This window comes from Rhodococcus sp. 852002-51564_SCH6189132-a, assembly GCF_001665495.1.
GTDB classification, from domain to species: Bacteria; Actinomycetota; Actinomycetes; order Mycobacteriales; family Mycobacteriaceae; genus Rhodococcus; species Rhodococcus pyridinivorans.
On record NZ_LZMJ01000024.1, the window covers coordinates 1 to 57671 of the forward strand.

Annotated in this window: 47 protein-coding genes and 4 pseudogenes (1 of these 51 running past the window's edge); 31 read left to right on the top strand and 20 right to left on the bottom strand. The window is 69.1% G+C overall.

What is annotated here, in order from left to right; all coding sequences use genetic code 11:
- Nucleotides 1–83 precede the first annotated feature (83 nt).
- From A5767_RS04710 to A5767_RS04715, 3 genes and pseudogenes are all read right to left on the bottom strand, one after another.
- Nucleotides 84–1397, bottom strand: coding sequence for a lipase family protein (locus tag A5767_RS04710; protein WP_024102492.1), 1314 nt, complete (start codon nt 1395–1397; stop codon nt 84–86).
- 297 nt (nt 1398–1694) lie between these two features.
- Nucleotides 1695–1853 (bottom strand): annotated as a pseudogene (locus A5767_RS24115) (helix-turn-helix domain-containing protein); the annotation flags it as partial.
- A 906-nt stretch (nt 1854–2759) separates the two neighbouring features.
- Nucleotides 2760–3848 carry an esterase/lipase family protein gene (locus A5767_RS04715; RefSeq protein ID WP_231913120.1) on the bottom strand — a complete coding sequence of 363 codons (1089 nt, stop codon included), beginning with the start codon at nt 3846–3848 and terminating at the stop codon, nt 2760–2762.
- Between the two features lie 327 nt (nt 3849–4175).
- Between A5767_RS04715 and A5767_RS04720 the strand changes: the two genes are divergently transcribed.
- Complete coding sequence (locus A5767_RS04720; RefSeq protein ID WP_064851796.1) at nt 4176–5414, top strand: PucR family transcriptional regulator; 1239 nt, start codon at nt 4176–4178, stop codon at nt 5412–5414.
- 68 nt (nt 5415–5482) lie between these two features.
- A pseudogene (locus A5767_RS22450) lies at nt 5483–6289 on the top strand (IS5 family transposase).
- A 222-nt stretch (nt 6290–6511) separates the two neighbouring features.
- Here the strand turns inward: A5767_RS22450 and A5767_RS04735 are convergent.
- Nucleotides 6512–7717, bottom strand: a complete 1206-nt coding sequence (locus tag A5767_RS04735; RefSeq protein WP_064851798.1) for an IS4 family transposase — start codon at nt 7715–7717, stop codon at nt 6512–6514.
- Nucleotides 7718–7907: 190 nt separating this feature from the next.
- Nucleotides 7908–9304: pseudogene (locus A5767_RS04740) on the bottom strand (IS1380 family transposase).
- 166 nt (nt 9305–9470) lie between these two features.
- On the opposite strand from A5767_RS04740, the gene pepN reads away from it, so the two are divergent.
- From pepN to A5767_RS04755, 3 genes are all read left to right on the top strand, one after another.
- Nucleotides 9471–11963: an aminopeptidase N gene (pepN, locus tag A5767_RS04745; protein ID WP_064851834.1), complete on the top strand. Its 2493-nt coding sequence runs from the start codon at nt 9471–9473 to the stop codon at nt 11961–11963.
- Nucleotides 11960–13090 (top strand): tyrosine-type recombinase/integrase, encoded by a 1131-nt coding sequence (locus A5767_RS04750; RefSeq protein WP_064851799.1) that lies wholly within the window; start codon nt 11960–11962, stop codon nt 13088–13090. The genes pepN and A5767_RS04750 overlap by 4 nt, the downstream gene beginning before the upstream one ends.
- Nucleotides 13091–13218: 128 nt before the next feature.
- The gene (locus A5767_RS04755) at nt 13219–13920 is read left to right on the top strand and encodes a DNA alkylation repair protein (protein WP_064851800.1); all 702 of its coding nucleotides are present in this window, start codon (nt 13219–13221) and stop codon (nt 13918–13920) included.
- 1 nt (nt 13921) lies between these two features.
- Here the strand turns inward: A5767_RS04755 and A5767_RS23280 are convergent, their stop codons facing one another.
- Nucleotides 13922–14515, bottom strand: a complete 594-nt coding sequence (locus A5767_RS23280; RefSeq protein ID WP_197483201.1) for a hypothetical protein — start codon at nt 14513–14515, stop codon at nt 13922–13924.
- Nucleotides 14516–14788: 273 nt separating this feature from the next.
- On the opposite strand from A5767_RS23280, the gene A5767_RS04765 reads away from it, so the two are divergent.
- Nucleotides 14789–17155, top strand: a complete 2367-nt coding sequence (locus A5767_RS04765; RefSeq protein ID WP_064851802.1) for a phosphoketolase family protein — start codon at nt 14789–14791, stop codon at nt 17153–17155.
- 3 nt (nt 17156–17158) lie between these two features.
- Here A5767_RS04765 and A5767_RS04770 read toward each other — a convergent pair whose 3' ends face one another.
- From A5767_RS04770 to A5767_RS04785, 4 genes are all read right to left on the bottom strand, one after another.
- Nucleotides 17159–17923, bottom strand: a complete 765-nt coding sequence (locus A5767_RS04770; protein WP_064851803.1) for an HAD family hydrolase — start codon at nt 17921–17923, stop codon at nt 17159–17161.
- A gap of 16 nt (nt 17924–17939) precedes the next feature.
- Nucleotides 17940–20357, bottom strand: a complete 2418-nt coding sequence (locus A5767_RS04775; RefSeq protein ID WP_197483202.1) for a glycoside hydrolase family 65 protein — start codon at nt 20355–20357, stop codon at nt 17940–17942.
- A gap of 65 nt (nt 20358–20422) precedes the next feature.
- The gene (otsB, locus tag A5767_RS04780; protein ID WP_230810854.1) at nt 20423–21274 is read right to left on the bottom strand and encodes a trehalose-phosphatase; all 852 of its coding nucleotides are present in this window, start codon (nt 21272–21274) and stop codon (nt 20423–20425) included.
- A gap of 72 nt (nt 21275–21346) precedes the next feature.
- Complete coding sequence (locus tag A5767_RS04785) at nt 21347–22414, bottom strand: helix-turn-helix domain-containing protein (protein ID WP_006552155.1); 1068 nt, start codon at nt 22412–22414, stop codon at nt 21347–21349.
- A 120-nt stretch (nt 22415–22534) separates the two neighbouring features.
- Here A5767_RS04785 and A5767_RS04790 point away from each other — a divergent pair, with 120 nt between their 5' ends.
- The gene (locus tag A5767_RS04790; protein WP_006552156.1) at nt 22535–22996 is read left to right on the top strand and encodes a 6,7-dimethyl-8-ribityllumazine synthase; all 462 of its coding nucleotides are present in this window, start codon (nt 22535–22537) and stop codon (nt 22994–22996) included.
- Nucleotides 22997–23021: 25 nt separating this feature from the next.
- Here A5767_RS04790 and A5767_RS04795 read toward each other — a convergent pair whose 3' ends face one another.
- The gene (locus tag A5767_RS04795) at nt 23022–23621 is read right to left on the bottom strand and encodes an SDR family NAD(P)-dependent oxidoreductase (RefSeq protein WP_006552157.1); all 600 of its coding nucleotides are present in this window, start codon (nt 23619–23621) and stop codon (nt 23022–23024) included.
- Nucleotides 23622–23682: 61 nt separating this feature from the next.
- Between A5767_RS04795 and A5767_RS24120 the strand changes: the two are divergent.
- Both A5767_RS24120 and A5767_RS24125 read left to right on the top strand, forming a co-directional pair.
- A pseudogene (locus A5767_RS24120) lies at nt 23683–23976 on the top strand (AraC family transcriptional regulator ligand-binding domain-containing protein); the annotation flags it as partial.
- 272 nt (nt 23977–24248) lie between these two features.
- Nucleotides 24249–24398 carry a helix-turn-helix domain-containing protein gene (locus tag A5767_RS24125; protein ID WP_112320168.1) on the top strand — a complete coding sequence of 50 codons (150 nt, stop codon included), beginning with the start codon at nt 24249–24251 and terminating at the stop codon, nt 24396–24398.
- Nucleotides 24399–24549: 151 nt separating this feature from the next.
- On the opposite strand, the gene A5767_RS04805 is transcribed toward A5767_RS24125, so the two are convergent.
- Both A5767_RS04805 and A5767_RS04810 read right to left on the bottom strand, forming a co-directional pair.
- Nucleotides 24550–25695, bottom strand: coding sequence for an MFS transporter (locus A5767_RS04805; protein ID WP_006552159.1), 1146 nt, complete (start codon nt 25693–25695; stop codon nt 24550–24552).
- Nucleotides 25692–26591, bottom strand: a complete 900-nt coding sequence (locus A5767_RS04810) for a PAC2 family protein (RefSeq protein WP_064851805.1) — start codon at nt 26589–26591, stop codon at nt 25692–25694. The genes A5767_RS04805 and A5767_RS04810 overlap by 4 nt, the downstream gene beginning before the upstream one ends.
- A gap of 51 nt (nt 26592–26642) precedes the next feature.
- On the opposite strand from A5767_RS04810, the gene metH reads away from it, so the two are divergent.
- From metH to hisG, 6 genes are all read left to right on the top strand, one after another.
- Entirely contained in the window at nt 26643–30212 is a 3570-nt protein-coding gene (gene metH, locus A5767_RS04815) for a methionine synthase (protein WP_064851806.1), read from the top strand.
- Nucleotides 30205–30912 (top strand): HAD family hydrolase, encoded by a 708-nt coding sequence (locus A5767_RS04820; RefSeq protein WP_064851807.1) that lies wholly within the window; start codon nt 30205–30207, stop codon nt 30910–30912. The genes metH and A5767_RS04820 overlap by 8 nt, the downstream gene beginning before the upstream one ends.
- A gap of 1 nt (nt 30913) precedes the next feature.
- Nucleotides 30914–31774 (top strand): oxygen-dependent tRNA uridine(34) hydroxylase TrhO, encoded by an 861-nt coding sequence (trhO, locus tag A5767_RS04825; protein ID WP_019289517.1) that lies wholly within the window; start codon nt 30914–30916, stop codon nt 31772–31774.
- A gap of 4 nt (nt 31775–31778) precedes the next feature.
- Entirely contained in the window at nt 31779–32666 is an 888-nt protein-coding gene (locus A5767_RS04830; RefSeq protein WP_064851808.1) for a pseudouridine synthase, read from the top strand.
- Nucleotides 32667–32706: 40 nt separating this feature from the next.
- On the top strand, nt 32707–32988 hold the full coding sequence (locus A5767_RS04835; RefSeq protein ID WP_170318512.1) for a phosphoribosyl-ATP diphosphatase: 282 nt from the start codon (nt 32707–32709) through the stop codon (nt 32986–32988).
- Between the two features lie 93 nt (nt 32989–33081).
- Entirely contained in the window at nt 33082–33945 is an 864-nt protein-coding gene (gene hisG / locus A5767_RS04840) for an ATP phosphoribosyltransferase (RefSeq protein WP_006552165.1), read from the top strand.
- A gap of 41 nt (nt 33946–33986) precedes the next feature.
- Here hisG and A5767_RS04845 read toward each other — a convergent pair whose 3' ends face one another.
- Nucleotides 33987–34826: a thioesterase family protein gene (locus tag A5767_RS04845; RefSeq protein WP_019289519.1), complete on the bottom strand. Its 840-nt coding sequence runs from the start codon at nt 34824–34826 to the stop codon at nt 33987–33989.
- Nucleotides 34823–35698 carry a RecB family exonuclease gene (locus A5767_RS04850; protein ID WP_064255668.1) on the bottom strand — a complete coding sequence of 292 codons (876 nt, stop codon included), beginning with the start codon at nt 35696–35698 and terminating at the stop codon, nt 34823–34825. The genes A5767_RS04845 and A5767_RS04850 overlap by 4 nt, the downstream gene beginning before the upstream one ends.
- An 89-nt stretch (nt 35699–35787) precedes the next feature.
- Here A5767_RS04850 and A5767_RS04855 point away from each other — a divergent pair, with 89 nt between their 5' ends.
- Nucleotides 35788–36639 (top strand): tRNA (adenine-N1)-methyltransferase, encoded by an 852-nt coding sequence (locus A5767_RS04855; protein WP_019289521.1) that lies wholly within the window; start codon nt 35788–35790, stop codon nt 36637–36639.
- A 21-nt stretch (nt 36640–36660) separates the two neighbouring features.
- Here the strand turns inward: A5767_RS04855 and A5767_RS04860 are convergent, their stop codons facing one another.
- Complete coding sequence (locus tag A5767_RS04860) at nt 36661–37140, bottom strand: hypothetical protein (protein WP_006552169.1); 480 nt, start codon at nt 37138–37140, stop codon at nt 36661–36663.
- A gap of 187 nt (nt 37141–37327) precedes the next feature.
- Between A5767_RS04860 and arc the strand changes: the two genes are divergently transcribed.
- The 6 genes from arc to prcA all read left to right on the top strand — a co-directional run bounded on the left by arc (nt 37328) and on the right by prcA (nt 43143).
- Nucleotides 37328–39097 (top strand): proteasome ATPase, encoded by a 1770-nt coding sequence (arc, locus tag A5767_RS04865; RefSeq protein WP_064851809.1) that lies wholly within the window; start codon nt 37328–37330, stop codon nt 39095–39097.
- Nucleotides 39098–39189: 92 nt separating this feature from the next.
- A complete protein-coding gene (locus A5767_RS04870; protein ID WP_064851810.1) occupies nt 39190–39576 on the top strand; it encodes a nitroreductase family deazaflavin-dependent oxidoreductase in 387 nt (128 codons plus the stop codon).
- A gap of 55 nt (nt 39577–39631) precedes the next feature.
- Nucleotides 39632–41125, top strand: coding sequence for a depupylase/deamidase Dop (dop, locus tag A5767_RS04875; protein ID WP_006552172.1), 1494 nt, complete (start codon nt 39632–39634; stop codon nt 41123–41125).
- Nucleotides 41126–41291: 166 nt separating this feature from the next.
- Nucleotides 41292–41483: a ubiquitin-like protein Pup gene (locus A5767_RS04880; protein ID WP_006552173.1), complete on the top strand. Its 192-nt coding sequence runs from the start codon at nt 41292–41294 to the stop codon at nt 41481–41483.
- Nucleotides 41480–42334 carry a proteasome subunit beta gene (gene prcB / locus A5767_RS04885; protein ID WP_006552174.1) on the top strand — a complete coding sequence of 285 codons (855 nt, stop codon included), beginning with the start codon at nt 41480–41482 and terminating at the stop codon, nt 42332–42334. The genes A5767_RS04880 and prcB overlap by 4 nt, the downstream gene beginning before the upstream one ends.
- Entirely contained in the window at nt 42331–43143 is an 813-nt protein-coding gene (gene prcA, locus A5767_RS04890; RefSeq protein WP_064851811.1) for a proteasome subunit alpha, read from the top strand. The genes prcB and prcA overlap by 4 nt, the downstream gene beginning before the upstream one ends.
- Here the strand turns inward: prcA and A5767_RS04895 are convergent.
- On the bottom strand, nt 43044–44642 hold the full coding sequence (locus A5767_RS04895; RefSeq protein ID WP_064851812.1) for a bifunctional phosphatase PAP2/diacylglycerol kinase family protein: 1599 nt from the start codon (nt 44640–44642) through the stop codon (nt 43044–43046). The two genes, prcA and A5767_RS04895, sit on opposite strands and share 100 nt — an antisense overlap.
- A gap of 31 nt (nt 44643–44673) precedes the next feature.
- Between A5767_RS04895 and pafA the strand changes: the two genes are divergently transcribed.
- The 7 genes from pafA (at nt 44674) to A5767_RS23645 (ending at nt 53334) form a co-directional block, all read left to right on the top strand.
- Nucleotides 44674–46032, top strand: coding sequence for a Pup--protein ligase (gene pafA, locus A5767_RS04900; protein WP_006552177.1), 1359 nt, complete (start codon nt 44674–44676; stop codon nt 46030–46032).
- 88 nt (nt 46033–46120) lie between these two features.
- Nucleotides 46121–47116, top strand: a complete 996-nt coding sequence (locus A5767_RS04905) for a helix-turn-helix transcriptional regulator (RefSeq protein WP_064062096.1) — start codon at nt 46121–46123, stop codon at nt 47114–47116.
- Entirely contained in the window at nt 47113–48144 is a 1032-nt protein-coding gene (locus tag A5767_RS04910; protein ID WP_064851813.1) for a helix-turn-helix transcriptional regulator, read from the top strand. Before A5767_RS04905 ends, A5767_RS04910 begins: the two co-directional genes overlap by 4 nt.
- Before the next feature lie 127 nt (nt 48145–48271).
- Complete coding sequence (tatA, locus tag A5767_RS04915; RefSeq protein ID WP_033098352.1) at nt 48272–48526, top strand: Sec-independent protein translocase subunit TatA; 255 nt, start codon at nt 48272–48274, stop codon at nt 48524–48526.
- A 104-nt stretch (nt 48527–48630) separates the two neighbouring features.
- Nucleotides 48631–49593 carry a twin-arginine translocase subunit TatC gene (tatC, locus tag A5767_RS04920; RefSeq protein ID WP_019289529.1) on the top strand — a complete coding sequence of 321 codons (963 nt, stop codon included), beginning with the start codon at nt 48631–48633 and terminating at the stop codon, nt 49591–49593.
- On the top strand, nt 49590–52346 hold the full coding sequence (locus A5767_RS04925; RefSeq protein ID WP_064851814.1) for a DEAD/DEAH box helicase: 2757 nt from the start codon (nt 49590–49592) through the stop codon (nt 52344–52346). The genes tatC and A5767_RS04925 overlap by 4 nt, the downstream gene beginning before the upstream one ends.
- A 106-nt stretch (nt 52347–52452) precedes the next feature.
- Nucleotides 52453–53334, top strand: coding sequence for a DUF4333 domain-containing protein (locus tag A5767_RS23645; RefSeq protein WP_064851835.1), 882 nt, complete (start codon nt 52453–52455; stop codon nt 53332–53334).
- A gap of 10 nt (nt 53335–53344) precedes the next feature.
- Here A5767_RS23645 and A5767_RS04935 read toward each other — a convergent pair whose 3' ends face one another.
- On the bottom strand, nt 53345–54304 hold the full coding sequence (locus A5767_RS04935; RefSeq protein WP_064851815.1) for a 5'-3' exonuclease: 960 nt from the start codon (nt 54302–54304) through the stop codon (nt 53345–53347).
- 35 nt (nt 54305–54339) lie between these two features.
- Between A5767_RS04935 and A5767_RS04940 the strand changes: the two genes are divergently transcribed.
- Nucleotides 54340–55470, top strand: a complete 1131-nt coding sequence (locus tag A5767_RS04940; RefSeq protein WP_064851816.1) for a M24 family metallopeptidase — start codon at nt 54340–54342, stop codon at nt 55468–55470.
- 147 nt (nt 55471–55617) lie between these two features.
- A complete protein-coding gene (locus A5767_RS04945) occupies nt 55618–56364 on the top strand; it encodes an SDR family NAD(P)-dependent oxidoreductase (RefSeq protein WP_006552186.1) in 747 nt (248 codons plus the stop codon).
- A gap of 468 nt (nt 56365–56832) precedes the next feature.
- Here A5767_RS04945 and A5767_RS04950 read toward each other — a convergent pair whose 3' ends face one another.
- Complete coding sequence (locus A5767_RS04950) at nt 56833–57651, bottom strand: AAA family ATPase (protein ID WP_064851817.1); 819 nt, start codon at nt 57649–57651, stop codon at nt 56833–56835.
- Nucleotides 57648–57671: the end of a Mu transposase C-terminal domain-containing protein gene (locus A5767_RS04955; protein WP_082937603.1), read on the bottom strand. 1374 nt of this gene lie beyond the right edge of the window; 24 of the gene's 1398 nt are visible here — the last part of the coding sequence; its start codon lies beyond the right edge, outside the window; it ends in the stop codon at nt 57648–57650. Before A5767_RS04955 ends, A5767_RS04950 begins: the two co-directional genes overlap by 4 nt.

Below are 57671 nucleotides of genomic sequence, written 5' to 3' on the forward strand. Positions count from 1 at the left end.
GAATACGAGACCATCATGACCACACCAGCCACTCAGGCTGCGTGACCGAACCTGTCACCTGATCGTGCAGCAGTCCCGCCTTCCTACTTGTGACGTTGGGAGATAGTCCTGCTGCACAGCATCCGGACGAACACTGCGGCGAATCGTAGGTGGGCCGCGACATCGCATCCGCGCCAGGTGAGCGACCACACCGTCGTGGTGGTGCTGGGCGGCAGAGGGTTACCCCCGAATCGATCGGCCAGCCAAGCCATCGTCATCGGGGTGCCGAGGTAGAGCAGGGCGAGGTGCGTACTCAGACGATCGCGGACGTAGCGCACGTGTGCGCCGGCGCGCCGGTATCGCTCGACGTGGCGGTCCACGTCCTGGACGGCGATCAGTTCGTCGTTGACACCTTGAATGACCAGGACCGGCATCGAGGGCGCGTGCAGCCCGGGACGGATGTCGTCGAGGATGGCGCGCATCTCGGGCAGGTTCAGCAGGTCGGCGAAGCTGGACTCGCTGTAGCGGTCCAGGTTTTTGCCCGCAAATCGTGACAACAGTGCCAATGTGGTGCGTGAGGCGGCGTCGGCGAGGAGGGTATGGAATTCGGGTTTGGCGTGCTTGGCCAGTAGTTGCTCGAGTTCTGGGTAGGCGCGCTGCAATGCCGCGACGCAGACCGTGGAGAACCCGGACAGCAGTGAGCCGTTGAGCCGGACGAAGGTGGCCCCGGGATCACCGACGGGCGAGCCCGCGACCGCGCCGACGATATTGAGGTCGGGAGCATAGTGTGCGGCGACTTCTGCCGCCCACGCGGTCGCCAGCCCTCCGCCGGAATAGCCCCACAGGCCGACCTCGGTGGTGGGTGTCAAGCCCAGTGGTTCGAAGGCCAGTGCCGCGCGGGCGGCGTCGAGGGCGCGATAGCCGGGTTCGCGCGCGACCCCGAAATGCCCGCCCATGCCTCCGTGATCGGGGATCGAGACCGCCCAGCCTCGGGCCAGGGCTTCGGCGATGACCGGTAGTTCCAGTTGCGGAATCGCGCCGAGCGCTCGCGCGCCCCGGCGTAGGGCGTAGGAGGGGAAGCAGTTCGACCCGACACCGTCGATCGCGCATTGAAACGACACCAGCGGGCGGGCTATGGCCTCGGCGTCGGCCGGTAGCAGCACCGTGGTGACGGCGACTTCGGGGGTCCCGTGCAGATCGCTGGTGCGGTAGAGCAGTTGCCAGGCAGGGAACCGCTGAGCGATGACACCGAACAAGGCGATCTCGGTGACGCGTGTGCGCAGGATCGCGCCCGGCGGTCGGGCCGCAAGATCGGGGGGTGGGCAGTAGAACTCGTCGTTTTCCGGGCGGGTCGCTCGGGCGGCGGGATGGTCGGTGAGCGTCGGGGGCGCAGCATCGGAAACGCTGGGCGAGCTCATCCTGGTGGTCCTTTCGCGCGCCCATATGTCGGGGTACCGATACAGCAAAGGGGATAGTCGGCCGATCGACCGTATGCACACCCCAAACCTAGCAAGAACTGGTGGTGAGAAAAAATTGTCTTTCAACATAATTCGATCGTTTCGTTTGCACCCGCGGGGCAGGCTCGACGTCGGCATTGGCCGGGCACTGGGGGCCTCAACTCCGGAGGGCAGTGTTATCGCTGCTCGCAGCGCGTTGTGGTTCGAACACTGCGCCATCGAGGACTGGGGTGGAGAGTTGCGTGCGATCAGGGCCGCACGCAAGCGCCACACCCCGGTCGCACGAGTGCAGTTCAGCCCGGTCAGCGTGCCGATCCGGCGTAGCCGGTAGTCCACGGTGTTCGCGTGGACGCACATGGCCCGCGCGCTGAGTCGACGATTGAGATCGGTGCTGATGTGTACACGCAGAGTCTGCAAGAGTTCCGGGTGCTCGGGCTCGGGTCCAGCAGGGCGGCCAGGCTGTCACGGGTCGGGCCCGGCCGGGTGAGCTGGTATTCCAGGGCCAGATCCTCGAACGGGTAGAGCCCGGGGCTGCCATAAACCCAGCGAGCCACATCGAGCAGGTCGTGCGAGGTCTCCGCGACGGCGGGTATCGCCGCGGGGGTCGGCCCGGACCACCGACGCGGTCAGTGGCACCCGAGTCAGGAACGTGCACAGCCCCTCCTCGGCGTCCGCGATCGTGCCCGGGACCAAGATTGTGCCACCGAACTCGCTGAGCAAGGCCGGCACTTGATAACCGCACTGTCTCGCGGGCAACTCCTGCAAACGCGCCCATCGCCCGGGCACCGCGCGCGTCGGTGGCCGCGACCGCCAGGACGGTATTGCACTGTGTGAGGGGCACACCGTGTTCCAGCGATACCCGGTCAGGATGGCGGCCACCGAACAGAGCACGCGCCACTTCCCGCTGCTGTGCGGGGCCGGTGCTTGGCGCAACTTCCAGATACGCTCTGGCCATGGTCGCGTTCACCGCGTTCTGTGCCCCTATCAGCCGATCGATCTGATTGCGCCGCAGCGGCGGTGATTGGCGATCGTCGAGGTGGGTGTCCAGGTGGAGTCGGAAGCCTTCGCGCACGAGCCGGTGCACGGTCTCGATTGGCACCCCGACTCCGGCCCACCGCGCTGCGGCGCGGTGGATGCGTTCCATCCTGGCGCTCGGGGCCATCGCCTCGCCGGCCACCAGGTCCAGGCATCCGGCCACGACGGCGTTGATCTCCTCGCGGAGCGGATCCCCCGGCCCGCTGTGACGGCGGATCCGCTCGAGCAGTTGCCGCACGATGTTCTCGGTCTGTGCGGCCGCGCACAAACCCGCGGTCACGCTGGTGGTCATAGTTTGCCGCCACCGCCGATCAGCCACGGGTTGAAGGTGCACACCGGCGCTGTCGCGGCGGCCGGGTCCAGGGCGTTCAGAGCGATGCTCGCCGAGCGCGGCGAGTACATCATGGTGAGGTGGTCGGACAGGTCCTGTTCACACCCTTCTTGCAAGGTGATGTTCTGCACGGTGGCTCCGGTGCCGGCGCGCAGGAATGCCCAGTCGTAGGGGTTGGTGACCTCGTCCCAGCGCGAGGCCACCGCGGTGTAGTCCACCCCGGGCACGGTGTCGCCGCCCGCATTGAGGGTGGCGTAGAACGGCGAGCCGACGGCCTGCTGGATATTCGACATGCCCGCGATAGGTTCGACGAACCCGAGGATGTTGACCCCGAGGTTGTTGATGGTCCGGCCAAGGGTGGCGATGCCCATCAGCGTGGTGCCGTGGTGGGTGGCGCCGAAGGTGACGAGTTTGGAGACCCTTTCGGCGCCGCCGTTGAATTTCAGGTAGTGGTTGGCCACGGTGCCGCCTTGGGAGTGCCCGACGATGTCGACCTTGTCCACCCCGGTCGCGGTGCGTACACGGTCGACGAATTCGGCGACCTGTAGTGAGGACTCCTCCATCGGCCCGACACCGTAGCGGCCGGGCAGCATCGCCCCGACTCCACCGCCCTGCACGAGACCGGACTTGCCGAAGTTCAGCGCGTAGACGCAGTAACCGGCCCTGGCCAGTTGCGGGGACAGGAAAGAGAAGGTGTCGAAGGCGTTGAGCCAGGTGCCGTGCAGCAGCACTACCGGTCGCGGATGCTCAGGACTGGGTTTGCAGTCCCACTTGTTGGCCCCGGCCGGGGCGACATCGGGGTTGAGCAGCCCGTGGGCGAAGGCCGCCAGCGGCGCGCTCAGCTCCGGGCCCTGCCCGACGGGGGCCGCAGCGGTGCTGCTGCCCCACCCCGAGCCGCTACCGGAGCCACTGCTCGATCCGCTGCCCGAATCGACAATCGCCTTGGGTTGGCGGCCGTCGGGGGCCGGGGCAAGACCCTCGGAGAGGGTGTCGGCGAAGGCCGCCAGCTCGGCTTCTGCCGAGGGCGCCGTATCGGCGGTTCCCACTCCGGGACTCTGCGCCAGCGCTACGCACGAAATGATCGCGGCGCAGACCGTCCAGCGCAAGTGTCGCCTCGTTGCAAGCATTTATGTGTACTTCCCATCTACTCCTCGCAGCGCCACACCAGGTCATGTGGCTCGGCGCATAGCGCGGCTGTTGCGTGATCAAAGCCGCTGCGCTTTGGCGGTACAGTGAGTTTGTACCGGGTGGCCGATGCCGTCACTGCACGCACGAACGAACTACTGCAAGCGGTTCTTGTCGATGGAGACAAACCATCTCGCTGATCGTTCGCCGGGGTGTCCCTTTTCGATGTCGCGGGCCACAATCGCTGCATGTCCTCCGCTCCACCGCCGTTCGCCACCGACACCCTGCTGCTCACTCGTCTGCTGCCCCGATGGCCGCAGATAGCTGAACGGATACTCGCCGATGGACTGGGGGCCACACCACCAGCGGCAGATCTACCCGACGGACATTTCCGCCCCGAGGTACTGCCCTCCATCTACGCCTGCGGACGAGCGGTCCTGCAAGCCATCAGCGAGGGCCGCGCCCTGACCCGCGCCGAAGTCGCCGACTTCGTGGCCCCGGTCGCCGAACGTCACGCCGAGGACCGGTTCCCCTTGGCGAGCCTGATCGAAGCCATCCACAACTCGGCCCAGTCGGTGCTCGCCGAGGCCGCCACCCTCGCCGCACCCGAGGAGATCGACCAACTGGTGGCGATCGGATCCGGGCTGCTCGACCTGCTCAAGAACATCACCATCATCGTGACCGAGACTTACACCGAGGTCGGCCAGTCCATCCACAACGCCGACCGAGAAGCCCGCCGCGAACTGTGCTCGGCCCTGCTACGCGGGCGACCCGTCGAAGCGCTCGCCGCCCGCGCCGACACCCCGCTGACCGACTCCTACACCGTGCTGGCCATCCACGCCCGACCCGAAGACCCGAGCACCGCGACCGCAGACCTGCTGGCACGGCGACGGATCCGAATTCTGCACCACACCCTGGACACACTCAGCAACGGCACCGCGCTGGTCTCCTTCGACGGCTCCACCGGAGTCGCGCTGATCCCGGTGCACACCGACCCCGGGCATGGGCTGCGCACCGACTCCCTGAGCTCAATACTCACCGAGAAGCTCAGTGCGGTAATCTATCTCGCCGAATCGGTCGCGGTGCCGCGCACGCAGCTACCCGACGCCGCGGCTGAGGTCACCGAACTCGCCACCCTCGCACGCACCCTGGGCCGACCCCCCGGCGCGTATTGCCTCGATGACCTGCTGCTCGAGTACCAGCTCACCCGGCCCGGTGCGGCCCGCGACCGGCTCGCGGCCCGTATCGTGCCGCTGCTGGGGGCACCGCATCTGCTCGAAGCACTCGAAGCGCACCTGCGTTTCGGAGCCGACCGCAAAAGCGCCTCCGCACATCTGCACGTCCATCCCAATACCCTCAGCTACCGGCTGCGCAGGGTCGGCGACCTCACCGGAATCGACCCCGGCGAACCAAGCAACTCCCGCCTACTCGCTGCCGCCCTCACCATTAATCGCCTCTACACACCCACTGGGCCACCAGCGGCCTAGCCGCAATACCGTTCAGTTAGAGCATGTCTCTTATGGACTAGATCGTTTGTGCGGCATAATGCACCGTCGTGGTCGATGCGTTGTCTTCCCGGCTGGTACCAGATGCGTTGTGGGAGATCGTCGAACCGTTGCTGCCTGGCTTCCGGGCGCGGCCGCAGGGCGGCGGCCGGGCGGCACTCGATGATCGGGCGGTGTTCACCGCTATCGTCTACGTGCTTACCAGCGGCTGTGCCTGGCGGCACCTGCCACCGTCATTCGGAGTCAGTGTTCCGACCGCGCATAGACGGTTCACGACCTGGGCCAAGGCTGGGGTGTTCGACGAGCTGCACCGCCGGGTCCTCGATCGGCTCGGCGCCGGCGGGGACTTGGGCTGGTCCGCCGCGATCCTGGAGGCAGCGCACGTCCGGGCGAAAAGGGGGCTCTCTGACCGGTCCCAGCCCGGTCGATCGAGGTAGGAACGGCTCGAAGATCCACATCCTCTCCGACGCCGATGGCATTCCCCTAGTCACGGCGGTGACCTCGGCGAACACCCATGACAGTGTCATGTTGCAGCCGATGGTTGCTGCGATTCCGGCGGTGCGTTCGCGTCGTGGTCCGTGTCGTCGCCGGCCCGGCCGGGTGCGGGCGGACAAGGGTTACGACTATCCCGTACACCGCCGGAGGCTGCGGGCACGGGGCATCGTCCCATGCATCGCCCGCCGCGGCGTCGACAGCAGCGAGCGCCTCGGCCGTTACCGTGGAAGATCGAACGCACCCTGGCGTGGCTGAGCGGCTATCGCCGGCTGACGATGCGCTACGAACGTCACGGTGAGAACCTCGCTTCCCTTCTCCAACTCGCTGCCGCGTTGACCTCCTTCAAGACACTGACCAAATGAGACATGCTCTTAGCCTCAATACCGTTAAGTTAGTGACTCACTATGGTGCATATCGGTGACTGGGTGGGTTGTGGATGGTGTTGGTGGTGCGCGCGTTTCGCGGCCCATTTGAGGACCTTGCGTTTGACGACGCGGGGGTTGGCGCGGTGTCGGCGTACCGGGTTGATACGGCGCAGGAGTTTGGTGATGCCCTGATCCCACAGTCGGGTGGCGGCCTGGTGGTTATGAGGGGGAAAAAGAGCTGTGGGACAGGGATCGTCGGGTTATCCGCAGGGCCGCGACGAAGGACATCCGGTCCGGGTCGTGACCGCCGGCGGTCGCGGCGTCGCGCATCAGGGTGCGGATGGCGTAGTGGCAGCACAGGTGCCCCCAGATTTCCTGCAGGACCAGTGGTGGGGATTTCGACCGCAGGACCGCTCGTGGTCCGCGTTGGTGGGTTTTCAGTTCGTCGAAGGTGTTCTCGATTTCCCAGCGTTGGGCGTAGGCGAGGGCGAGTTCTTCCGCGGTGGCGTCGGAGGGGTCGAGGATCGTGGTCAGCAGCCGGTACTGCTCGGGGTTCTCCCGGCCGTCGTCGAGGGTGTAGTCGATGACGCGCACCGTCAGCGGTGTTCGCTGCTGCCGATTCTTTCCGGAGGTGGGGATGATCTGTGCCAGCCAGGATCCGTCGTCGAGGGTCTCGACATGGCGGGGCGAGAGCGTCGATTTGACCCTCCACAGCAGGTCGGCGCCGGTAGCGGCGGCGCGGGTCCACATGTCGAATCCGTAGATTCCCCGGTCGGCGAGCAGCAGCATCCCCGGTGCGAGGGTGTCCATCAGATCGTGCGACAGCTCCCGCTCGGAGGTGCGACACGATCCGATCGCGGCGTCGAATACCGCGTGGGTGCCGCATTCGGCGAGGGCCACCAGCCGCGCCTGCGGGAACGCGGACTGCTCGCCCCGGCTCGATGCCGGCCGCCCGAAATGCTCGGCGTTGGCCGGGGTATCGGGAAGGTCGAGGCAGGTCCCGTCGAGGGCCACCAACCGGCGCCCCGCCAGCCAGGATCCGGGTGTCTCCGCGTCGGCGAGCGGTCGCGCGACACGGCGGAACAGCTCCCGCACCGGTTCGTATCCCAGACGGGACCGGGCCTGGAAGATCGCCGATTTGGTCGGCGGCGACCAGGACTGCGACCATCCCGACGACCACGACAAACCGTCGGTGAGCTGCTCGAAGACCTCCTCGTAGGAGCCTTGCGAATTCAATGCCATCCCGATCGAGAAGTACGCCGTCACGCGAGCGGTCAACGACCGACTGCGCTGCTCCCTGCGACCGCATTCCGCGATCACCTCATCGACCAAGGACGCGGGAAACGCCCTGGTCAACAACCCCACCGACACCACATCCGACAACCGCCGATCCGAGACCGGCTTCACCCATCCACTCCGAGGCACACCTCATCGTAACGCAAACCCCCCTAACTGAACGGTATTGCTCTTAGCCTGAATCCACCGACTCGCTGGTGAAGCGGGCACGCGGCTGACCGGCGTGCATGACAGCGACTGCGGGCATGCGGTACCCACTGGTCTACCCAGCTTTTCCACTGCGACCGAGGTCAGCCGACAGCGTCGGAGATGGACGGGTTCAGGCAGCCACCAAAGGCGTATATCCGATCGTGTTGTGCCACACTGCAACCATCGCGATGCGTACGGCCAGTAACTGGGCAAATGCAGGACCGGTCGGCGTTGCGGCCGAGCCAGACGAGCTGGGACAGCGTCGCTCCGCCGCCGCAGCGTCGCTCCGCGGGCACGGCCGTACCGCCCACCTGCGAGGATGCCGGTGGCGCGCAGTAGGTTGTGGGCGATCGCAGCACAGAGCACCCACGCGGAATTCGTCCCGAACGACCCGGACGGGATGTGGGCGAGTGGACCGTCGATCAAGTCAGCGAACACTGTTTCGATGATCGCGTGTTTGCGGTGGACGAGGTCTGCCTCCACCGTCGGCAGGACCGAGTTGGTGAAGAACGGGTGATGCCGCCACACCGGCTCCGGAGCGTCGAGGTAGCGGGCGTCTTTGACGCGGCGCACCACCAGTCGGGCGGTGGTCCGGTCCTTCGTGAAGGCGAACGCGGTGTACGGAATTTCGGCGACCTCAGCGTCGGAGATCCATGCTCCGGTGCCCGGGTCACGGACCGCATTCGGGTACTGCACCGGCGTCCATGCGTTCTCATCGATCGTGGCGATCGCCTTCGTGATCGCCGAATTCTTCGTCATCACCAGTGAAAACTCGGCGCCGGCGCGTAGGCAGGCACGGACGACTTTGCGGGTGCCGTATGCCGAGTCGCCGCGTACCAGGATCTGTGCTGCTGCGCCGACGGAGCGGGCGGTGGCGATCGCTCCGGCGATCATGTGCCCGGCACCCTTGCCGGATCCGGTCTTGCCGGAGCGCAGCCGCATCCCGGCGATCACCGGGGCACAGTCGTCGGTGCTCAGTACCGCGGCCAGTGGGGACAGACCTTTGCGGAGTAGTTGCTTGCCGGCGATCTTGGTGTGCCCGTAGTTCGCGCCCTGTATGGCGTGTCAGTAGACCGGACGGAGCAGCGAATCGATGTCGAGATAGATCTGGCGCGCACGTCCGGGCAGCAGTTCGACCCTGTTCGCCAGTGCGGCCAGATGTGCGCGCAGCATCGATTCGAGTTGGCGGGCGTGTCCGAAGGTGAACTGGCGCAGCAATGCTCCGATGGTCGATGGTGCGTATACCCGGTCGAACAAGGTGGTCATGCCACCGGAGCGCAGCACGTCGACGTCGTCGATACTGTCCGCGCCGGCGCACATTCCGGCGATCAGGGTGGTCAGTTTCGGAGCGGGGTTCGCTGCCCCGGATTTGACTTTCGAGGTGGTGATCGTGATCTTCTCGGTCAGCAGGTCGGACAGGCCTGTCAGCTGCGCCAAGGTCATCACCGGTATCAGGCCGCCGTACGACACGATGTTGTCGTCGTCGAACAGTGCGGACTCGGCGTTGAACGTGTGGGACACTTGCACTGGAAGTGCCTTTCTTTGAACTGGACTGGTTTGTGCATGAAGAACATCAATCATCCCAGTTCAGGGGGCGTTTTCTTTATTTCGACACGCCGCTACCCGCCGGGGGCATCGGTGGATTCAAGCTAATACCGCCGGGTCCGGGCGCGTGATGGCAGGATCGGGACTCGTGAGCTCCGCGAATCTGACCCGTGCCGAAACCGCCGCGCGCGCCCGCGCACTCGACGTGCACTCCTACCGCGTCGAACTCGACCTGCGGGGTGCCGTCGACGCCCGACGCACCGGATTCCCCACGGTCACGACGCTCGAATTCACCGCCTCCACCGACGAGGCCTGGCTCGATTTCATCGGCGACTCCGTCGAGTCGGTGACGATCAACGGTGAGCTCGTGCCCGTCGTCTACGACGGCGCGCGGATCACCATCGGTGGTCTGAAGGAGATCAACGTCGTCACCGTCGTCGCGACCGGCCGGTACAGCCGGTCGGGGGAGGGGCTGCACCGCTTCGTCGACCCCGTCGACAGCGAAACCTATCTCTACACCCAGTACGAACCGGCCGACGCCCGTCGCGTGTTCGCATGCTTCGAACAGCCGGATCTCAAGGCGCCGTTCACCTTCGTGGTCACCGCCCCGCGCCGCTGGCAGGTGCTCTCGAACGAGGCCGCCGAGCGCACGGTGCAGCGCGACGACACCCAGACCGTGACGTTCGCGCCGACCCAGCCGATCTCCACCTACATCACCGCGATCGTCGCCGGCCCGTACCACCGGGTCGACGCGTCGTGGAGCCGCGACGAGCTGACGGTGCCGCTGGGAGTGCTGTGCCGCGCGTCGCTCGCCGAGCATCTCGACGCCGACGAGATCGTCGAGGTCACCCGGCAGGGCATGGACTTCTACGCCGAGCACTTCGACTATCCGTATCCGTTCGGCAAGTACGACCAGGTGTTCGTGCCCGAATACAACCTCGGTGCGATGGAGAACCCCGGCTGCGTCACCTTCACCGAGGCGTACGTTTTCCGCGGTGCCGCCACCGCCGCCCAGCATCAGGGTCGCGCGAACACGATCCTCCACGAGATGGCCCACATGTGGTTCGGCGATCTGGTGACCATGAAGTGGTGGGACGACCTGTGGCTGAAGGAGTCGTTCGCCGATTTCATGGGCGCCTTCACCAGCGCCGAGGCCACCAAGTTCACCGACGCGTGGGTGGCCTTCGCGAACCGCCGCAAGGCCTGGGCGTATCTGCAGGACCAGCTGCCCACGACGCATCCGATCGTCGCCGACATCGTCGACCTCGAGGCCGCGAAGCTGAACTTCGACGGCATCACCTACGCCAAGGGCGCGAGCGTGCTCAAGCAGCTCGTGGCCTATGTCGGCCGCGACGCCTTCTTCGAAGGTGCCCGCCGGTACTTCCGCAAGCACGCCTTCGGCAACACCGCCCTCGACGATCTGCTCGTCGAACTGTCGAGCACCTCCGGCCGCGACCTGACGTCGTGGGCGCAGGCGTGGCTGCAGACCACCGGCGTATCAACCCTGCATCTCGAGGAGTCCGGGACCGGGTACGAGATCGTGCAGGGCGATCCGCGCCCGCATCGCCTCGCCGTCGGCTGCTACGACTCCGACGACTCCGGCGACCTCGTCCGCACCCACCGCGTCGAGGTCGACCTCGCCGACGAACGCACCCCCGTCGACCTGCCCGAGGCGGCGCTGGTGCTGCTCAACGACGACGACCTCACCTACGCCAAGGTTCGCCTCGACACGCGGTCGCTCGACACGGTCGAGTCCTCCCTGGACCGCGTCCGCGAACCGCTCGCGCGCGGACTGCTGTGGTCGGCGCTGTGGAACGCGACCCGCGACGGGGAACTCGCCGTCGACCGCTATCTGTCGATGGCCGCCGGGTTCGCCCCGTACGAGGCGGACATCGCGCTGCTCACCGCGGTGCTTGCCAACGCGGCCCAGGCCGTCGAACACTATGTGCCGGACTCGGCGCGCACCGATGCGCGGCGTCGCTGGCTCGACGCGGTCTGGGACGGAATGCACGGTGTCGCACCCGGCAGCGACGCCCAGCTGGCATTCGCCCGCGCGCTCGGTGTCGCGGCGAGCGTGGACGACCGGCACGCCGCCGACCTGCGAGCGATCCTGTGCGGCAACCTCGCACCGCCGGAGGGCCTGCGCCTCGACCCCGACCTGCGATGGAGCTGGTGGGCAGCGCTGACCACGACCGGCGACGCCGACGAGGCCGACCTCGACGAGGAACTGCGCAACGACGACACCGCCTCGGGACGCACCGCGCACCTGCGCGCGCTCGCTTCTCGCCCGCGCGCCGAGGTCAAGGCGCACGCGTGGGCGACGATCCTCGCCGACCACACCCTCACCAACGACCACCTCGACGCGACCATCGCCGGGTTCCGCGCCGGGGAGCGCCGCGACCTGATCTCCGCCTACGACACCGATTACTTCGCGGTGCTCTGTGAGACGTGGACGAGCCGCAGCATCGAGATCGCCCGCCGCATCGTCGTCGGATTGTTTCCCGCGGCCGACAGCCTCGAACCCGTCGACACCTGGCTCGAGGCCCACACCGATGCCCCGGCCGCGCTGCGGCGCCTGGTCATTGAACAGCGCGATCATCTCGCCCGCGACCTGCGTGTCCAGAGGATCAACACGCCGTGACCAGCCCGGATCTGCCCCGTCCCGAGGGGCCCGCGGTCCCGGACACGGTCGCCACCGCGATGCGGCGGCTGCGGGAGAAGGCGACTTCGGAGAACACCCGCGCCGCCCAGATCGGCGACTGGACGATCTTCACCCGCTGGTGCGAACGCACCGGGCACAGTCCGATGCCGGCCACCGCCGAGCAACTGAGCTGGTTCCTCACCGAGAAGGCCGCCGAAGTGCGCCCCGATGGACGCTGGGCGTACGCGCCGTCGACGCTGTCGCGCTGGGTGTCGACCATCAACAAGATGCACGCCCTGGCGGGCCTACCGAAACCCGGTGGGCACGAATCGGTCCGGGACCTGCTGCGAGGCATCCGACGCGATCGGGCCACCCCGCCGGCGCGCCGGACCCCGCTGCTCACCGACGACATCCGCACCATCCTCACCGCGATGCGCGTCGAGGCGGCCGACGGCGGGTGGGCCGAACGCGTCGCCGAACGTCGCGACGCGGCGCTGCTGCTCATGGGATTGGCCGGGGCGCTGCGCCGCTCGGAGCTCACCGGTCTCGTCGTCTCCGACGTCGTCCCGCACAGAGCCGACGGACTCTACGTGACAGTCCGCCGGTCCAAGACCGACCGCAGTGCGCGCGGCCGCACGGTCACCCTGCCGTACGGGTCCGCTCCGCACACCTGTCCGGTGTGCGCCTATCGACGCTGGCGGGAGGTGCTCGACGCCTGGGACGAGTCCGGACGCGAGGCCGTCGTCGACATGCTCGGTACCACCATCGCCGACCCGGCCGAGCACTGCTGCCGTGGTCTGGCGGCCGGGCGCCCGCAGGACGGCGACCGGCCCCTGTTCCGGCCGGTGCACCACAGCGGCGCGGTGGGGACGACCGCGCTGTCGGGGCAGTCCGTGCACTCGATGATCCAGCGCCGCGCCCGCCGCGCCGGATTCAGCGACGACCTCGTCGCCACCCTGGGCGGGCACAGCCTGCGGGCCGGGTTCGTCACCCAGGCGGTGCGCGGCGGCGCGACCACACAGACGATCATGACGCAGACCGGGCACGCGGACGAACGGATGGTCGCGCTGTACAGCCGCCACCACGCCGGTCTCGTCGGCAACGCGGTCACCCAACTCGGCCTGTGAACGGATCCGGGTGGATCCGATCCCACTCAGCGACGCCGAACCCACCCGAATCGACGATGGAACCAGCCCAGGCCGTTGCCCGACGCTCGTAGGCTGAGGCGCGACCGACATACGGACAGGAGATCGCGGTGGCACAGACGAAAACGGACGCTCCGACCATCGACGAGTTGCTCACCGAACTCGCTGCACTCGACGACCCGAAGATCCGCGCGGTGAACGAGAAACACGGCGACGACCACGGCGTGAACCTCAGCGCCCTGCGCGCCGTCGCCAAGCGGGTGAAGACGCAGCACGAGCTCGCGCAGCAACTCTGGGCCACCGGCGACACCGCCGCCCGGCTGCTCGCGTTGCTGATCTGCCGCCCGAAGGCGTTCACCGCCGACGAACTCGACACGATGGTCCGTGAGACCGGCACCCCGAAGGTGCACGACTGGTTCGTGAACTACGTCGTGAAGAAGAACCCGCACGCGGAGGAGCTGCGCGGGCGATGGATGACCGATCCAGATCCGATCGTCGCGAGCGCAGGCTGGGCACTCACCGCCGAGCGTGTCGTCAAGAACGCCGACGGCCTCGACCTGTCCGGCCTGCTCGACATCATCGACGCTCAGATGCGCGACGCCCCCGAACGATTGCAGTGGGCGATGAACACGTGCCTGGCGCAGGTCGGCATCGAACACCCCGACCACCGGGCCCGCGCGCTCGACATCGGCGAACGCCTCGAGGTGCTGAAGGACTATCCGACGTCACCGGGTTGCACGTCACCGTACGCGCCGGCCTGGATCGGCGAGATGGTGCAACGGAAGAACGAGGCGAAGGCCACCCAGCCGTAGCTCACGCCACGTCGAGTGTGCGGATCTGCTGCCGGATCTCGTGCCACCCGGTGGTCCTTCCCGTCAGCAGCCACACCCGGGCGTCGATGTCGTCGCTCACAGGTCCGCGCACCTCACGGATCTCGGTGAAATACGGTTCGAGGTCGAACGGGTCGGCACCGGTGAACAGCACATCGGTGCTCGACTCGTCGGGAAGAGGGAAATAGCCGTACGCGCGGTTGGGCTGTGCGCCGACAGATCCTCGTACGCGCCCGCGGTGCTCGCGGCGATCCGTTCCCCGACGTCGCTGTTGGACATCGGCACCGAGACGGACGGCACGAGCGCGGCGAGCGCCACGCCGATCACCACCCAGCTCGCGGGCGATCAGCGCGACGACCACGACCGCAGCCACCGTCGCCACGATCGCCGGTATCCGCAGCACGAGGACCGACCCGGGCACGACCACCTCGGCGACCCATGCGATCAGCGGCGCGACCGGCGGCTGGTCGGCCGACCCCCAGTCGAGGTGATTGCGGCCCACGGCCAGCATGTACATCTCGTCGAACCAGTATCCGCGGCCACCGGTCACCGCCGTGACCAGGTGTGCGAACGCCACGAGCGCCCGATCACCCCCACCGCGCGGCCTGCGAACGGGATGGATCACCCGCCGCTGCGGTGCTTCGTAATCGACTGTGCGTTCCTGTGCGGTCCTGGCCCAGGGCATTCGCATTCGACTTCCGGTGTCGGATCGTTCCGGTCGGTACCGGGAGTGGGTACCTCCCCGATTGGGTACCGTTCCGAGCGAGGGTACGCGGCAGGCCGGGCCCCGCATGCGCATTCGCGGGAAAGCCCTGGCCGGCGCCGGATATCAGCGACGACGAGGAGAACGATGCAGCTCCCCACCACCGACACCGACTTCGGCACCCTCGACGCGTGGTGGCGGGCCGCGAACTATCTGTCCGTCGGCCAGATCTACCTCATGGACAATCCGCTGCTGCGCGAACCGCTGCGGCCCGAACACATCAAACCGCGGCTGCTCGGACACTGGGGCACCACACCGGGATTGAACTTCGTCTACGCGCACCTCAACCGCGCCATCACCACCCGCGACCTGGACATGATGTACGTCATGGGTCCCGGTCACGGCGGACCCGGACCGGTGGCCGCGGCGTGGCTCGAAGGCACCTACAGCGAGGTCTACCCGGATATCTCCCGCGACGAGGACGGCATGCGGCGCCTGTTCCGCCAGTTCTCGTTCCCCGGCGGCATTCCCAGCCACGTCGCCCCCGAGACCCCCGGATCGATCCACGAGGGCGGTGAACTCGGCTACTCTCTCTCGCATGCTTACGGCGCCGCCTTCGACAATCCCGATCTGATCGTCGCCGCGGTCGTCGGCGACGGCGAAGCCGAAACGGGGCCGCTGGCCGCGAGCTGGCATTCGACGAAATTCGTCGACCCGCGCCGCGACGGCGCGGTACTGCCGATCCTGCACCTCAACGGTTTCAAGATCGCCAACCCGACGGTGCTCGCGCGCATCGGCGAGGACGAACTGATGTCGCTTCTGCGTGGCTACGGGCACGAACCGATCGTCGTCGCCGGCGACCATCCCGCCGACATGCATCGGCGCTTCGCCGCCGCCCTCGACGCGGCGCTCGACCGCATCTCCGAGATCCAGCAGACCGCCCGCAGCTCGGGAAACGCGACCCGCCCGGCGTGGCCGATGATCGTGCTCCGGTCCCCGAAGGGCTGGACCGGCCCGGTGGAGGTCGACGACGCCCCGGTCGAGGGCACGTGGCGCGCCCACCAGGTGCCGATCGGTGATCCGCGCAGGAACGACGAGCACCGCCGCCTCCTCGAGGAGTGGCTGCGCAGCTACCGGCCGAAGGAGTTGTTCGACGACGACGGCGTTCCCGTCGCGGCCCTGCGCGACCTCGCGCCCCGTGGCACCCGGCGGATGAGCGCCAACCCGCACGCCAACGGGGGAGCGGTTCTGCGGGATCTGATCCTGCCCGACTTCCGCGACTACGCCGTCGACGTTCCCGAACCGGCCACCGCCACCGGCGAGGCCACCCGCATCCTCGGCACCTTCCTGCGCGACGTCATGCGGCGCAACGCCACGAACTTCCGGATGTTCGCGCCCGACGAGAACAACTCCAACCGCCTCGACGCGGTCCTCGACGCCACCGACCGCACCTGGAACGCGCGCATCGAGCCGGGTGACGACCGGGTCGCCCCCGACGGCCGCGTCATGGAGATCCTGTCCGAACACACCTGCCAGGGTTGGCTCGAGGGGTATCTGCTCACCGGCCGGCACGGATTGTTCTCCAGCTACGAGGCTTTCGCGCACCTGGTCGACTCGATGGTGAACCAGCACGCCAAATGGCTGCTCACCACGAACCGGATCCGCTGGCGCCGCCCCATCCCGTCGCTGAACTACCTGCTCACCTCCCACGTGTGGCGGCAGGACCACAACGGCTTCTCGCACCAGGATCCCGGATTCATCGACCACGTCGTCAACAAGAAACCCGAGGTCGTGCGCGTATACCTGCCGCCGGACGCCAACACCCTGCTTTCGGTGGCCGATCATTGCTTGCGCACCCGCCAGTACATCAACGTGATCGTCGCCGGGAAGCAACCGGCCGTACAGTTCCTCGATATCGACGACGCGATGACCCACTGCCGCAAGGGCATCGGGATCTGGCAGTGGGCCTCGACCGACCGCGACGTCGAACCGGATGTGGTGCTCGCCTGCGCCGGCGACATCCCCACGATGGAAACCCTCGCAGCCGTCGACATCCTGCACCGCCGCTTCCCCGACCTGCGGATCCGGGTGGTCAACGTCGTCGACCTCATGCGGCTGCAGGACGACCGGGCGCACCCGCACGGGCTGCCGGGCGCGCACTTCGACGCGCTGTTCACCACCGACAAGCCGGTGGTCTTCGCCTACCACGGCTATCCGTGGCTGATCCACCGTCTCGTCTACCGGCGCACCAACCACGAGAACTTCCACGTCCACGGCTACATCGAGGAGGGCACGACCACCACACCGTTCGACATGTGCGTGCTCAACCGCATCGACCGCTACCACCTCGCGCTCGACGTCCTCGACCGCGTCGAGCGGATCCGGCCGATCGCCGGGCACGCCCGCGAGGAACTCGAGAACATCCTCGCCGAACACACCCGCTACGTGCGTACCCACGGCGAGGACATGCCGGTGATCACCGACTGGCACTGGCAGGGCGTCGGAATTGACTGAGCGTCAAACCGATCCGCGGCGGGCCAGTCGCCCGGCGGTGAAGGCGTCGACGTCGACCTCGTCGAGGGAGGTCACCACCAGATCGGCGCCCGCGTCCTCGAGGTCGGCGGCGTCGTCGAAACGGGCGACACCGAGCGCCCACATGCCGCCGGCCTTCGCCGCCCGGATCCCGCTGATCGCGTCCTCGACGACCACGCACGCCTGGGCGGGCACCTCGAGTTCGTCGGCGGCGGTGAGGAACAGTTCCGGGTACGGTTTGCCGTGGGCGACCGGGCGGCCGGACAGATCCGCGTCGAACCGGTCGAGCAGCGTCTCGCCAGGACGGTCGTGGGCGGGGACCGCCCGCAGGAACAGCCCGGCATTCTTCGACGAGGACGCCGCGGCCACCGCGATCCCCGCCGCCTGCACGGCCGCGACGAAGCGCACCCCGTCGTCGTAGGCGCGGAACCGGCGCTCGTCGATCAACCGCAGCAACCGGGCCTGCTTGCGCTGGGCGTAGTCCACCGCGCGGCGCTCGGCGTCGGGCACCGCGAAGTATTCGAGCGCGGCGCGGGCGCCGTCCATCCGCGGCCGACCCGACAGCACCTGCCGGTACACCGCCGCGGTGAACGCGTCGTCGGTCCAGGAGGTCTCGGGTTGCAGGTCGCGCCAGTCGCCGGTCATCAACTCCGCCAGCGCTTCCCGCCACGCCGTCTCGTGCGGTGAATCGACGAGCACCCCGTCGACGTCGAAGATCACCGCACGGAACCGCGACTGCGTCTCGGGCACGATGTCCTCCTCGCGGTCAGGCGGGGACGGCGGCGAGCCGGAACTCGTGCGACTCGCCGGCGCCGAGCTCGACGAGTTCGCCGTCCACCGCGACCTGCACCGGCACCCGGAAGCCCTCGGTCTCGGCGCGCACCGACAGCTTGTCGCCGTCGATCCGCACCCGCAGGGGAGTGCCGCGGTACCGCATGGAGAACGACACCCCGTCGAGGTGCGAGACGAGCTTGGGCCGGAAGACGAGCACGTCGCCGTACGCGCGGGCACCGACGTAGTAGCGCTGCACCAGATCGAGGGTGCCGCCCATGACCCCCATGTGGATGCCTTCCTTGGTGGTGCCGCCCTGCAGGTCGCTGACATCGCTCTCGAGCGCGAGCTTGAACCGCAGCCACGACGACTGCGGATCGAAGGTCGCGAGCACACCGGCGAACGTCACGTGACTGAGCGTCGAGCCGTGCGAGGTGCGCTGGTCGTAGTAGTCGACGGTGCGGCGCACGAGGTCGCGATCGTAGGGATAACCGAGCTGCTCGAACACCTGGCGCAACTCGGCATCGTCGAACAGGAAGAACAGCATCACCGTGTCGGCCTGCTTGGCCACCTTGTAGGCATCCGGGTCGCGGCCCTCGGCGCGCAGGATGCGGTCCATCCGACCGATGTTGCCGTACTCCGTGCGGTAGTGCTCCCAGTCGAGTTCCTCGAGATCCTCGTAGCCCTCGAACTGGCTGATCACCCCGTCGTGGTAGGGCACGAACATTCTCCGGCTCATCTCCGACCAGGTCCGCAGTTCCTCGTCCGTGACCCGCAACCGGGCCCGCAGGGCCGTGCGCCGGCTCTTCGACAACACCTCGAAGACGTCCAGGGCGCGCGCCGCGATCCACGCGACCATCACGTTGGTGTACGCGTTGTTGCGCAGACCGCCCTCGGTGGCTCCCGGATACCGCTCGTGGAACTCGTCCGGGCCCATCACCCCATGGATCTCGTAGCGGTCCCGGTCGGGGTTGTAGTGCGCGATCGACGCCCAGAACCGCGCGATCTCGAGCATCATCTCGGCGCCGTAGTCGGCCAGGAAGTCGACGTCGTCGGTGGCCTGGTAGTAGTGCCACACGTTGTAGAAGATCGCGGCGCTGACGTGACGCTGGTTCCGGCTCAAGTCCGGATCCCATTGCCCCGACATCGGATTGAGATGCACCGTCTGGGTCTCCTCCGTGCCGTCGCTGCCGCTCTGCCAGGGGAACATCGCGCCGCGGTAACCGGCCTCGCTCGCCGCGGCCTGCGCCTCGCCCAACCGGCGGTAACGGTAGAGGATCAGTCCCTTGGTGATCTCGGGGACCCGCATGTTCAGGAAGGGATAGACGAACATCTCGTCCCAGAACACGTGCCCGCGATAAGCCTCGCCGTTGAGTCCGCGCGCCGGCACTCCCGCGTCGAGACGCGCGGTGTGCCGTGAGCAGACCTGCAGCACGTGCGAGACGTGCAGACGCAACAGCAACTGCGCGCGCGGCTCCCGCGGCAGCCGGATGTCGCAGATGTCCCACAACTCGTCCCAGGCCGCGACGTGCTCGTCGTACGCCTCGGCGAAATCCGGATAGCGCAACACGTGCCGGCCCGCCGACGCGAGGGGCTCGGTGATCGCGTCGTCGCGGGAGGTGAACATCGCCACCATCTTCTCGATGCGCACCGTCGAGCCCTCGGCGATGTCGAAGGAGAGGACCTGCTGGATGTAGTCCTCCATCTGGTACAGATCGCGGTCGACGAGCATCGCCCCGCACGAGCCCTCCCGGAACACCCGGGTGCGGGCGGCCTGGGCGATGTAGGTGTCGGACTGGCGGATCTGCACCTTCAGCGCGATCGTCTCGGGGCCGTAGGTGCGCGGCGAGACCGGATCGAGGTGCCGTGCCTCGAGATCGCGGTAGCGGGCCACGGCGCGGTTGGAGACCCGGCCGTCGAGGGCGGTGACGATCTCGACCCGCCCCGACCAGTTCTCCGGGGTCAGCGACCATTCGAGCGCCCCCTGGTTCGGATGCTCCATGCTCACGAACCGCCTGCTGCACAGCGACGTCTCGCGGCCGTGCCGATCCCGGAACCGCAGTTCGCGGACCACGGTGGCGGTGCGGATGTCGTAGACGTGCCGGTAGTCGAGGATCTCCACCTGTGCCAGGCGGATCGCCTCGCCGCCGTCGATGCGCAGCTTCAGCACGAGCCAGTTCGGGAGGTTGACCAGATCCTCGTTCAGGACCGGGCTGCCACCCATGATGGTGGTCTCGCGGTTGTAGCAACGATGCGCGTAGGTCCCCGGATAATGGACCTCGCCCATGTCTTCCCACTCGGCGGTGCCGCGTGAACAGAAGTAGCCGTTGCCCGTCGAGGTCAGGGCTTCGCGCAGGGGTTCGTCGTCTGGATCGAAACCGTCGTAGTCGAGGGTGAACTCCGGGTCGTACACGCGAACCTCCTGGCGGGTCGTACTCGACACGAACTGTCCGGCGGTGCTGTCACCCGGCGGCGCTGTCATCTGCCCAGGGCCGACAGGAAACGTTCGACGTCGTCGACCGACGCGAGGACGAACTCGGCGTCGGTGCGGCGTCCGGCCATCTCCGGGTCGTCGGGGCTGCCGACGAGGATCCCGATGCCGCGACCCCGCAACGCCCGGAAGGCGTCCTCGTCGGTGATGTCGTCGCCGAGATAGAGCGGCACGACGTCGTCGGAGGCGAGACCGAGGACCTCGATCAGGTGCAGAACCGCCTTGCCTTTGTTCCAGTCCACGGCCGGTTTGAGTTCGTAGACCATCTTTCCCGGCACCACGGCGAGCCGGTCGGGGTTCTCCTGCAACAGCGTCTCGACGATCGCACCCACCCGGTCGTGCACCTCGGGGGAGGCCTGCCGGTAGTGCACGGCAACCGACGCGCGCTTCGGTTCGATGCCGACACCGTCGAGACCGTCCAGGCGGGTGCGCAGGGTCTCGGTGGTCTCGGTGATCAGATCGGTGAAGTCGGTGAGGACGTCGTGGGCGATCTGCCCGTGGGTGGGGCTCCAGATGTCGAAACCGTGGCTGCCGGCGACGACGAGATCGTCGACCCCCATGAGCTGCTGGACGACGTCGCGGTCGCGGCCGGTGACGATGCACACCGACACGCGGTCGGCGAGTTCACGGACGGTGCGGCGCATGGCATCCGACCACACCGCGTCCTCGGGACGGGCGACGATCGGGGTGAGCACACCGTCGTAGTCGAGGAAGACCGCGGGCCGGCGGCCCGCGAGACGATCGGACAGAGCGGCGCCGTCGAGTGCCGACGGTAGGTCCTCCACGGTGCGCGGCGCGGTCATCTGATCGGTACTCCTGTCGTCGCGGCGACCCGTCATGGTTCGCACCGTACACAAAGATCGAAAGGCTCGGCCGTGGATCCGGGGAGGGGGATCGGCCGGATGCAGCGGTCAGCGGACCGGGCGTCGCCAGTGCTCGTCCGCGGTGAGCCGGGAGCGGACGTGTTCGGCGGCATCGTCGTTGCGGAACGGGCCGGCCAGCAGGTCGGCGTAGACGTGTGAGACGGCGGCATGGCGCAGTCCGCCGCGACGGTCCATCCGTTCGAAGATCACCGGCGACCAGGGGATCGCCACCACGACGTCGCCGCCGTGCTCGACCGGGCGCAGGCCGAGACTGTCGGCGAAGTCGTCGGGGTCGTCGGCGTAGACCTCGAGCAGCGTCGGGGCCGCGTAGTCGGTGGCGCCGACGCCGGTGAGCGCGTAGGGGATGTCGATGCGTTCGGCCAGTCGCGCGCGGGTCGCGGTGACGCCCTCGGGGGCGGTGAACCGGCGGACCGCGCACACCTTCCGCTCGGCGGCCCAGGCCCGCAGCATCGGTTCCCAGCGCACCTCGACGATCGGGCCGCGCGGGACCCGGCGCACGAGCTCACGTTCGACGAGCACCTCGACGACGCGGTAGGTCGCGCCGGTAGACGCGCCGGACAGCTTGATCAGTTCCGGGACGGAGATCTCCCCGACGTGATCGGCGAGTGCGCGCACCACGCGGTCGGACGGTTCGCCGGTGAGCACCCCGGACGGGCGGCCCGGGCCGCGCCACGGGTCGGCGTCGGCGCCGCGGTCGCGGACCCACACCGCCGGGCGGTCGGCGACGAGCGAGAGGTTGCCGGTCGCGTCGGCGTAGGAGATGCCGTGCCGGTCGAGCTGGCGGCGCACCGGATCGGACAGATAGTGGGCGCACACGAAGCCGCGGTCGGAGTCGGACAGGTCGGCGGCGATGCGCGCGACGTCGCCGGAGAGCACACCTCGGGAGGCGACCACGGAGAAGGACACGGTGTCGCCGTCGGGGGCGGAGACGAGCATCCGGGTGGGTGCCTCGGGGGAGCGGGGGCGGTCGCTCGACAGCGACCAGCCGAGCGGCAGGCACGCCTCGAGTCGGGCGGTGGCGCGACGGTAGATGTCGATGTACCGCTCGGGGCGGGGACCGATGGTGTTCTCGGGGGCGGGAGCCGACTGTGTCACATCCACCACCGTAGTCACTCTGTGCATGACGGAAAAGAGAAATAATCGAAATCCCATAGGGCGGAACAGCCCCTCTCCCGCACCGCAAACTATGACGCGGCATGCGCTAGTTTCGTGACCATGACCGACATCACCGGGCGCATCGCGTTCGTTCAGGCGACCTGGCACCGCACCATCGTCGACCAGGCACGTACAGGCTTCACCGAGGAGATCACCCGCCTCGGCGTCTCGCAGGACGCCCTGGACTTCTTCGAGGTCCCCGGCGCCTTCGAGATCCCGCTGCACGCCAAGCGACTGGCGAAGACCGGGCGCTACGACGCGATCGTCGCGGCCGGGCTGGTCGTCGACGGCGGCATCTACCGGCACGACTTCGTCGCCACCGCGGTGATCGACGGCCTGATGCGCGTCCAGCTCGACACCGATGTGCCGGTCTTCTCCGTCGTGCTCACCCCGCACAACTTCCACGAGCACGACGAGCACGTCGAGTACTTCACGCGGCACTTCGTCAAGAAGGGCGCCGAGGCGGCTCGCGCCGTCGACGCCACGGTGCGCTCGCTGCGCGCGCTGCCGACCGGAGACTGAGCCCCGGTCGGCAGCGCGCGTCGGATCAGCGTGCGCTGCCGGAGGGATTCTTCGCCGCCGAGTCCTCGCCGGCCGCTGCCTGGTTCGGAGCCTCGGTGCGCCGACGGTAGGCCGCCCGCGCGGTCTCGTCGGTGTTCAGTGCCAGCGACTGCAGACCGAATGCCGCGGTGATGCGGTGACGGGTCGCTTCCGGCACCGCCTTCCGCGCTCCGAGGATCGCGCCCGCCGTGCGGGGCACGTACCGCAGGCCGGGACGAGCCGTCGCGATCACCTGCACGATCGCGGCGGCGACCTCGTCCGGGCCGATCACGGCGTGCTCGGTCGCGGAGTACACCGTGAGGCCGGGGGCGCCTTCGATGCCCACGACGGAGCCGAGATTGACGATGTGTCCGTAGCCCTGTTCGGTGAACCGCGCCGCGGCCGGCTTCGAACCGAGGATCACACCGCGGACGTTGATGTCGATCTGCCGGTCGGTGACCGAGTCGGTCTCCTCGAGGAACGCGCCGGTGGGCATGATACCGGCGTTGTTGACGAGCACGTCGATCCCGCCGAACTCCATGTGGGCCAGGCTGAGGAATTCGTCGAAGGACCCTCGGTCGGTGACGTCCAGAGGCCACCGGAACACCGTGGTGCCGAAGCGCGCATCGATCCGGGCGGCGGTGCACGGGATCTTCGGTTACGCCCTGATGAGCTGTGCGACGGTGCGCGACGGCATCGAGGTGGGCACCCGTTTCTTCGATCTCACCTTCGCCTTCTCGCGCGCCGCCCTGGAGTATGCGGGCGACGAAGTCCGCTTCTGCCTCGACGACCGGCACGTGCCGGCGCAGCTGCGGGGCTTCCTGCTGGAGCGCGACGTCCCGGGGATTCTCGCCCATTGGGGTGCGCTGTGGGGGCAGCCGTCCGAGATCCGTCGCATCGAGGTGGCCGAATCGCTCGGTGAGCGGATCGCGCCGGTGTTTCGCGACCGGGGGTTCCTGGTGAAGACGACGGCGTCGACGCATGCGGTGGTAGTGGACGCGCGGGCGTTGGACCGGCCCATGCCGACCACGAGCCCGGAGGCCGCCGCCGTACTGCTGCGGGAGTGCGCGGAACTGCTGCAGCGCAGACAGAACCACGGCGAGCTCGGCGCCCGCGTGCGGGAAGTGCTGCTGCGCCGGGCCGCGGAGGGCCCCACGCAGGACCAGGTGGCCGAGACGCTGGGGGAGGAGGGGGGCCTCGTACCGGGCGATCGTGGCCGAGACGCTGGGGGACGATGGCGGGGGAGCTGCTGGATGCGGGCCTGCCGGTGGAGAGGGTGGCGCACCGTCTGGGCTACGCCGATGCGTCGAGCTTCTCGGTGGCGTTCCAGCGGTGGACCGGCCGGACGCCGGGTGGGCGAGGATGGGAGAGACGCTCGGTCTGAGGCGACTGCGGGACCGGTTCGAGAGCTCTTGGAGATATTCTGAATAATACGGAAATCATAGAAAATCAGAATCTATCCTCCTTCAGGACCTACTCACCGCACAGCGGGGCACCAGCTACCAACCACCAAACTTGCCAGGAGAACGTCGGTGTCAGCGGCTCGATGCCTCAGGGCGTCGAGTCATGGCCAGGGGAACGAGCACACCGAGCAGCGCGGCAGGCAGCAGGAACGCGAGGACCGGGTCGGCGCCGTACACCGGCGTCAGCAGGAGAGGGGAGAAGGCCGCACCGCCGAAGCGGAAGGCCTGCACGACGGACACCGCGCCACCGCGGTTGCCGCCCGGCCCACCGAGCACCGCGGCGTTGACCCCGACGAGGATGAACTGCGAAGCGATACCTGCCAGGAACCACGCGACGCCGAGCACGACGAGCCACGGGACGGTACCGACGACCACGACCAGCGCTGCGCCGCTCACCGCGCCGATGAGCACGATCGCGCGGGCACCGACGCGGTCGATGAGCATCCCGACCGGCCGGGAACTGAGGATGCCGGCGAGTCCGAACACGGTGAGTACCACGCCGCGTTCGGACGGGGACAACCCGAAGTCGTCCTCGACCCGGAAGGCGAGGAGGAATCCGAGTCCGCCGAGCGCACCCCAACCGAGCAATGCGACCAGCCCGATACGCAGGACGCGCGGGGTCAGCGCGTCGCGCAGTCGGACCCGAGTGGTACCGGACGGGTCGTCGCGCACCGATTCGGGCAGGCCGGCGAGCGCCAGGAGCAGCGCGGCGCCGGCAAGCACGACGAACGCCCATCTCCAGCTCACCTCGGCGGCGAGACCGCCGATCAGTGGGGCGACGGTTTGGCCGGCGGCCTGCATCGCCCCGAACAATCCGAGAGCGCGGCCGAGCCTGTCCTTCGGGGTGATAACGGCCAGCGCCGCGAGCAGCAGCGGAGTGGTGAACGCGTTGGCCGCGCCCTGCAGCATGCGGGTGCCGATGAGCACCGAGAAGGTCGGCGCCAGCGCCGCGGCGATCGAGACCGCCGCGTAGACGAGATAGGCGGTGCGCACGGTGCGGACGCGTCCCCACCGTGCGCCGAGCGTGCCGGAGAACAGCATCGCGGCGGCGAACACACCGAGATAGGCGGTGACCGTCGTCGCGGCTGTGCCGGTGGACACACCGGTGTCGGCGCCGATCTCCGGCAGCATCGACACGACGACACTGCCGCCGAAGGGACCGAGGAAGCCGCCCGCGTACAGCGCCGTGCGCTGCAGCGGTTCGCGCAGATCCCTCACTTGTTGAAGCCGCCGGGGCCCCGTCGCCGCAGATAGCGTTCGAACTCGGCGGCGAGGGCGTCGCCGTCGATCTTGGCGATGACCTCGGAGATGTCCTCCTCGGCCTCGGCGTCGCCGCGCTCCTCGAGGGTGCGCACGTACTCGGCGATCTCCTCGTCGTCCTCGATCATGTCGGTGACGGTCTGTTCCCACTCCTCGGCGAGGAGGGGGAGTTCGCCAAGGGGCACCTCGAGGTCGAGGACGTCCTCGACGCGGCGCAGCAGCGCCACGGTGGCCTTGGGGTTCGGCGGGTTGGACACATAGTGGGGGATCGCCGCCCAGAACGACACCGCGGGGATGCCCGCGCGGACGAAGGCGTCCTGCAGCACGCCGGTGATCCCGGTGGGTCCTTCGTAGCGGGAGGTCTGCAGCTTGAAGCGTTCGGCGGCCTCGGAGCTGTAGGCGGTGCCGGTCACCGGGACCGGGCGGGTGTGCGGGGTGTCGGCGAGTAGTGCGCCGAGCAGGACGACGGTGTGGACCTCGAACTCGTCGACGAGTTCGATGATGGCGTCGCAGAAGCTGCGCCAGCGCATGCTCGGCTCGATGCCGTGCAGGAGGACGATGTCGCGGTCGCTGCCGGGCGGGGAGCACAGCGACAGCCGGGTGGTGGGCCAGTCGATCTCGCGGGTGACCCCGTCGACGAGCCGCACCTGCGGCCGGTTGACCTGGTAGTCGTAGTACTCCTCGGAGTCCAGCTCCGCGAACGGCTCGGCGTCCCAGATCAACTCGAGGTGTTCGACGGCGCCGCTGGCGGCGTCGCCGGCGTCGTTCCACCCTTCGAAGGCGGCGACGAGCACCGGATCGCGCAGGACGGGGACGTCCTGGTCCGGGGTCTCGGGATACTCGGGTGTACTCACTCGTCCAGCCTACGACCCGGCCCGATCCGGGCGCCCACTAGTCTGAAGGGCATGTCCACCCCACTTCATTCTGTCCTGCTCGATGCGCTGACCCAGCGCGTTGTCATCGGAGACGGGGCGATGGGCACCATGTTGCAGGCCGCGGATCTGTCGCTCGACGACTTCCGCGGTTTGGAGGGGTGCAACGAGATCCTCAACGAATCTCGTCCCGATGTGATCCGGGGGATCCACCGGGCGTACTTCGAGGCCGGCGCCGACGTCGTCTCGACGAACACCTTCGGCTGCAACCTGCCCAACCTCGCCGACTACGACATCGCCGACCGCATCCGTGAGCTGTCCGAGCTCGGTACCCGCCTCGCCCGCGAGGTCGCCGACGAGATGGGCCCCGGCGCCGACGGCATGGCCCGCATGGTGATCGGGTCGATGGGTCCGGGTACGAAGCTGCCCACCCTCGGCCACGCGCCGTTCGCTGCGCTGCGCGACGCCTACGGTGAGGCGGCGCTGGGCATGCTCGACGGTGGTGCCGACGCGATCCTGGTGGAGACCTGTCAGGACCTGTTGCAGGCGAAGGCCGCGATCATCGGTAGCAAGCGGGCGATGGAGCAGGCCGGTCGCCGGATCCCGATCGTCACCCACGTGACAGTGGAGACCACCGGCACGATGCTGCTCGGTTCCGAGATCGGTGCCGCGCTGACCGCCCTCGAGCCGCTCGGCATCGACCTGATCGGGTTGAACTGCGCGACCGGTCCGGCGGAGATGAGCGAGCACCTGCGGTATCTGTCGCAGCACGCGACGATCCCGGTGTCGGTGATGCCGAATGCGGGTCTGCCGGTGCTGGGCGCGAACGGCGCCGAGTACCCGCTGCAGCCGGAGGAGCTCGCCGAGGCCCTGGCAGGTTTCGTCTCCGAGTACGGGCTGACCTTCGTCGGTGGCTGCTGCGGCACCACCCCCGAGCACATCCGGCAGGTCGCCGAGGCGGTGCGCGGGGTGCAGCCGGCGCCGCGCGCACCGCAGCCGGAGCCGGGTGTGTCGTCGCTGTACACCTCGGTGCCGTTCGAGCAGGACGCGTCGATCCTGATGATCGGTGAGCGCACCAACACGAACGGGTCGAAGGCGTTCCGGGAGGCGATGCTCGCCGCGGACTGGCAGAAGTGCCTGGACATCGCGAAGGACCAGATCCGCGACGGTGCGCACATGCTTGATCTGAACGTCGACTACGTCGGGCGTGACGGGGCGGCGGACATGGCGGAGCTGGCGTCGCGGTTCGCGACGTCGTCGACGTTGCCGATCATGATCGACTCGACGGAGCCGGACGTGATCAAGGCGGGTCTCGAGCATCTCGGTGGTCGGTGTGCGGTGAACTCGGTGAACTACGAGGACGGCGACGGTCCGGGTTCGCGGTTCGAGCGGATCATGGAGCACGTCGTCGAGCACGGCGCGGCGGTGGTCGCGTTGACGATCGACGAGGAGGGCCAGGCCCGCACCGCCGAGCACAAGGTGCGCATCGCCGAGCGGCTGATCGCGGATCTGACCGGTCGGTGGGGGTTGTCGCCGCAGGACATCATCGTCGATGCGTTGACCTTCCCGATCTCGACGGGTCAGGAGGAGGTGCGGCGCGATGCGATCGAGACGATCGAGGCGATCCGCCGCCTCCACGAGACGCATCCGGAGGTGCACTTCACGCTGGGCATCTCGAATGTGTCGTTCGGTCTGAATCCGGCGGCGCGGCAGGTGTTGAACTCGGTGTTCCTGAACGAGTGCACCGCGGCGGGTCTGGATACGGCGATCGTGCACGCGTCGAAGATTCTGCCGATGGCGCGGATCCCGGAGGAACAGCGGCAGGTCGCGCTGGATCTGGTGTACGACCGGCGCAGCGAGGGTTACGACCCGCTGCAGAAGCTGATGGAGCTGTTCGAGGGGGTGTCGGCGGCGTCGGCACGCGAGTCACGGGCGCAGGAGCTGGCGGCGTTGCCGCTGTTCGAGCGGCTCGAGCGGCGCATCGTCGACGGCGAGCGCAACGGTCTCGAGGACGATCTGACCGAGGCGATGAGGACCACCCCGCCGCTGGCGATCATCAACGACACGCTGCTGTCGGGCATGAAGACTGTCGGTGAGCTGTTCGGGTCGGGTCAGATGCAGTTGCCGTTCGTGCTGCAGTCCGCCGAAGTGATGAAGACCGCGGTGGCGTTCCTCGAGCCGCACATGGAGTCGACGGGCGACGAGGGCAAGGGCCGGATCGTGCTGGCGACGGTCAAGGGCGATGTGCACGACATCGGCAAGAACCTCGTGGACATCATCCTGTCGAACAACGGCTACGAGGTGGTCAACCTCGGCATCAAGCAGCCGATCGCGACGATCCTCGACGCGGCGGTGGACAAGCGCGCCGATGTGATCGGCATGTCGGGTCTGCTGGTGAAGTCGACGGTGGTGATGAAGGAGAACCTCGAGGAGCTCAACTCCCGCGGGGTCGCGGAGCAGTTCCCGGTGTTGCTCGGTGGTGCGGCGCTGACCCGCAGTTACGTCGAGAACGATCTGGCGGAGGTCTACGAGGGCAAGGTGTCCTACGCGCGCGATGCGTTCGAGGGTCTGTCGCTGATGGACCGGGTCATGGCCGAGAAGCGCGGTGAGGGTCCGGCGCCGGACAGTCCGGAGGCGATCGAGGCCGCCCGCAAGGCCGCCGAGCGCAAGGAGCGGCACGAGCGCAGCAAGCGGATCGCGGAGAAGCGCAAGGCCGCGGAAACGCCGGCGGAGATCCCCGAGCGCAGTGATGTCGCGAAGGATCTGCCGGTGCCGACGCCGCCGTTCTGGGGCACCCGGGTGATCAAGGGCATCCCGCTGGCCGACTATGCGGCGCTGGTCGACGAGCGTGCGCTGTTCCTGGGGCAGTGGGGCCTGCGCGGGCAGCGCGGTGGCGACGGCCCGAGCTACGAGGAGCTCGTGGAGACCGAGGGCCGGCCGCGGTTGCGGTACTGGCTGGACCGGTTGGCGACCGAGGGCATCCTGCAGCACGCGGCGGTGGTGTACGGCTACTTCCCGGCGGTGTCCGAGGGTGACGACGTGGTGGTGCTGACCGAGCCGCGCCCGGATGCTCCCGAGCGTTACCGGTTCACCTTCCCGCGGCAGCAGCGTTCGCGGTTCCTGTGCATCGCCGATTTCGTGCGGTCGCGGGAGGATGCGCTCGCGTCGGGCCAGGTGGATGTGTGGCCGTTCCAGTTGGTGACGATGGGGCAGCCGATCGCGGACTTCGCGAACGAGTTGTTCGCGTCGAATTCGTACCGCGACTATCTCGAGGTGCACGGCATCGGTGTGCAGCTGACCGAGGCGCTGGCCGAGTACTGGCATCGGCGGGTGCGGCAGGAGCTGGCGTTCGCCGAGGGCGGCACGGCCGCGGACGAGGATCCGGAGGAGGTCGCGGAGTACTTCAAGCTTGCCTACCGCGGTGCCCGGTTCGCGTTCGGTTACGGCGCGTGCCCGAATCTCGAGGACCGCATCAAACTGGTCGAGCTGCTCGAACCCGAGCGGATCGGGGTGGAGCTGTCGGAGGAGCTGCAGTTGCATCCCGAGCAGTCCACCGATGCGTTCGTGCTGCACCACCCGGAGGCGAAGTATTTCAATGTCTGATCGGGTGGAGGCGCCGCTCGCGGTGCAGACCGGTGCGCTGCGGGCGGTGCTGTGGGACATGGACGGCACCCTGCTCGAATCGGAACGCTTGTGGGACATCGGGATGCACGAGTTGTCGTTGCATCTCGGTGGGCCGATGAGCGACGAGACCCGCATCTCCACGATCGGGGGGCCGATGGATCTGGCGGTGCTGCGCACCTTCGCCGGGTTGGGTCTGGAACCGACCCCGGACGAGGCGGCGGCTGCGGCGGCGTGGCTGACCGACTACATGGGCCGGTTGTTCGCCGACGGGCTCACGTGGCGGCCCGGCGCGCAGGCCGCGCTGCGCACCGTCCGCGAGGCGGGACTGGGGTCGGTGCTGGTGACCAACACCGAGCGGGCGTTGTGTGAGGTGGCCCTCGCGACCCTGGGCCGTGAGCATTTCGATCATTCGGTGTGTGGCGACGAGGTGCCGGCCGGCAAACCCGATCCGGCGCCCTACCGTCGGGCTGCGGAGTTGCTCGGTCTGGATCCGGCGCAGTGTCTGGCGGTGGAGGATTCCCCGACCGGGGCGGCCGCGGCGGATGCAGCCGGGTGCACGGTGCTGGTGGTGCCGTCACTGGTGGATGTGCCCGGCTCGGAGCGGCGGGTGTTCCGGTCCACGCTCGAGGGGTTGAGCGCCGAGGATCTGCACGAGCTGCACGGTGCGGGGGTGCCCTGAGGTGGCGGTCCCGAAGATCGTGCTGTTCTACAAGTTCACCCCGTTGCCCGACCCGGAGGCGATCCGGTTGTGGCAGCACACCCTCGCGTCGTCGCTGGGGTTGACCGGGCGGATTCTCATCTCGGAGCACGGCATCAACGGCACCGTCGGCGGTGACATCGCCGACGTGAAGAAGTACGTGCGTGGCTTGCGCGGTTATGCGGCCTTCAAGGACACCGATATCAAGTGGTCCGACGGCACCGGCGACGACTTTCCGCGGCTGTCGGTGAAGGTACGTCCGGAGATCGTGACGTTCGGGGTGCCCGACGAGGTGAAGGTCGACGAGAACGGCATCGTCGACGGCGGCACCCATCTGTCGCCGCACGGCGTGCACGAGCTGGTCGCCGAGCGCGGCGACGAGGTGGTGTTCTTCGACGGCCGCAACCGCTTCGAGGCGCAGATCGGCCGGTTCCGGGATGCGATCGTGCCGGATGTCGCCACGACCCGCGATTTCGTCGCCGAGCTCGACAGCGGACGCTACGACCATCTCAAGAACCGCCCGGTGGTCACCTACTGCACCGGTGGGGTGCGCTGTGAGGTGCTGTCGGCGTTGATGCGCAATCGCGGGTTCGAAGAGGTCTACCAGCTCGACGGTGGCATCGTCCGCTACGGCGAGACCTTCGGAGACGAGGGCCTGTGGGAGGGTTCGCTGTACGTCTTCGACGGGCGGATGAACGTCGAGTTCAGCGCCGAGGCGCCGGTGATCGGCCGCTGCACCCTGTGCGGGACGCCGACCTCGCGGTACCGGAATCATCCGGATCTCCACGGCCGGGAGTTGACTCTGGTGTGCGAGGGCTGCGTCCCGGACCTCGTGGAGGCGTAGACCGGTGCGTGCTGCACCGCTGCCGGTGCGCGACGGGCTCGGCCCCGACCGCATCCGGATGCCCGCCGATGCCGACGCGACCACGATCGTCGAGTTCCTGCAGGCCGGCCACCCCGAGGAGGACTGGGCGGCGCACATGGGGGCGGGGGAGTTGGTCGACGAGCACGGCCGCCGCGTCGATGCGTGCACGCCGTATCAGCCGACGCGGTTCGTGTACTTCTACCGCGATCCGCCGCCGGAGGTGCCGGTGCCGTTCCCGGTGCGCGTGTTGCATCGGGAGGACGGTCTCGTGGTGGTGGACAAGCCGCATTTCCTGGCGACGATCCCGCGCGGAGCGCACATCCGCGAGTCGGTGGTGGTGCGGTTGCGGCGCGAGCTGGAGTTGCCGCATCTGGTGCCGGTGCACCGGCTCGACCGGATGACCGCCGGGGTGCTGCTGTGCACGACGGATCCGGCATGGCGGCGGCCCTATCAGGAGCTGTTCGAGCGTCAGCGGGTGCGCAAGGTGTACGAGGCGGTCGCCGGTTATCGGTCCGACCTGTCGTTCCCGCAGGTGGTGCGCACGCGGATCGTCAAGCGGCACGGGGAGCCGACGGCCGAGCAGTTCGCCGACGAACCGAATTCGGAGACGCGCATCGAGCTGGTCGAGCGGCGTGGGGAGCTGGCCCGTTACCGGTTGTTCCCGCGCACCGGTCGCACCCACCAGCTGCGGCTGCATCTGGCGTCGTTGGGGGTGCCGATCGTGGGGGACAACTTCTATCCGTGGTTCCGGCGGCGCGCCGCGGACGATTTCACCGATCCGCTGCGGTTGCTGGCGCGGTCGCTGGAGTTCACCGATCCGATCAGCGAGGTGGAGCGGCGGTTCGTCAGCGGGCGGGAACTCGAGTTCTGAGCGAGGGTCGGTGTCCTGGCTGTGGGGCCGGTGGCGGGGCATGAAACAATCGACCCCTGTGAAGACCTTCGATTCCCTGTTCGCCGAGCTGTCCGAACGCGCCGCGACCCGCCCCGAGGGCTCCGGCACCGTCGCCGCCCTGGACGCCGGCGTGCATTTCCAGGGCAAGAAGGTACTCGAAGAGGCCGGTGAGGTGTGGATCGCCGCCGAGTACCAGTCCGACGAGGAACTGTCCGAGGAGATTTCGCAGCTGCTGTACTGGGTGCAGGTGCTGATGGTGGGGCGGGGTCTGAAGCTCGAGGACGTCTACAAGCATCTGTGACGGCCGGTGGCCCGCTGTGCCGGTGCCGCCGTCCGTGCCCCCTGTAGATCCCTTCCTCGCTTCTGCTCGTCGTTCGAAAGGACCCAATCCGTCATGCTGCGCGTCGCAGTCCCCAACAAAGGTTCGCTGTCCGAGTCCGCCGCCGAGATCCTGCAGGAGGCCGGCTACCGTCGGCGCACCGACTCGCGGGATCTGACGGTCATCGACCCGGTCAACGACGTCGAGTTCTTCTTCCTGCGGCCGAAGGACATCGCGATCTACGTCGGTTCCGGCGAGCTGGATCTGGGGATCACCGGCCGCGACCTGGCGATGGATTCGGGGGCTCCGGTCACCGAGCGGTTGTCGCTGGGCTTCGGGTCCTCGCGTTTCCGGTACGCCGCGCCGAAGGGCCGCGACTGGTCGGTCGAGGATCTGCAGGGTCTGCGCATCGCCACCTCGTACGCGAATCTGGTGCGTCGTGATCTCGCCGCCCGCGGCATCGAGGCCGAGGTGATCCGGCTCGACGGTGCGGTGGAGATCTCCATCCAGCTCGGGGTCGCCGACGCGATCGCCGATGTGGTCGGCTCGGGCCGGACGTTGCGGCAGCACGATCTCGTCGCCTTCGGCGAGTCGTTGTGCGATTCGGAGGGTGTGCTGATCGAGCGGGAGGATTCGGATCGCTCGGATCGGGCCCGCAACCAGCTGATCGCCCGTCTCGAGGGTGTGGTCTTCGCGCAGCAGTACGTGATGATCGATTACGACTGCCCGAAGCACCTGCTCGAGCAGGCCGTGCAGGTCACGCCCGGTCTCGAGTCGCCGACGATCTCGCCGTTGGCGAACGAGAATTCGGTGGCGGTGCGGGCGATGGTGCCGCGCAAGGGCCACAACGCGGTGATGGACCGGCTCGCCGAGATCGGTGCCCGCGCGATCCTCGCGTCGAACATCCGCTCGTGCCGGGCGATGCGCGCCCCCGAATAGACGCGCACCGATCCCGCCATCTTCCGGTGCGGTCCCGCTGATCAGCGGGACCGCACCTGCACGTTCTGGGCGATGCGGCCGAGCGCGCCGGTCTCGTCGTAGAGCAGACCGGCGGTCATGCCGACCCCGTCGGGTCCGACGGACATCTCCGCGGCGATCCCCACCCAGTCCTGTTCGCGGAACTCGGGGGCGCGGAACAGGTGCACGGTCAGTTCGGTGTTGAGGAAGGTGTACTCGCGGGGGTCGAGTTTGGATCCGACACCGTTGGCGACGTCGGCGACGCTCATCAACCGGTCGAGCCCGCTGGGGGTTTCGCCTTCCACGAGGGCGATCTCGCTGCGCACCCACGCCGACGACAGGCCGGGAGCGCCGAAGGGGACGATGATGCGCCATTCGACGGTGTCGATGTAGCCGCCCTTCCAGAAGACGTGCGGGGCGGTGGCTTCGAAGTGGTCGGGGGCGGGCAGCGGGGTTTCGGAGGTCCGCGCGACCTGCGGCAGGTCGATGGTTTCGAGGCGCCAGCCGGTGCCGCGCGCCACCGGGCGGTCGGTGCCGTCGGGGGCGGTGGTCCACAATTCGGCGACGACCAGTTCGATGCGGCGACCGGGTCGTTCGATGTGGGTGCGCACCTCGAGGTCGGTGAGGGGGACGGGGCCGAGCAGTTCGACGGTGAGCCGGCTCAGGCGGGTGTCGGGGCGGGGCCGGTGCCGGTCGATGGCGCGGGCGAGCAGCGCCGAGGGTGGGGCGCCGTGCTGCAGGTGCGGTCCCCAGGTGCTGACGGTGTGTTCGGTGGGGCGGAACACCGCGATCTCGACGTCGTCGACCGGGCCGGTGGGGGTGGTCGGCCGGGGGACCGGCACGTAGTAGGCGGCGTCGCTCACTCGGGATTCTCCTGCTGCTCGATGCGGTGGGGCGCGCCCGGTGTCGATTGCGTCGCAACGCCGTCGGCGGGATACGGCGGTGGGGTACCGCCGAACGCCGGGCACAATGCCCGATGATCGCACCACCGGCAGCCGGGACCGGGATTGGGGCGGAAGTCGCCGCTGGCGCGCAACTGCCGGATCGTCGCCCACATCGCCCGCACGATCCGTTCGAAGCGGCGCAGTTCCTCGGTGTCGGGCCGGTAGTGCAGCACCTGACCGTCGCCGAGATACAGCAGCCGCAGCGAGGCCGGGACGATGCCGCGTTGCCGCCACACGATCAGCGCGTAGAACTTCAGCTGGAACAGCGCCGCCCGCTCGCCGCGCGGGGACGGGGCGCGGCCGGTCTTGTAGTCGACGACATGCACCGCACCGGTGGCGTCGACATCGAGGCGGTCGATGATGCCGCGCAGCGGGACGTCGCCGTCGAGGGTGGTCTCCACCCGCAGTTCGCAGCCGTCGGCGGTGACCGCGGTGGGGTCCTCGACGGTGAAGTAGGTGTCCAGCAGCGCGGCGGCCTCGGCGAGGAACCCCGCGTCGTCGGTGTCCACGCCCAGATCGGGGGTGGCGGCGAGGACCCGGGCCAGGGCGTCGGGCAGCAGGGTCTGCGCGGCGGTGGCGGTGCGGGCCGGTCCGTCGAGGCCGAACAACGCTTCGAGGGCGGCGTGCACGACGGTGCCGCGTGCCTGGGCGCGGGTCGGGGGTGCGGTGAGCCGGTCGACGGCCTTGAAGCGGTAGAGCAGCGGGCAGCGGGTGAAGTCGGCGGCCCGGGAGGGGGACAGGGCGACCGGCCGCGTCGTGTCGGTGGGGGGTGTGGGCGCAGCTGTGGTCACACCTGGCAGGCTAGGACGCGGGTCCGACACGGTGCCGGACCCGCGTGCCCGATCCCGGGTGCGGGGCTGGAACGAAGGTGGACACGGCGATGGCGGTAGGCGGACTCGGGCGCAGCGGACCCTTCCAGGTGGGGGACCGGGTGCAGTTGACCGACGCCAAGGGCCGCAAGTACACCGTGGTGCTCGAACCGGGCAAGGAGTTCCACACCCATCGCGGCGGGATCCTGCACGACGATCTGATCGGCACCGACGAGGGTGTGGTGGTCACCTCCACCAACGGCACCCCCTATCTGGCGTTGCGTCCGCTGCTCGTCGACTATGTGATGTCGATGCCGCGCGGTGCGCAGGTGATCTACCCGAAGGACGCTGCGCAGATCGTGCAGGAGGGCGACATCTTTCCCGGCGCGACGGTGCTCGAGGCCGGCGCCGGTTCCGGCGCGCTGACGTGTTCGCTGCTGCGCGCCGTCGGCGAGAGCGGCCGGGTGATCTCCTACGAGGTGCGCGAGGACCATCTCGAATACGCCGAGCGCAATGTCGACACCTTCTTCGGGCAGCGCCCGGCGAACTGGACGACGGTGCTCGGGGATCTGGCGGACTACGACGTCGAGAAGTACGGCCGCGTCGACCGGGTGGTGCTGGACATGCTCGCCCCCTGGGATGTGCTCGAGACGGTGAAGAAGGCGCTGGTGCCCGGCGGGGTGCTCATCGTCTATGTGGCGACGACGACGCAGCTGTCGCGGGTGGTCGAGGCGATGCGGGAGCAGACCTGCTGGACCGAGCCGCGTTCGTGGGAGTCGATGGTGCGCGGCTGGCACGTGGTGGGGCTGGCGGTGCGGCCGGAGCATCGGATGCAGGGGCACACGGCGTTCCTGGTCAGTGCCCGGCGCCTGCAGGACGGGGTGGAGACCCCGAAGCCGCAGCGCCGGCCCAGCAAGGGCTGAGCCGACGCCGACCCGCAGGGGTTATTCGCAGCTGAGCGTGCCCGCGGCCAGGATCGAGCAGGCGCTCTCGTCGGCGATGACCCAGGTGCCGTCGATCTGCTCGAAGGTCAGCGGCATCGGGGCGCCGCCGTGCGGGCCGGCGACCTCGGTGGTCGCGGTGACGGTGTCGGCGTCGACCGTGGTGATCTCGCCGACGGTGCCGGTGAGCGGGTAGCCGGCGAGCACACCGGTGAACTGATCGAGCACGGCGGTGCGCGCGGCGCCGTTCTCCACGACCGCGGCACGGTCCTCGGTGGTGGCGGCCGGGTCGAAGAACACGTCGATCTGTTCCTGCAGTTGCTCGACGGTGACCGCGGCGGTCACGGTGGTGCTGGTGGTCGTCGTGGCGCTGGTCGTGGCAGCGGTGTCGTCGCCGGCGTCGTCGGAGCTGCAGCCGGTCAGGGCGGTGAGGGCGGCGATCGCGGTGGCGGCGCAGAGTGTGCGAACTGGACGTGGGGTCACGGAGGAGTACCTTTCGAGAGAAACGGTCGACGCACGATATTTAGGGGAGCCTAACAGCGTGCCGGAGGTGCGGCGCCATGGCGCGCCCCACACGCGACACATGTTCGGAACACGACTGTTTCGTGTCCTCCCCCATGTGGGGCGATGTCCCGGTAGCGTGGAATGACCGACAGTGGAGGGAGTCGCTATGAGCTCGTCAGAGAAGCCGGATGCGGTTGCGGCGGCACGCGAAATCGAAGAGTTGCGCGCAGAGGTGGCGACCTTGCGTCGTCGGCTCGGCGAACCGTCCGATCAGGTACGCGACCTCGAAGCCCGGCTCGAGTCCCTCACGGTCCGCAACGGCAAACTGCTCGAGACCCTCAAGGATGCGCGCCAGCAGCTGATCACGCTGCGCGAGGAGGTCGACCGGCTGGCCCAGCCGCCGAGCGGCTACGGGGTGCTGCTCGAGACGTTCGACGATCAGACCGTCGACGTGTTCACCTCGGGCCGCAAGATGCGGGTCGCGGTGTCCCCGAATCTCGAACTCGACACCTTCCGGCCCGGTCAGACGGTGCGGCTGAACGAGGCGTTGACCGTCGTGGAGGTCGGTGGTTTCGAACGCGTCGGCGAGATCACCACCCTGCGGGAGGTGCTCGACGACGGCACCCGCGCGCTGGTGGTCGGGCACGCCGACGAGGAACGCATCGTGTGGCTGGCCGCCCCGCTCGCCGCGGCCGCCACCGACGACAAGACCGATCTGCTCGTCGACGACGAGAACTCGTTCACGCTGCGCCCCGGTGATTCGTTGCTGGTCGACAGCAAGGCCGGCTACGCCTTCGAACGGATCCCCAAGGCCGAGGTCGAGGATCTCGTGCTCGAGGAGGTCCCGGACGTCGGCTACAGCGACATCGGCGGTCTGGGCCGGCAGATCGAGCAGATCCGCGACGCGGTGGAGCTGCCCTTCCTGCACAAGGACCTGTTCCGCGAGTACTCGCTGCGCCCGCCGAAGGGTGTGCTGCTGTACGGCCCGCCCGGTTGCGGTAAGACCCTGATCGCGAAGGCGGTCGCGAACTCGCTGGCGAAGAAGATCGCCGAGGCCCGCGGGGACGATTCGAAGGAAGCGAAGTCGTTCTTCCTGAACATCAAGGGCCCGGAGCTGCTGAACAAGTTCGTCGGTGAGACCGAACGGCACATCCGGTTGATCTTCCAGCGGGCCCGGGAGAAGGCGTCCGAGGGCACCCCGGTGATCGTGTTCTTCGACGAGATGGATTCGATCTTCCGCACCCGCGGTTCCGGTGTGTCCTCCGATGTGGAGACCACGGTGGTGCCGCAGCTGCTCGCCGAGATCGACGGTGTCGAAGGGCTCGAGAACGTCATCGTCATCGGCGCGTCGAACCGTGAGGACATGATCGACCCGGCGATCCTGCGGCCCGGCCGCCTCGACGTGAAGATCAAGATCGAGCGTCCGGACGCGGAGGCCGCGCAGGACATCTTCTCGAAGTACCTGACCGAGAGCCTGCCGGTGCACGCCGACGATCTCGCCGAGTTCGGCGGCGATCGGGTCGCGTGCGTGCGGGCGATGATCGAGCGGGTCGTCGAGCGGATGTACGCCGAGTCCGAGGACAACCGTTTCCTCGAGGTCACCTACGCCAACGGCGACAAGGAGGTCCTGTACTTCAAGGACTTCAACTCCGGCGCGATGATCCAGAACATCGTCGACCGGGCGAAGAAGTATGCGATCAAGTCGGTGCTCGAGACCGGGGCGCCCGGTCTGCGGGTGCAGCACCTGCTCGATTCGATCGTCGACGAGTTCGCCGAGAACGAGGACCTGCCCAACACCACGAATCCGGACGACTGGGCCCGGATCTCGGGGAAGAAGGGCGAGCGGATCGTGTACATCCGCACCCTGGTCACCGGCAAGAACGCCAGCGCGAGCCGCGCGATCGACACCGAGTCGAACACCGGCCAGTACCTGTAGGAATCGACCCGCGACAATCGATCCGCGACGGCCGGGCCTTCCCTCCTCCGGAAGGTCCGGCCGTCGCGGCCTATCCAGGGGGAGGACCGACCGTGCCGTTTCCGCCCACCCTGGCCCGGTTCGACAAGATCGTCACCAACCGGGTCACCACCCCGTTCGCGCAGCTGCTGCCGGGCACCGCGGTGGTCGAGCATCGCGGGCGCCGCTCGGGCCGGGTGTTCCGCACCCCGGTGCTGCTGTTCACCGTCGGTGACGATCTGCGGATCGCGTTGACCTACGGCGCCGACACCGATTGGGTGCGCAACGTGTGCGCCTCCGGCGAGGCGGTGGTGCACACCCGGGGCAGGGCGATCCCGGTGCGCGACCCGCGACTCGGGACCGATCCGCAGGCGAGCTGGGCGCCGCTGCCGGTGCGGGTGGCGCTGCAGGCGATCGGGCCGCACGGCTATCTGGACTGCACCCCGCAGCCGCACCGCTGACCGGTGGCGGGGCTGGTCACGACCGTGAGCGTCCGGATCGCCTAGGCTCGAGGGCATGCAGCGGATCATCGGTATCGAGGTCGAGTACGGGATCTCCTCACCCAACGAGCCATCGGCGAACCCGATCCTGACCTCCACGCAGGCGGTGCTGGCCTACGCGGCCGCCGAAGGGGTGCCGCGCGCCCGCCGCACCCGCTGGGACTACGAGGTCGAATCGCCCCTGCGCGACGCGCGGGGCTTCGATCTGGGGCGGTTCAACGGCCCGGCCCCGGTCATCGACGCCGACGAGGTCGGTGCCGCGAACATGATCCTCACCAACGGGGCGCGCCTGTACGTCGACCACGCCCACCCCGAATACTCCGCCCCGGAGGTCGCCGACCCCCTCGACGCGGTGATCTGGGACAAGGCCGGGGAACGGGTGATGGAGGCCGCCGCCCGGCACGCGTCGAGTGTGCCCGGCGCGCCGCGACTGCAGCTGTACAAGAACAATGTCGACGGCAAGGGCGCCTCCTACGGCACCCACGAGAACTACCTGATGGACCGGGAGACCCCGTTCTCCGCGGTGGTCGCGGGCCTGACCCCGTTCTTCGTCTCCCGGCAGGTCATCACCGGCTCCGGCCGGGTCGGGATCGGCCAGTCCGGTGACGAGCCCGGTTTCCAGCTCTCGCAGCGCGCCGACTACATCGAGGTCGAGGTCGGTCTCGAGACCACCCTCAAGCGCGGCATCATCAACACCCGCGACGAGCCGCACGCCGACGCCGACAAGTACCGGCGCCTGCACGTGATCATCGGCGATGCGAATCTGGCGGAGATGTCCACCTACCTCAAGGTCGGCACCACCGCGCTCGTGCTCGACCTGATCGAGGCCGGCATCGACCTGTCGGATCTGCAGCTCGCCCGCCCGGTCACCGCGGTGCACCACATCAGCCACGACCCGTCGCTGCGCAAGACCGTCGCGCTCGCCGACGGCCGGGAGCTGACAGGTCTGGCGCTGCAGCGGATCTACCACGAGCGGGTCGCGAAGTTCCACGATGGCACCGAGGACAAGCGGATCCTCGACATCCTCGACAAGTGGGCGATGGTGCTCGATCTGCTCGAACGCGACCCGATGGAATGCGCCGACCTGCTGGACTGGCCCGCGAAGCTGCGGCTGCTCGAGGGCTTCCGCAACCGCGAGGGACTGTCCTGGTCGGCGCCGCGCCTGCACATGGTCGACCTGCAGTACTCGGATGTGCGCCTGGACAAGGGCCTGTACAACCGCCTCGTGGCCCGCGGGTCGATGCAGCGGCTGGTGTCCGAGCAGCAGGTCCTCGATGCGGTGCACACCCCGCCGTCGGACACCCGCGCCTACTTCCGCGGTGAGTGCCTGCGCCGTTTCGGTGCCGATATCGCGGCGGCGAGCTGGGATTCGGTGATCTTCGATCTCGGTCGCGAATCGTTGGTGCGCATCCCGACGCTCGAGCCGCTGCGTGGCAGCCGCGCGCATGTCGGGGAGCTGCTCGAGACGGCGCAGTCGGCGGCGGAACTGGTCGATCAGCTCACTCACTGACCACCCCTCCCGGCGGAGGGCGGTGGCCGGATCACAGGCCGCGAGTACGCGTGTCGCCACCGGTGGACCGGTTCGCTGGGTAGGGTAGGAGTTCGAAGCAGCGGTGACCACACCGATCGTCGACCGGTGACGGTTCCGCGCCGAGTACAGGAGGAGGTCGGCGGCTATGGCACAGGAGCAGACCACACGCGGTGGCGGCGGAGACGACGACGAGGTCGTCGGTGACGGCGGTGCCGGTCAGGAGCGTCGCGAGAAGCTCGCCTCGGACACCGACGATCTTCTCGACGAGATCGACGACGTGCTCGAGGAGAACGCAGAGGACTTCGTGCGGGCATATGTGCAGAAAGGTGGCCAGTGACAGCCGAACGATCCTCTCTTCCCTACCGCGAGGTGCAGCCGAAGCTGCACCTCGCGTCGCCCTTGTCGTCGTTCTCCGACCACCTGCGGATGCACGCCCCGGAGATGCTGCCGGAGAACCGGTTCCGATTCGAACGAGGTGACCACGTGGACCTCGCCCCGCACGGCACCACCATCGTGGCGCTGACCTTCGACGGGGGTGTGCTCATCGCCGGCGACCGGCGCGCGACCATGGGTAACCTGATCGCCTCCCGCGATGTCGACAAGGTGTTCATCACCGACAACTATTCGGCGGCCGGCATCGCCGGCACCGCGGGTCTGGCGATCGAGCTCGTGCGACTGTTCGCGGTCGAACTCGAGCACTACGAGAAGATCGAAGGTGTGCCGCTGACCTTCGACGGCAAGGCCAATCGGCTCTCGTCGATGGTGCGCGGCAATCTCGGTGCGGCCATGCAGGGCTTGGCCGTGGTGCCGTTGCTGGTCGGTTTCGACCTCGACGCGTCCGATGCGCACCGCGCCGGGCGGATCGTGTCCTACGACGTGGTCGGGGGCCGCTACGAGGAACGCGCCGGCTACCACGCGGTCGGCTCCGGATCGTTGTTCGCCCGCTCGTCGCTCAAGAAGCTCTACCGCGCCGATGCCGACGAGCAGAGCGCGCTGCGCAGCGCCGTCGAGGCGCTGTACGACGCGGCCGACGATGACACCGCCACCGGTGGTCCCGACACCACCCGCGGGATCTACCCGACGGCGGTGGTGATCACCGCGGCCGGGGCCGTGGCCGTCGCGGAGGAAACCCTGTCCGAGCTGGCCCGCACCATCGTGGCCGACCGCACCGCAGGAGATGCCCGGTGACACTTCCGTACTATGCGTCCGCCGAGCAGATCATGCGCGATCGCTCGGAGCTGGCCCGTAAGGGCATCGCCCGCGGCCGGTCGGTGATCGCGTTGACCTACGCCGGCGGTGTGCTGCTGGTGGCGGAGAATCCGTCGAAGGCGCTGCACAAGATCAGCGAACTGTACGACCGGGTCGGTTTCGCGGCCGTCGGCAAGTACAACGAGTTCGAGAATCTGCGGCGCGCCGGGATCATGCACGCCGACATGCGCGGCTACTCCTACGACCGGCGGGACGTGACCGGGCGGGCGCTGGCGAACGCCTACGCGCAGACCCTCGGCACGATCTTCACCGAGCAGCCCAAGCCGTACGAGGTGGAGATCTGCGTCGCGGAGGTCGGGCGCGCCGATACCGAGGACGGCCCGCAGCTGTACCGCATCACCTACGACGGGTCGATCGTCGACGAACCGCAGTTCGTGGTGATGGGCGGCAACACCGAACCGATCGTCACCGCGCTGCGCTCGTCGTACAAGCCGGGGTTGCCGCTCGACGAGGCGGTCGCTGTGGCGGTGACCGCGCTGCAGCAGCCCGCCACCGCCGATGCGGCGCCGCGGGTGCTCGGCCGCGGGGAACTCGAGGTCGCGGTGCTCGAGAAGCAGCGGCCGCGCCGCGCCTTCCGGCGTATCTCGGGGGCGGCGCTCGACGCGCTGCTGCCCAGCACCGGGTCCGCTCAGGCGGCGCCGTCGGAGACGCCCGCCGATCCGGCCCCCGAATCGGGGTCCGACACCGCGACCGGCTCGGAGACCGAGTCCGGTCCCGACGCGGGCTGATCCACCGCGAGCCGATAGACCGTCAACGCCGACGGCACCACCTCGAAGTCGAAACCGGTGCCGTCGGCGAGGACCTCCCCGTCGGTGGCCAACGCCACCGGATCCCCGATGACCTCCACCGCCAGGCCCGGGATGTGCCGCTGCCGATACATCGGTGACGCGCCGAGGGTGCCGGTCGCCGCAGCGAGGAGCAGACGCAGCCGCGAGAACCGACTCTCCGCGGGTAGATACCGCACGTCGAGGGTGCCCGGATCCAGATGCGCCCGGGACATCGGCACCTGATCTGCCGGGGTGTAGCGGCCGTTGCCGACGAACAGCAACCACACCGCCCGCCCCGCCCCGTCGATGCGGACCGGCATCGGGCTCGCCGTGCGCAGCACCGCGAGCATCGCCAACCCCGCCGCCGGCCACTTGCCGATCCGCGGTTCCCAGTGCTGCCGCAACCGCACCGCATCCGGATAGCCACCGAGGCTGGCGGTGTTGACGAACCGCCGCACCGTGCGCCCGTCCGGCTCGGTCACCGTGACCTGCCCGAGCCCGACGGCCACCGCCTGCCCGGCGGTGACCGCCCGCACCGTCTCGTCGAGGTCCACCACGCCGAGATCGAGCGCGAAATGGTTGAGGGTGCCGCCGGGGAAGACCGCCACCGGCAGCCGCGCGTCGACGGCGACGTCGAGCACCGCCGCGACGGTGCCGTCCCCGCCGCACACCCCCACCGCCTGCGGCCGATATTCGGTCAGCAGACGTTCCGACTGCTCCGCCGGATCACCGTCGGGATCCAGATCGACGCGACGCACCCTCGGCAGCGCGGCGGTGACCCGCGCGGCGATCTCCTCGGCGGTCCCGGCATCGCGGTTGACCACCAGCAGCATTCCGTCGCCGCCGGGCAGGGCGGGCGCGGCCGCCGCGACCTGCACGGTCGCCGGTTCGCGGCTGCGCACCGCCCACCAGCGGCGCGTCGACCACGCCACCGTCGCCCCGACCGCGGCGCCGACGACGACGTCGCCGGGCCAGTGCACGCCGGTGTGCACCCGCGAATAGGCCACCGCCGCGGCCAGCGGCGCCAGAACCACCCCAGCCGCAGGGGATTCGAGCACCACCCCGGTCGCGAACGCCGCCGCCGACGCGGCGTGCCCGGACGGGAACGACGACGAGCGGGGGATCGGCACCGTGCGGCGCCGAAACTTCGGGTCGGTGCGCGCCGGGGGCCGGCGGCGCGGCAACAGCGGTTTGAGCAGCCCGTTGGTCAAGGCACTGGCCCCGGCTACCGACAGCAGACCCCGCACCGCCCCGCGGCGGGCGTGACCGCCGGCGGTGGCGCACACCGCGGCGCACGCCACCCACAGCACACTGTGGTTGGCGGCGCGTCCGAGATCGCGCAGCAGCGGGTCGGCGGGGGACGCGCGCAGCGCCCCGGAGCGCTCGAACAGGGCCCGGTCGGCGGTGCGGTAACGCTCGGGAACGATCACACCTCGACCGTAGAGGTCGTTGCGACCCATGGGGGTCGGGTTCGCGCGGTACTGTCGAAGTGTGCAGCGACGAATCATGGGTATCGAGACGGAGTTCGGCGTCACGTGTACCTTCCACGGGCATCGTCGGTTGAGCCCCGACGAGGTGGCCCGCTATCTGTTCCGCCGGGTGGTGTCCTGGGGGCGCAGTTCGAACGTCTTCCTGCGGAACGGGGCGCGACTGTATCTCGATGTCGGCTCGCACCCCGAGTACGCCACCGCCGAGTGCGACGACCTGCTCCAGCTCGTCGAGCACGACCATGCCGGTGAGCGGGTCCTCGAGGAACTGCTCATCGACGCCGAGCAGCGTCTGGCCGAGGAAGGCATCGGCGGCGACATCTTCCTGTTCAAGAACAACACCGACTCTGCGGGCAACTCCTACGGCTGCCACGAGAACTATCTCGTCGCCCGCGTCGGCGAGTTCTCCCGCATCTCCGATGTGCTGCTGCCCTTCCTGGTGACCCGCCAGCTGATCTGCGGCGCCGGGAAGGTGCTGCAGACCCCCAAAGCCGCCACCTTCTGCCTGTCGCAACGCGCCGAGCACATCTGGGAGGGCGTCTCGTCGGCGACCACCCGGTCGCGGCCGATCATCAACACCCGCGACGAGCCGCACGCCGACGCCGAGAAGTACCGGCGCCTGCACGTGATCGTCGGGGACTCGAACATGTCCGAGACCACCACCATGCTCAAGGTGGGGTCGGCGGCGCTGGTGCTCGAGATGATCGAGGCCGGGGTGCCGTTCCGGGACTTCGCGCTCGACAACCCGATCCGCGCCATCCGCGAGGTCTCCCACGACCTGACGGGCCGGCGCCCGGTGCGCCTGGCCGGCGGCCGGCAGGCCAGCGCCCTGGACATCCAGCGCGAATACCACGCGCGGGCGGTGGAATATCTGCACCAGCGCGAACCCGACCCGCACGTCGCGCAGGTGGTGGACCTGTGGGGCCGCGTCCTCGACGCCGTCGAATCGCAGGACTTCGCGAAGGTCGACACCGAGATCGACTGGGTGATCAAGCGCAAGCTGTTCCAGCGCTACCAGGACCGCTACAACATGGAGCTGTCCGACCCGAAGATCGCCCAGCTCGACCTGGCCTATCACGACATCAAACGCGGACGCGGTGTGTTCGACCTGCTGCAACGCAAGGGACTGGCGGCGCGGGTGACCGACGACGAGTCCGTCGACGCCGCGGTGAACACCCCGCCGCAGACCACCCGCGCGAAGCTGCGCGGTGATTTCATCGCCGCCGCGCAGGCCGCGGGCCGCGATTTCACCGTCGACTGGGTGCATCTGAAGCTCAACGACCAGGCGCAGCGCACCGTGTTGTGCAAGGACCCGTTCCGGTCCGTGGACGAACGCGTCGAACGGCTCATCGCCTCCATGTGAGTACCGCCGTCCATCGGAGCGGACCGTACGGTCCGCTCCGATGGACGGTGATGCGGTGCCGGCGGCGCGCGGGCACTAGGGTTGGCGCGTGGCGATCTCGAAAGTCGAACGGCTGGTGAACCTGGTCATCGCGCTGCTGTCCACCCGACAGTTCGTGACCGCGGAGAAGATCCGGGCCTCGGTGGCCGGCTACTCCGAATGCGCGAGCGACGAGGCGTTCAGCCGCATGTTCGAGCGGGACAAGAACGAACTGCGCGATCTCGGGGTGCCCCTCGAGACGGGCCGGCCGTCCCGGTCGTCGACGGTGGAGGGCTACCGCATCAACCGCGACGCCTACGAACTGCCCGAGATCGACCTCACCCGCGAGGAGACCGCCGCCGTGGCTGTCGCCGCCGCGCTGTGGGAATCGCCGGAGCTGACCGCCGCCGCGCAGGGCGCGGTGCTCAAGCTGCGCGCCGCCGGGATCCGTGTCGACTCCGACGGCGGGGAGGTCGTCGCGCCGCTGCCGCCGCGCGCCCGCGGTTCCGAACCCGCGTTGACGGCGTTGCTCGCCGCGATCGACGCGCGCCGCGCGGTGCGGTTCACCCACCGCAGTTCCCCCACCGAGCCGTGGTCGACGCGCACCGTCGAACCGTGGGGTGTGGTCACCGTGCACGGCCGCTGGTATCTCGTCGGCCACGACCGCGATCGCGACGCCGTGCGCACCTTCCGGCTCTCGCGCATCGGCGACGAGATCACCGCGATCGGCCCAGAGGGGGCGGTGCAGATCCCGGGGGGCGTGGATCTGCGGGGGCGGGTGCTCGCCGCGACCTCCCCGGCGGAGGTCAGCGGATCGGCACGCCTGTGGGTGGCGGACGGACGCGCGTGGGAGCTACGCCGGCTCGGACGGACCGGCGCGGCACGGCGGATCGGAGACCGCGACGGGGTGGAACTCGAGGTGCCGGTGCGCTCGTGGGAATGGATCGCCCGGATCGTCGCCGGGCAGGGCGCGGACGCGTTGGTGCTCGACCCACCGGAGTTGCGGGCCGAGGTGCACCGCATCCTCGAACAGGCGGTCACGGATGCGGGGGAGGAGGAGCGATGAGCACACGACTGTCGGCGCGACTGGGACGACTGCTCAATCTCGTGCCCTACTTCCTGGCGCACCCGGGGATCAGCGCGGCCGAGGCTGCCCGCGATCTCGGGGTCACGCCCAAGCAGGTGATGGACGATCTGAACCAGCTGTGGGTGTGCGGCCTGCCCGGCTACGGACCCGGTGATCTGATCGACCTGTCGTTCTCCGAGGACAGCATCGTGGTGACCTTCACCGCGGGCATCGAACGACCCCTGCGGCTGACCTCCACCGAGGCCACCGCGCTGCTCGTGGCGCTGCGGTCGCTGCAGGAGATGCCCGGCGTCGTCGACCCGTCCGCGGCGCAGTCGGCGATCGCGAAGATCGAGGTGGCCGCCGGGACCGCCGCGCTGCCCGCCGACACCGCCACCACCGACACCGCCACCGCGGCGACTGCCGAGCCTGATCCGGAGGCAGCCGGGGACTCCGACGCCGCCGGACAGGTGCGGGCCGCGGTGCGCGACGGGCGCGCCGTGCACCTGACCTACTATTCGGCTTCCCGCGACACCGTCTCCGAACGCGACGTCGACCCGATCCGCATCGTCATCATCGACGAACACGCCTACCTGCAGGCGTGGTGCCGCAGCGCCGAAGGAGTGCGGCTGTTCCGCTTCGACCGCATCGACGCCGCCACCGTGCTCGACGAGCCGACGCGACCGCCACACCGGGCGATCACCGACGACGAGCACCTCGAACTGTTCGAGGGCGACCCGTCGCTGCCCGCCGCGCGGTTGCGCATCGCCCCGTCGTATACCTGGCTGCTCGACTACTACCCGCTCACCGACGTGCAGGTGCTTTCCGACGGCAGGTGCGAGGCGTCGATGCGGTACGCGTCGCCGGGGTGGATGGCGCGGCTGCTCGTCGGTCTCGGCGCCGGGGTGCAGGTGCTCGACCCACCGGAGTTGCGGGCGGCGGTGCGGGCGCGGGCCGAGGCGGCGCTGGCGGCCTATGCCGAGCTCGACGGGGAGAACGCGACCCGCGGTGCGGGTCCGACACCGTGACGGTCGCGTTGTGAAACATCTGTGTGAACCCTCCGCGAATTGTGGGTGGATACACCGGCGCGAAGCCTCGGTGTGTGCTCGAGGTCCGGTAGCATCGATCGGAGCCGATCAGTGGAGGTTGTTGTAAATGGGTGCAATGAGCCCCTGGCACTGGGCCATCGTGGCGCTGGTGGTCGTGATTCTCTTCGGTTCGAAGAAGCTGCCCGACGCCGCGCGCGGTCTCGGTCGTTCGCTCCGGATCTTCAAGAGCGAGGTCAAGGAGATGCAGAACGACGACGCCCGGGCGTCCACGCCGCAGCCGGCGCCGAATCCGTTGCCGGCCGCGCAGCCGACAGCCGATCCCGCCGCGCCGAACACGCACACCGAACCGCGGTCTGCCTGACCGACGTTCATCCTGCCGGGGCGCCCACCACGGGTGTCCCGGCGTTCCGCTGACCCCGGCACGCCCGCACGCCGGTGGTCTCGACAGGAGCTGAGAACCGCACCGTGCGCATCCCGTTCGATCCGCGCCGAAGCCGGCGCAAGACCAATCCCGACGGCACCATGTCGCTGGTCGAGCACCTGTACGAATTGCGCACGCGTCTGCTGATCGCTCTCGCTGCGATCGTGCTCACCACCATCCTCGGCTTCGTCTGGTACAGCCGCAGCCTGTTCGGCCTCGACAGCCTCGGGGAGATCCTGCGCGGCCCCTACTGCGACCTACCCGCCTCGGCCCGCGCCGACCTGAGCAACGACGGCTCGTGCCGACTGCTCGCCACCGGACCGTTCGAGCAGTTCATGCTGCGCCTGAAGGTCGCCGCGACCGCCGGCATCGTCATGGCGTGCCCGATCTGGCTGTACCAGCTGTGGGCGTTCGTCACCCCCGGCCTGTACCGCAAGGAACGCCGCTACGCGATCGGCTTCGTCACCTGCGGGGCGGCGCTGTTCGTCACCGGCGCGGTACTGGCCTATCTGGTGATCTCCCACGCGTTGTCGTTCCTGCTGTCCGTCGGCAACGACGTGCAGGTCACCGCCCTTTCGGGCGCCGAATACTTCGGGTTCCTCATCAACCTGCTGGTGATCTTCGGGGTGTCCTTCGAGATCCCGCTGGTGATCGTCGCGCTCAACGGCGTCGGGGTGCTGCCCTACGCCAAGCTCAAGGCGTGGCGGCGCGGGCTGATCATGGCGGTGTTCGTCTTCGCCGCCATCGCCACCCCCGGCCAGGATCCGTTCTCCATGCTCGCCCTGGCGTTGGCGCTCACGCTGCTCGTGGAGTTCGCCATCCAGATCGCCCGGCTGACCGACCGGCGCCGCGCCCGCAAGGCCCGCGCCGAGGGCTGGGCCGATCTCGACGACGACGAGGGTTCGACGATCCCGGCCCCGAGCCCGGTGGAGCCGGCAGCGCCGACGGCGCCCACCGACACCGTACGGACCGATCCGGCCCGCACCGACTACTCCGACACCCTGTGACCGGCGACCCCACTCCCGGCCCTGCCGGTAACGACGAGACCGGCACCGCGCCGCTCGTCCCCACCCCGCAGCTCGCGGAGTTCGCCACCGGCCTCGGGTTCCCGCTCGATCCGTTCCAGATCGAGGCGTGCCGCGCCCTCGAGGGTGGGCATTCGGTGCTGGTGTGCGCCCCCACCGGCGCCGGCAAGACCGTCGTCGGCGAGTTCGCGGTGTATCTGGCGCTGCAGGGCGGTTCCAAGTGCTTCTACACCACCCCGATCAAGGCGCTGAGCAACCAGAAGTACGCCGATCTGTGTGCCCGGCACGGCCGGGACTCGGTGGGTCTGCTCACCGGCGACCAGTCCATCAACTCCGATGCGCCGGTGGTGGTGATGACCACCGAGGTGCTGCGCAACATGATCTACGCGTCGTCCACCGCCCTGATCGGGCTCACCCACGTGGTGATGGACGAAGTGCACTTCCTCGCCGACCGGTTCCGCGGCGCCGTGTGGGAAGAGGTGATCCTGCACCTGCCCGAGGACGTGCGGCTGGCGTCGCTGTCGGCGACCGTGTCGAACGCCGAGGAGTTCGGCGACTGGATGACCACGGTGCGCGGCGACACCACCGTCGTCGTCGACGAGGTGCGGCCCATCCCGCTGCACCAGCACATGATGCTCGGCTCCCGTATCTACGACCTGTTCGACCGCCGCGCCGACACCGACACCGCCCCGACCCGGCGGCGCCGCGACATCGTCGTCAACCCGGAGCTGGCGTCGGCGGTGCGGCAACGGCAGAGTCTGTCCGGGATGGACCGCTGGGGTGAACGCGGCCCCCGCTTCCGGCCGCCGCCGCGCCCGGAGGTCATCGTCCGTCTCGACCGCGACGGTCTGTTGCCGGCGATTACCTTCGTGTTCAGCCGCGCCGGTTGCGACGCCGCGGTGCAGCAGTGCCTGCGCTCGGGTCTGCACCTGACCGACGAGACCGAAGCCGCCGAGATCCGCCGGATCGTCGACGAGCACACCCGGGATCTGCCGCGCGGCGACCTCGAGGTCCTCGGCTACGCGTCGTGGCGCACCGCCCTCGAACGCGGCATCGCCGCCCACCACGCCGGGATGTTGCCGGCTTTCCGGCACACCGTCGAAGAACTGTTCGTGCGGGGGCTGGTGCGGGCGGTGTTCGCCACCGAGACCCTCGCGCTGGGCATCAACATGCCGGCCCGCACCGTGGTGCTCGAAAAGCTCGTCAAGTTCAACGGCGACACCCACGCCGAGCTGACCCCCGGCGAGTACACGCAGCTGACCGGCCGGGCCGGGCGGCGCGGCATCGACGTCGAGGGCCACGCGGTGGTGCTGTGGCAGCCGGGCATCGAACCGGCGGCGGTCGCCGGGCTCGCCTCCACCCGCACCTTCCCGCTGCGCAGCTCGTTCCGCCCGTCCTACAACATGGCGGTCAACCTCATCGACGCCGTCGGGGTGGAGCGGTCGCGGGCGCTGCTGGAGATGTCTTTCGCCCAGTTCCAGGCCGACAAGTCGGTGGTCGGTCTCAAACGCGGCATCGACCGCAACGAGGCCACCCTCGCACAGCTGCGCGACCAGCTCGGCGGTGAGGGCAGCGAGATCCTCGACTATCTGCGGTTGCGCGCCGAGCTGACCGACGCCGAACGCGCCCACGAGCGGCGCGGCAAGCAGGATCGCCGGGCCGCGGCGGTGGCGTCGCTGGTGACCCTGCGGCGCGGTGACATCATCGCCGTGCCCGCCGGTAAACACACCGGCCTGGCCGTGGTGGTGCTGCCGGACACCGACGCCGGCGATCCGCGGCCGCAGGTCGTCACCGCCGACGCGTGGTCCGGTCGCCTCTCCGCCGGGGACTTCCCGACCCCGGCGACGGTGCTGGGCACGCTGCGGCTGCCGCGGCACGTCGATCACCGCACCGGCCGTGGGCGCCGCGACATCGCGTCGGCGTTGCGGTCGAAGGGCCTCGTGCCGCCGCGCCGTCCCAAGCGCAGCACGTCCAAGGGCGACACCCGCGAGATCGACGCGTTGCGCCGCGAACTCAAGCACCATCCGGCCCGCAAGCACCCCGATCTGGACTCGCTGGCGCGTGCCGGGGAGCGCTACCACCGGTTGCTGCGCGAAACCCAGCAGCAGCGCCGCAAGGCCGCCGCGGCGACGGATTCGCTGGCGCGCACCTTCGAGCGGATCGTCGCGCTGCTCACCGAACGCGGCTATCTCACCGAGGGTGACGATCCGGCGACCACCGAGGCGGGGGAGCGGCTCGCCCGCATCTACACCGAATCGGATCTGCTGGTCGCCGAATGCGTGCGTCGCCGTGCCTGGGCGGGACTGTCCGCCGCCGAACTCGCGGCGGTCGCCTCGGCGGTGATCTACGAGTCGCGCACCGACGAACCGGTCACCGTCGTCGGGCCGACCGGCTCGATCCGGCACGCGCTGGCCGAGACCACCCGGATCTGCGACGGCTTGCGGGCCGACGAGATCCGGCACCGGCTGCCCCCGACCCGCGAACCGGATCTGGGTTTCGTCACCGCCGCCTACACCTGGGCGTCGACCGCGTCGCTGACCGAGGCGCTCGTCGCTGCGGAGGCCGCCGGCAAGGAACTTTCACCCGGAGATTTCGTGCGGTGGTGCCGGCAGCTGATCGATCTGCTCGACCAGATCCGCACCTGCGCGGACGATCCGGAACTCGCCCGCACCGCCGGCAAGGCGGTCGGGGCGGTGCGTCGCGGGGTCGTCGCCGTCGATCCCACCGCCGAATGACCCGGCCCCTGCGGGGTGTCCGGGACGCCCGGTAGGCGTGGATGCCCGCGCGGCGGGTGGACGCTACCGTATGGGCACACAACGGGAAGGGTGAGTGGAGACGACGATGACCGGGCCGAACGAACCGCAGGACTCGCCGGGGCAGAAGCCGCCGGAATCGACGGATCCATGGGCACCCAACCCGACCTCCGGGGGCGGTGAGCAGCCCGGATCACCGTGGGCGCCGCCCGCCGGCCAGCAGCAGTGGGGGCAGGGCAGCGGCACCGGCTGGGGACAGTCGACCGCCGGGCAGTCGCCGTGGCAACCCGACACCGGTGCGGGCGGGAACGCTCCGCAGCCCGGGTGGGCGCCGCCCGCCGGGCAGCAGACTCCCGCGCAGCCCGGTGCCGGGCATCAGAATCCGTGGGGTGCGCCGACCGGTGCGCCGCAACAGGGCTGGGGTCCGGCCCCACAGCCGCCCGCCCCCGGCTGGGGGCAGCCGGCACCCGGTCAGCAGGCACCAGGACAGGCACCGGGCTGGGGTCAGCAACCGGGCGCACAGCAGCCGTGGGGCGCGCCCGGCCAGCAACCGACGCAGCCCGTCCCCGGGTGGGGTGGGCAGCAGCCCGCCGGGGCGCATCCCTGGGGAGCGCCCGCGAACACCTGGCAGCAGCCCGGCGGCGCGCCTCAGCAGAACGGCAAGTCGAAGCTGCCGTGGATCCTCGGCGGCGCCGGGCTCGTCGTGGTGCTCGCCATCGTCGGGATCCTCGCCACGACGATGTTCGGCGGGAAAGTCCTCGACACCGAATCCACCCAGGCGGGCATCGCGAAGGTGCTCACCGAGTCCTACGGGGCCGGGCAGGTCGGCGACGTGCAGTGCCCGAGCGATCAGAAGGTCGAGGCCGGCCACAGCTTCACCTGCGCGGTCACCGTGGACGGCCAGTTCCGGGAGGTGACCGTCACCGTCACCGACGACAACGGCACCTACGAGGTCGGCCGCCCCAACTGACCGGAAGCGGTCATCGGTCGGCCAGGGCCGCGACCAGCGCGGACACCGGCCGTTCCAGACCCCACCGCTGCGCCAGCGCGGTGAGCTGCTCCGGAGCGGCCGGTGCCGCCGGCAACACGTCCGAGCGGGACAGGTCCACGTCCGCGTCGGTGGCGACCCGCACCACCGGCAGCGCCGCATCCAGATAGTCCGCCGCAGCGGCGAGTTTGACCCGCATGCCCTTCGCCATCGACGACGACTCGTCGACCGCGGCCGCGCGCACCGCGTCGAGAGAGCCGTACTGCTGCAGCAACGACGCGGCGGTCTTTTCCCCGACCCCCTTGACGCCGGGGAGTCCGTCCGACGGGTCGCCGCGCAGCACCGCGAGTTCGGCGTAGGCGGCGCCGGCCCGCTCGCCGGGCACCCCGTAGCGTTCGGCGACCAACGCCGGATCGAACAACTCGGCCTTGGTCAATCCGCGCCCGGCGTAGAGCACCCGCACCGGCACCGGACTGTCGGCGACGACCTGCAGCAGGTCGCGGTCGCCGCTGACCACGATCACCCGGTCGATGGTCTCGCGGGCGGCGAGGGTGCCGAGCACGTCGTCGGCCTCGAAACCGGCCGCCCCGCCGGTGGCGATGCCGGCGGCGGCGAGCACGTCGAGGATCACCGGCACCTGCGGCAGCAGCGCGGGTGGGACCTCCTCGACGGTGCCGTCCGACCCGGTGGCGACCCGGTGCGCCTTGTAACTGGGGATCGCCGCGACACGGAAGGCCGGCCGCCAGTCCAGATCCAGGCACACCACCAGTCGGGTGGGGCGGTGGGTGCGGATCAGCGAGGCCACCATGTCCACGAAGCCGCGCACCGCGTTGACCGGGCTGCCGTCGGGGGCGGTGACCTTCTCCGGGATGGCGTGGAAGGCGCGGAACCACAGGCTCGCGCCGTCGAGCAACATCAGCGTGGGGTTCTCCGGTGCGGTCACGGACCACATCCTGCCATCCGGCCGCGGCCACTAGGCTCGAAGACATGACCACTGCCGCCCCCCGATTCCCCGCCGACCGTTACGCGGCCCGCCTGGCCCGCGCCGCCGAACTCGGTGCCGTCGCCGGCTTCGACGCGCTGCTCATCACCCCCGGACCGGACCTGCGGTATCTCACCGGTTCGCGCGCCGAGTCGTTCGAGCGTCTGACCTGCCTGGTGATCCCCACCGACGGCTCCGGCGCCACCGTGGTGGTGCCGCGGCTGGAGTTGGCGTCGCTGAACGACTCCGCGATCGGTGAGCTCGGTCTGCCGGTGCGGGACTGGGTGGACGGTCAGGATCCTTACGCGCTCGTGCGCGAACTCGTCGCGACGGCGGGGGCGTTCGCGGTGGCCGAGGCGATGCCGGCGCTGCACCTGGTGCCGCTGACCGCCCGGTTCGGCAAGGCCCCGGCGCTTGCGACGTCGGTGATCCGGCAGCTGCGGATGGTCAAGGACACCGACGAGGTCGAGGCGTTGCGCCGCGCTGGTGCCGCCATCGACCGGGTGCACGCCCGCATGGGTGAATGGTTGCGCGCGGGACGCACCGAAGCCGAGGTGGCCGCGGACATCACCGCCGCGATCCTCGAAGAGGGACACACCGCGGCGGCGTTCGTCATCGTCGGTTCCGGCCCGCACGGCGCCGACCCGCACCACGAGGTGTCCGAGCGGGTCATCGAATCCGGCGACATCGTCGTCGTCGACATCGGTGGTCCCGTCGAACCTGGCTACTACTCGGATTCGACCCGCACCTACAGCATCGGCGAACCGGACCCGGAGATCGCGACGAAGATTGCGGTGCTCGAGAAGGCACAACAGACCGCAGTGGATGCGGTGCGGCCCGGCGTGCGCGCCGAGGACGTCGACGCCGCCGCCCGCAACCTGCTTGCCGCCGCCGGCTACGGGGAGGCGTTCGTGCACCGCACCGGGCACGGAATCGGCCTGTCGGTGCACGAGGAGCCGTACATCGTCTCCGGCAACGACGACATCCTGCAGCCCGGCATGGCGTTCAGCATCGAACCGGGCATCTACTTCCGCGGTGAGTGGGGTGCGCGGATCGAGGACATCGTCGTCGTCACCGAGGACGGCTGCGAGTCGATGAACCTGCGCCCGCACGGATTGACGGTGCTGCCGGGCTGACACCCGGCCGGGTTCACCGCTCGTCGAGCAGGGCGAGCAGCTTGTCGGCGAGGGAGACGTCGATGCTCGGGGTGCGGTCACTGTCCATCCCGCAGAGAGTAGAACCCCGCCACTGCATCCCGGAGCTCGACCCGGGACACTGGCCGCATGAACCACACCGCGCAGGGAACCGTCGTCATCTTCGGGGGACGCAGCGAGATCGGCGTCGAGGTCGCCACCCGACTCGCGCCGGGCCGCACCGTGATCCTCGCCGCCCGTCGCGCCGACGACCTGGCCGACGAGTGCGCCGCCGTGCGGGTAGCAGGCGCGACGGCGGTGCACCCGGTCGAGTTCGACGCCGACGCCCTCGACACACACACCGCGGTGCTCGACCGGATCGCCGCCTTCGGGCCGATCGATGTGGCGGTGCTGGCCTTCGGCATCCTCGGCGACCAGGCCCACGCGGAAACCGATGCGGCCCATGCGGTGTCGATCGTGCACACCGACTATCTCGCGCAGGTCGCGCTGCTCACCGACCTGGCCCAGCGGCTGCGCGCGCAGGGCTCGGGGCGGCTGGTGGTGTTCTCCTCCGTGGCCGGGTGGCGGGTGCGCCGCGCCAACTATGTGTACGGGTCGGCGAAGGCCGGCCTCGACGGTTTCGCGTCCGGCCTGGCGGATGCCTTGCACGGCAGCGGGGTGTCGTTGCTGCTGGTGCGCCCCGGTTTCGTGATCGGCCGGATGACGGAGGGCATGAGCCCTGCACCGTTGTCGAGCACCCCACCGCAGGTCGCCGGCGCGACGGTGCAGGCGCTGCACCGCGGGCGCGGGGAGGTGTGGGTGCCGGCGGTGCTGCGCCCGGTGTTCTTCGGGATGCGCCTGCTGCCGCGGGCGATGTGGCGGCGTTTGCCGCGCTGACGACTGCGGCAGACGGCGAGCGCTTCGCACAGACCGGGCCGATGTCGCTTGTCTCCCGCGTAGCCCTTGTCCGTATAGAGCGCCCTTGTCCGTATAGATCCGGTCGTCGCGGACTCCGGCCTTTGAGGGCTGTGCGTTGCGCTCGCAGATCTTGGCCCGCGGTGCTGCATCGGGAATAGCCGATCAGGATTCCATCCATGAGGCGACGAAAGTGCTGTTTGGGTCAGCTATTCGAGACCGACATGCAGGACGGTTAAGCAGGACGGTCGGACGGCCGTCTTCCGCAGGACGCGATCGAGTGCCGGACCGTGTCGGGGTGTGCTGTTTGAGGATCGGTCCGCAAAATTGATCTTGTTCCGAAAACGAACGTATATGAAACGTCCGCGACCGAATCGACCGACTAGGCGCGACAACTGTTGTGACTTCGTCTGCTGAATGGCGGGGTTCTTCGGTCGCTTCGTGGCGGGGTCAGGTGACACCGATGACCAGGGTGCTCTGTGCGGCTTCGATGACGTCGTTGGTGATGGTGTCGAGTTCGTTGATCTTCAGGACCCGCTGGATCTGGGGGAAGAGGCGTTCGAGGAGCCGGAAGTTGCCGCGGGTGATCCGTGCGATGGCTGCGATGGCTTGGGCGTCGGTGAAGTCGTCGGGGTCGAGGGTCTTGCCGAGGGATCGCCAGTGTCGCTCGAGGACGAACAGCAGTTCGTCTTGTCCCAGGGGCCGGTACTGGTGGGCGAAGCCGACTCGGCTGTAGAACTGGGGGTAGTGGCTGAACGGCTTCTCCAGGCCGGGCATGCCGATCAGGATCAGGGCGATGTCGTCGCGGTCGTAGCGATCGCGCAGCAGTTCCAGAGCGGCGGGACGCAGTCGTTCGGCCTCGTCGACGATGATCAGCTCCACGTAGTTCCTGCCGTGTCGCCATCCCCAGGCCTCGGGAGTGGCCGTGCCGGGAGGTACGAGGTGCTGCTCGATGCACATGTTGGTGCGGGTGATGGCTTGGGTCAGCTCGTCCTTCAGGGTCCGCGGGGTGGTCAGCACGCTGGGGGTGTAGAGCACGGTGCGGCTCCGGTTCAAGGCGGCGTAGATCTTGGCGTCGTTGTCGGAGCGCGGCCCCCAGTAGGTCAGCAGGTCATGAGCCTTCTCGTCGTGTGCGTAGCGGCGCGCGGAGAGTGTCTTTCCTACGCCGGCTGATCCGAAGCACAAACCGATGGTGTGCCCGCGGCGCACGGCGTCGGCGAACTCGGTGAAGCGGCGGTGCTCCTTGGTGACGATGAAGCGCTGGCTCACCTGAGGTCCTCCTTGTAGAT

What these genes read in the sequence shown, in the direction of transcription:
- A5767_RS04945 (WP_006552186.1), top strand. Translation starts at nt 55,618, where the DNA reads ATGAACCACACCGCGCAGGGAACCGTCGTCATCTTCGGGGGACGCAGC.
- A5767_RS04790 (WP_006552156.1), top strand. Translation starts at nt 22,535, where the DNA reads ATGACCGACATCACCGGGCGCATCGCGTTCGTTCAGGCGACCTGGCAC.
- arc (WP_064851809.1), top strand. Translation starts at nt 37,328, where the DNA reads ATGAGCTCGTCAGAGAAGCCGGATGCGGTTGCGGCGGCACGCGAAATC.
- A5767_RS04820 (WP_064851807.1), top strand. Translation starts at nt 30,205, where the DNA reads ATGTCTGATCGGGTGGAGGCGCCGCTCGCGGTGCAGACCGGTGCGCTG.
- dop (WP_006552172.1), top strand. Translation starts at nt 39,632, where the DNA reads ATGCAGCGGATCATCGGTATCGAGGTCGAGTACGGGATCTCCTCACCC.
- A5767_RS23645 (WP_064851835.1), top strand. Translation starts at nt 52,453, where the DNA reads ATGACCGGGCCGAACGAACCGCAGGACTCGCCGGGGCAGAAGCCGCCG.
- tatA (WP_033098352.1), top strand. Translation starts at nt 48,272, where the DNA reads ATGGGTGCAATGAGCCCCTGGCACTGGGCCATCGTGGCGCTGGTGGTC.
- A5767_RS04765 (WP_064851802.1), top strand. Translation starts at nt 14,789, where the DNA reads ATGCAGCTCCCCACCACCGACACCGACTTCGGCACCCTCGACGCGTGG.
- A5767_RS04935 (WP_064851815.1), bottom strand. Translation starts at nt 54,304, where the DNA reads ATGTGGTCCGTGACCGCACCGGAGAACCCCACGCTGATGTTGCTCGAC.
- A5767_RS04940 (WP_064851816.1), top strand. Translation starts at nt 54,340, where the DNA reads ATGACCACTGCCGCCCCCCGATTCCCCGCCGACCGTTACGCGGCCCGC.
- A5767_RS04855 (WP_019289521.1), top strand. Translation starts at nt 35,788, where the DNA reads ATGGCGGTAGGCGGACTCGGGCGCAGCGGACCCTTCCAGGTGGGGGAC.
- A5767_RS04910 (WP_064851813.1), top strand. Translation starts at nt 47,113, where the DNA reads ATGAGCACACGACTGTCGGCGCGACTGGGACGACTGCTCAATCTCGTG.
- A5767_RS04720 (WP_064851796.1), top strand. Translation starts at nt 4,176, where the DNA reads ATGTCCTCCGCTCCACCGCCGTTCGCCACCGACACCCTGCTGCTCACT.
- otsB (WP_230810854.1), bottom strand. Translation starts at nt 21,274, where the DNA reads ATGACGGGTCGCCGCGACGACAGGAGTACCGATCAGATGACCGCGCCG.
- A5767_RS04895 (WP_064851812.1), bottom strand. Translation starts at nt 44,642, where the DNA reads ATGGGTCGCAACGACCTCTACGGTCGAGGTGTGATCGTTCCCGAGCGT.
- A5767_RS04835 (WP_170318512.1), top strand. Translation starts at nt 32,707, where the DNA reads ATGAAACAATCGACCCCTGTGAAGACCTTCGATTCCCTGTTCGCCGAG.
- hisG (WP_006552165.1), top strand. Translation starts at nt 33,082, where the DNA reads ATGCTGCGCGTCGCAGTCCCCAACAAAGGTTCGCTGTCCGAGTCCGCC.
- A5767_RS24125 (WP_112320168.1), top strand. Translation starts at nt 24,249, where the DNA reads ATGGCGGGGGAGCTGCTGGATGCGGGCCTGCCGGTGGAGAGGGTGGCG.
- A5767_RS04710 (WP_024102492.1), bottom strand. Translation starts at nt 1,397, where the DNA reads ATGAGCTCGCCCAGCGTTTCCGATGCTGCGCCCCCGACGCTCACCGAC.
- A5767_RS04880 (WP_006552173.1), top strand. Translation starts at nt 41,292, where the DNA reads ATGGCACAGGAGCAGACCACACGCGGTGGCGGCGGAGACGACGACGAG.
- metH (WP_064851806.1), top strand. Translation starts at nt 26,643, where the DNA reads ATGTCCACCCCACTTCATTCTGTCCTGCTCGATGCGCTGACCCAGCGC.